General features: G+C 72.4%; 34 protein-coding genes (1 of these 34 only partly in view). 19 read left to right on the top strand and 15 right to left on the bottom strand.

Translation table 11 applies throughout. The features are described from left to right. Positions 1-842, bottom strand: an 842-nt coding sequence (locus ACZ4NB_RS32500; RefSeq protein WP_467666627.1) for a cytochrome c oxidase subunit I, incomplete at its 3' end; no start/stop codon positions are given. After that, complete coding sequence (gene ctaC / locus ACZ4NB_RS32495; protein ID WP_467666626.1) at positions 839-1,801, bottom strand: aa3-type cytochrome oxidase subunit II; 963 nt, start codon at positions 1,799-1,801, stop codon at positions 839-841. The genes ACZ4NB_RS32500 and ctaC, both read right to left, overlap by 4 nt. A 352-nt stretch (positions 1,802-2,153) precedes the next feature. Here ctaC and ACZ4NB_RS32490 point away from each other — a divergent pair, with 352 nt between their 5' ends. After that, complete coding sequence (locus ACZ4NB_RS32490) at positions 2,154-3,593, top strand: aminotransferase class V-fold PLP-dependent enzyme (RefSeq protein ID WP_467666625.1); 1,440 nt, start codon at positions 2,154-2,156, stop codon at positions 3,591-3,593. A gap of 18 nt (positions 3,594-3,611) precedes the next feature. On the opposite strand, the gene ACZ4NB_RS32485 is transcribed toward ACZ4NB_RS32490, so the two are convergent. Beyond that, the gene (locus ACZ4NB_RS32485; protein WP_467666624.1) at positions 3,612-4,586 is read right to left on the bottom strand and encodes a carbohydrate kinase family protein; all 975 of its coding nucleotides are present in this window, start codon (positions 4,584-4,586) and stop codon (positions 3,612-3,614) included. Between the two features lie 170 nt (positions 4,587-4,756). Between ACZ4NB_RS32485 and ACZ4NB_RS32480 the strand changes: the two genes are divergently transcribed. Both ACZ4NB_RS32480 and ACZ4NB_RS32475 read left to right on the top strand, forming a co-directional pair. Then, the gene (locus ACZ4NB_RS32480; RefSeq protein ID WP_467666623.1) at positions 4,757-4,984 is read left to right on the top strand and encodes a hypothetical protein; all 228 of its coding nucleotides are present in this window, start codon (positions 4,757-4,759) and stop codon (positions 4,982-4,984) included. A gap of 100 nt (positions 4,985-5,084) precedes the next feature. Then, a complete protein-coding gene (locus tag ACZ4NB_RS32475; protein WP_467666622.1) occupies positions 5,085-6,590 on the top strand; it encodes a hypothetical protein in 1,506 nt (501 codons plus the stop codon). 86 nt (positions 6,591-6,676) lie between these two features. On the opposite strand, the gene erpA is transcribed toward ACZ4NB_RS32475, so the two are convergent. Then, positions 6,677-7,033 carry an iron-sulfur cluster insertion protein ErpA gene (erpA, locus tag ACZ4NB_RS32470; RefSeq protein WP_030070025.1) on the bottom strand — a complete coding sequence of 119 codons (357 nt, stop codon included), beginning with the start codon at positions 7,031-7,033 and terminating at the stop codon, positions 6,677-6,679. 276 nt (positions 7,034-7,309) lie between these two features. On the opposite strand from erpA, the gene nadA reads away from it, so the two are divergent. Then, on the top strand, positions 7,310-8,497 hold the full coding sequence (gene nadA, locus ACZ4NB_RS32465; protein ID WP_467666621.1) for a quinolinate synthase NadA: 1,188 nt from the start codon (positions 7,310-7,312) through the stop codon (positions 8,495-8,497). A gap of 54 nt (positions 8,498-8,551) precedes the next feature. Here nadA and ACZ4NB_RS32460 read toward each other — a convergent pair whose 3' ends face one another. Continuing rightward, complete coding sequence (locus ACZ4NB_RS32460) at positions 8,552-8,995, bottom strand: DUF4430 domain-containing protein (protein ID WP_467666620.1); 444 nt, start codon at positions 8,993-8,995, stop codon at positions 8,552-8,554. A gap of 263 nt (positions 8,996-9,258) precedes the next feature. On the opposite strand from ACZ4NB_RS32460, the gene ACZ4NB_RS32455 reads away from it, so the two are divergent. After that, positions 9,259-9,558 (top strand): hypothetical protein, encoded by a 300-nt coding sequence (locus tag ACZ4NB_RS32455; RefSeq protein WP_467666619.1) that lies wholly within the window; start codon positions 9,259-9,261, stop codon positions 9,556-9,558. 60 nt (positions 9,559-9,618) lie between these two features. Here the strand turns inward: ACZ4NB_RS32455 and ACZ4NB_RS32450 are convergent, their stop codons facing one another. From ACZ4NB_RS32450 to ACZ4NB_RS32415, 8 genes are all read right to left on the bottom strand, one after another. Then, entirely contained in the window at positions 9,619-10,797 is a 1,179-nt protein-coding gene (locus tag ACZ4NB_RS32450; protein ID WP_467666618.1) for a ferritin-like domain-containing protein, read from the bottom strand. Next, positions 10,794-12,731, bottom strand: a complete 1,938-nt coding sequence (locus ACZ4NB_RS32445) for a GMC family oxidoreductase (RefSeq protein WP_467666617.1) — start codon at positions 12,729-12,731, stop codon at positions 10,794-10,796. Before ACZ4NB_RS32445 ends, ACZ4NB_RS32450 begins: the two co-directional genes overlap by 4 nt. Further along, positions 12,728-13,420: a hypothetical protein gene (locus ACZ4NB_RS32440; protein ID WP_467666616.1), complete on the bottom strand. Its 693-nt coding sequence runs from the start codon at positions 13,418-13,420 to the stop codon at positions 12,728-12,730. Before ACZ4NB_RS32440 ends, ACZ4NB_RS32445 begins: the two co-directional genes overlap by 4 nt. 225 nt (positions 13,421-13,645) lie before the next feature. After that, positions 13,646-16,825: an efflux RND transporter permease subunit gene (locus tag ACZ4NB_RS32435; RefSeq protein WP_467666615.1), complete on the bottom strand. Its 3,180-nt coding sequence runs from the start codon at positions 16,823-16,825 to the stop codon at positions 13,646-13,648. 258 nt (positions 16,826-17,083) lie between these two features. Then, entirely contained in the window at positions 17,084-17,770 is a 687-nt protein-coding gene (locus ACZ4NB_RS32430) for a response regulator (protein ID WP_467666614.1), read from the bottom strand. Next, positions 17,767-19,062 carry a sensor histidine kinase gene (locus tag ACZ4NB_RS32425; RefSeq protein ID WP_467666613.1) on the bottom strand — a complete coding sequence of 432 codons (1,296 nt, stop codon included), beginning with the start codon at positions 19,060-19,062 and terminating at the stop codon, positions 17,767-17,769. Before ACZ4NB_RS32425 ends, ACZ4NB_RS32430 begins: the two co-directional genes overlap by 4 nt. A gap of 83 nt (positions 19,063-19,145) precedes the next feature. After that, positions 19,146-19,424 carry a PspA-associated protein PspAA gene (gene pspAA, locus ACZ4NB_RS32420; RefSeq protein ID WP_393494381.1) on the bottom strand — a complete coding sequence of 93 codons (279 nt, stop codon included), beginning with the start codon at positions 19,422-19,424 and terminating at the stop codon, positions 19,146-19,148. Positions 19,425-19,481: 57 nt separating this feature from the next. Beyond that, positions 19,482-20,267 carry a PspA/IM30 family protein gene (locus ACZ4NB_RS32415; RefSeq protein ID WP_467666629.1) on the bottom strand — a complete coding sequence of 262 codons (786 nt, stop codon included), beginning with the start codon at positions 20,265-20,267 and terminating at the stop codon, positions 19,482-19,484. Between the two features lie 286 nt (positions 20,268-20,553). Here ACZ4NB_RS32415 and ACZ4NB_RS32410 point away from each other — a divergent pair, with 286 nt between their 5' ends. After that, positions 20,554-21,150 carry a DUF3043 domain-containing protein gene (locus tag ACZ4NB_RS32410; protein WP_393494384.1) on the top strand — a complete coding sequence of 199 codons (597 nt, stop codon included), beginning with the start codon at positions 20,554-20,556 and terminating at the stop codon, positions 21,148-21,150. A gap of 67 nt (positions 21,151-21,217) precedes the next feature. Here the strand turns inward: ACZ4NB_RS32410 and ACZ4NB_RS32405 are convergent, their stop codons facing one another. Continuing rightward, positions 21,218-21,436, bottom strand: coding sequence for a hypothetical protein (locus ACZ4NB_RS32405; RefSeq protein WP_467666612.1), 219 nt, complete (start codon positions 21,434-21,436; stop codon positions 21,218-21,220). 284 nt (positions 21,437-21,720) lie between these two features. Here ACZ4NB_RS32405 and ACZ4NB_RS32400 point away from each other — a divergent pair, with 284 nt between their 5' ends. The 5 genes from ACZ4NB_RS32400 (at position 21,721) to ACZ4NB_RS32380 (ending at position 27,495) form a co-directional block, all read left to right on the top strand. After that, positions 21,721-22,998 (top strand): bifunctional adenosylcobinamide kinase/adenosylcobinamide-phosphate guanylyltransferase, encoded by a 1,278-nt coding sequence (locus tag ACZ4NB_RS32400; protein ID WP_467666611.1) that lies wholly within the window; start codon positions 21,721-21,723, stop codon positions 22,996-22,998. A 62-nt stretch (positions 22,999-23,060) separates the two neighbouring features. Beyond that, the gene (locus tag ACZ4NB_RS32395; RefSeq protein WP_467666610.1) at positions 23,061-23,585 is read left to right on the top strand and encodes a class I SAM-dependent methyltransferase; all 525 of its coding nucleotides are present in this window, start codon (positions 23,061-23,063) and stop codon (positions 23,583-23,585) included. A 220-nt stretch (positions 23,586-23,805) separates the two neighbouring features. Beyond that, complete coding sequence (cobT, locus tag ACZ4NB_RS32390; protein ID WP_467666609.1) at positions 23,806-24,852, top strand: nicotinate-nucleotide--dimethylbenzimidazole phosphoribosyltransferase; 1,047 nt, start codon at positions 23,806-23,808, stop codon at positions 24,850-24,852. Positions 24,853-25,000: 148 nt separating this feature from the next. Further along, positions 25,001-26,770 carry a phosphatidylglycerol lysyltransferase domain-containing protein gene (locus tag ACZ4NB_RS32385; protein WP_467666608.1) on the top strand — a complete coding sequence of 590 codons (1,770 nt, stop codon included), beginning with the start codon at positions 25,001-25,003 and terminating at the stop codon, positions 26,768-26,770. After that, positions 26,767-27,495, top strand: coding sequence for a hypothetical protein (locus tag ACZ4NB_RS32380; RefSeq protein WP_467666607.1), 729 nt, complete (start codon positions 26,767-26,769; stop codon positions 27,493-27,495). The genes ACZ4NB_RS32385 and ACZ4NB_RS32380 overlap by 4 nt, the downstream gene beginning before the upstream one ends. Here the strand turns inward: ACZ4NB_RS32380 and ACZ4NB_RS32375 are convergent. Then, positions 27,470-28,207, bottom strand: coding sequence for a hypothetical protein (locus ACZ4NB_RS32375; protein ID WP_467666606.1), 738 nt, complete (start codon positions 28,205-28,207; stop codon positions 27,470-27,472). The genes ACZ4NB_RS32380 and ACZ4NB_RS32375 overlap by 26 nt on opposite strands. Positions 28,208-28,295: 88 nt before the next feature. Between ACZ4NB_RS32375 and ACZ4NB_RS32370 the strand changes: the two genes are divergently transcribed. From ACZ4NB_RS32370 to aceE, 8 genes are all read left to right on the top strand, one after another. Further along, positions 28,296-29,090 carry an adenosylcobinamide-GDP ribazoletransferase gene (locus ACZ4NB_RS32370; RefSeq protein ID WP_467666605.1) on the top strand — a complete coding sequence of 265 codons (795 nt, stop codon included), beginning with the start codon at positions 28,296-28,298 and terminating at the stop codon, positions 29,088-29,090. Between the two features lie 209 nt (positions 29,091-29,299). Further along, entirely contained in the window at positions 29,300-30,838 is a 1,539-nt protein-coding gene (locus ACZ4NB_RS32365) for a leucyl aminopeptidase (RefSeq protein WP_467666604.1), read from the top strand. Between the two features lie 368 nt (positions 30,839-31,206). Further along, complete coding sequence (gene lpdA, locus ACZ4NB_RS32360; RefSeq protein ID WP_393494412.1) at positions 31,207-32,595, top strand: dihydrolipoyl dehydrogenase; 1,389 nt, start codon at positions 31,207-31,209, stop codon at positions 32,593-32,595. Positions 32,596-32,648: 53 nt separating this feature from the next. Continuing rightward, complete coding sequence (gene sucB / locus ACZ4NB_RS32355; protein WP_467666603.1) at positions 32,649-34,370, top strand: 2-oxoglutarate dehydrogenase, E2 component, dihydrolipoamide succinyltransferase; 1,722 nt, start codon at positions 32,649-32,651, stop codon at positions 34,368-34,370. A 161-nt stretch (positions 34,371-34,531) separates the two neighbouring features. Further along, complete coding sequence (locus ACZ4NB_RS32350) at positions 34,532-35,944, top strand: esterase/lipase family protein (protein WP_467666602.1); 1,413 nt, start codon at positions 34,532-34,534, stop codon at positions 35,942-35,944. Continuing rightward, complete coding sequence (locus ACZ4NB_RS32345; RefSeq protein ID WP_467666601.1) at positions 35,937-40,826, top strand: tetratricopeptide repeat protein; 4,890 nt, start codon at positions 35,937-35,939, stop codon at positions 40,824-40,826. Before ACZ4NB_RS32350 ends, ACZ4NB_RS32345 begins: the two co-directional genes overlap by 8 nt. A 36-nt stretch (positions 40,827-40,862) precedes the next feature. After that, positions 40,863-41,486 carry a GntR family transcriptional regulator gene (locus tag ACZ4NB_RS32340; RefSeq protein ID WP_467666600.1) on the top strand — a complete coding sequence of 208 codons (624 nt, stop codon included), beginning with the start codon at positions 40,863-40,865 and terminating at the stop codon, positions 41,484-41,486. Positions 41,487-41,756: 270 nt separating this feature from the next. Continuing rightward, a protein-coding gene (gene aceE, locus ACZ4NB_RS32335) for a pyruvate dehydrogenase (acetyl-transferring), homodimeric type (protein WP_467666599.1) crosses the window boundary here: on the top strand, positions 41,757-43,556 show its 5' portion. The gene runs 888 nt beyond the window's last position; only the first 1,800 of its 2,688 coding nucleotides appear in the window; its start codon is at positions 41,757-41,759; its stop codon lies off the right edge, out of view.

Here is a 43,556-nt window from a genome sequence, read left to right as displayed (position 1 = left end):
GAAATGATGCCGAAGAACGGCAGCGCGATGATGTACACCTCGGGATGGCCGAAGAACCAGAAGAGGTGCTGCCAGAGCAGAGCGCCACCATTGGCCGCATCGAATACATGGGCACCGAATTTACGGTCCGCCTCCAGCGCGAACAGCGCCGCCGCCAGCACCGGGAAGGCCAGCAGGACCAGCACACCGGTCAGCAGCACGTTCCAGGTGAAGATCGGCATCCGGAACATCGTCATGCCAGGCGCCCGCATGCAGATGATCGTCGTGATGAAGTTGACCGAACCGAGGATCGTGCCGAAGCCGGAGAAGGCCAGACCCATGATCCACATATCGGCGCCGACGCCCGGCGAACGCACCGCGTCCGACAGCGGCGAGTACGCGAACCAGCCGAAGTCCGCCGCACCCTGCGGGGTGAGGAAGCCGGCCACCGCGATCAGCGAGCCGAAGAGGTACAGCCAGTAGGCGAACATGTTCAGCCGCGGGAACGCCACGTCGGGCGCGCCGATCTGCAGCGGCATGATCCAGTTCGCGAAGCCGGCGAACAGCGGGGTGGCGAACATCAGCAGCATGATCGTGCCATGCATGGTGAACGCCTGGTTGAACTGCTCGTTCGACATGAGCTGCGTGCCGGGGCGGGCCAGCTCGGCCCGCATCAGCAGCGCCATGATGCCGCCGATGCAGAAGAACGCGAACGACGTGACCAGGTACATCGTGCCGATGGTCTTGTGGTCAGTGGTCGTCAGCCACTTCACGGCGGCGATACCGGGCTGCTTTTTCCGTACGGGCGGTGCTGCCGGAGCCGTATCGGCGGCGGCACCCTGAGGTTCGTTGAGGATGCTCACTGGTTCTTCGTCTCCGCATTCCTGGCGTGATCCGTCTGCTTGATGCCCGACGGCAGGTATCCGGCCTGGCCCTTCTTCTTCAGGTCCTGCAGGTGCTCCCGGTACCGCTCAGGGGAGACGACCTTGACGTTGAAGAGCATCCGGGAGTGGTCGACGCCGCAGAGCTCGGCGCACTTGCCCATGAAGGTGCCCTCCTTGTTGGGGGTCACCTCGAAGACATTGGTGTGGCCCGGGATGACGTCCTGCTTCATCAGGAACGGCACCACCCAGAAGGAGTGGATGACATCGCGCGAAGTGAGGACGAACTGGACCGTCTCACCCTTCGGCAGCCACAGCGTCGGACCGGGGTTGCCGGTCTGCGGGTTCCGGGTGCCCGGAACGCCCACGTCGTAGACACCGTCGGCACCGGCCGGCGCGGTCTTCTTCCACTTGTCCGGGATCGCCGAGAGCGCGCTGGAGTTGATGTTCGTGGTCGACTTGTCGCCGTCGACGTCCTCCAGGTAGTTGAACCCCCAGCTCCACTGGAAGCCCACCACGTTGATGACGTGGTCCGGCTTCTTGGAAGTCTTCAGGAGTGCGCTCTCATCACGCGCGGTGAAGTAGAAGAGCACCGCGATGATGATGAACGGGACGATCGTGTACAACGCCTCGATCGGCATGTTGTACCGGGTCTGCGCGGGGACCTCCACCTTGGTCCTGCTGCGGCGGTGGAAGATCACGCTCCAAATGATCAGGCCCCACACCAGCACGCCCGTTGCGAGGGCGGCGGCCCAGGAGCCCTGCCAAAGAGAGAGGATCCGCGGCGCCTCGTCGGTGACGGGCGTTGGCATGCCGAGGCGGGGGAAGTCCTTATATGTGCAACCAGTAGCGGTCGCCAGGACCAGGCCCGCAGCAAGCACCTGCGGCAGCTTCCGCCGCATCGGGCGCCGCGACGAGCGGTCGGAGCCGTTGGGACTCACGTAGCGCCTTCCCGAGAGTCTCGCCCGCGCGGTCGGCTGCGGCCTTACTCGCTGGTCGGTCGCCGCCCTGCGTCGGGCAGGGGTTTGGATGTTTATGCGGACCAAACCCTACTGGACGCTATTTGGGGTCGCGCGGGGAGGGTGCCCAACGCGCCGCGACGCACCCCTAAGGGGTGGCCGGGTCCTCCGGGAGGCGCCCTCGCCGCACCCGATTACCCGCTCCCACCAGGCATCTGACGGCGTGACCGGCATCGGCCCGCCCCGGCCCGGCGGGCCGGGCCGGGGCGGCCGGCCCGCGGACCGGCCGGGCGGGGGCCACCGCCGGGGACCACGGGGGGCTAACGTCTCGTACGTGCCCTACTTCGACGCCGCGTCCTCCGCTCCCCTGCACCCGGTCGCCCGTGAGGCGCTGCTCGCCTCGCTCGACGAGGGCTGGGCCGACCCGGCTCGCCTCTACCGCGAGGGCCGCCGCGGCCGGCTGCTGCTGGACGCCGCCCGCGAGGCCGCGGCCGAGGCCGTCGGCTGTCGGCCGGACGAGTTGGTTTTCACCCCTTCGGGTACGCAGGCGGTGCATCGGGGAGTCGCCGGTGCGCTGGCGGCCCGTCGGCGCGTCGGGCGCCGGCTGCTGCACTCCGCCGTCGAGCACTCCTGCGTACTGCACGCCGCCGAGGCCCATGAGGCGGCCGGCGGCACCCGCGCGGAGCTGGCCGTGGACCGGACGGGCCGGGTGGCGGCCGGCGATCTGGCCGCCGCGCTCACCCCGGACACCGCGCTGGTCGCCCTGCAGTCCGCCAACCACGAGGTGGGCACCGAGCAGCCGGTCGAGGAGGCGGCCGGGCTCTGCCGGGAGTCCGGCGTGCCGCTGCTGGTGGACGCCGCGCAGTCGCTGCCCTGGGGGCCGGTGCCCGGCGACTGGTCGCTGCTGGCGGCCAGCGCCCACAAGTGGGGCGGCCCGCCCGGTGTCGGTCTGCTCGTGGTCCGCAAGGGGACCCGGTTCGCGCCGCAGGGGCCCGCGGACGAGCGGGAGTCGGGCCGCAGCCCGGGGTTCGAGAACATCCCGGCGATCGTGGCTGCCGCGGCGTCGCTGCGCGCGCTGCGGGCCGACCCCGGGGCCCCCGCCGAGGCGGCGCGGCTGCGGCAGCTGGTGAACCGGATCCGCACCCGGGTGCCGGCGCTGGTCCCGGAGGTGGAGGTGGTCGGCGACCCGGTGCACCGCCTGCCGCATCTCGTCACCTTCTCCTGTCTCTATGTCGACGGGGAGACCCTGCTGCACGACCTCGACCGGGCGGGCTTCTCCGTCTCGTCCGGATCGTCCTGTACGTCCAGCACCCTGGCGCCGAGCCATGTGCTGCGCGCGATGGGGGTGCTGTCCGAGGGCAACGTCCGGGTCTCGCTGCCGTACGGGACGAAGGAGGCGGATGTCGACCGGTTCCTGGAGGTGCTGCCCGGGGTGGTGCGCTCGGTACGGGAGCGGCTGGGGGTGCCGTCGGTGGCGGCCGAGGCGCCCGAGGCCGGTGCGGCGGCCGAGGCCGGTGAGGCGCCGCGGACCGCGGCCGGCGCCGGGGCCGAGGACCTGGTCGTCGACTCCCTCGGCAGGCGCTGCCCCATCCCGGTCATCGAGCTGGCCAAGGTGATCGGCGAGGTGCCGGTCGGCGGGACGGTGACGGTGCTCTCCGACGACGAGGCCGCCCGGCAGGACATCCCCGCCTGGTGCACGATGCGCGAGCAGGAGTACGTGGGCGAGCGGGCGGCGGAACGCGGCGCCGCGTATGTCGTGCGGCGCCGCGTCTGAGACGTTCTTCCGGCCGGTTCAGGCCAGGTGCTGCTGGACGTCGGCGGCGGCCTCGTGGCCGTACGCCTTGGTGAAGCGGTCCATGAAGTGGCTGCGGTGCAGCTCGTACTCCTGGGTGCCGACGGTCTCGATGACCAGCGTCGCCAGCATGCAGCCGACCTGCGCGGCGCGCTCCAGGCCGACGCCCCAGGCCAGACCGGACAGGAAGCCGGCGCGGAAGGCGTCGCCGACGCCGGTGGGGTCGGCCTTGGTCTTCTCCTCCGGGACGCCGACCTCGATGGTGGCCTCGCCGACCCGCTCGATGCGGACGCCGTTGGAGCCGAGGGTGGTGACCCGGGTGCCGACCTTGGCGAGGATCTCGTCGCCGGTCCAGCCGGTCTTGGACTCGATCAGGCCCTTCTCGTACTCGTTGGAGAAGAGGTAGGTGGCGCCCTCCATGAGGGTGCGGATGTTCTCGCCGTCCATCCGGGCGATCTGCTGGGAGAAGTCGGCGGCGAAGGGGATGCCGCGGGTGCGGCACTCCTCGGTGTGCCGGATCATCGCCTCGGGGTCGTCCGCGCCGATCAGTACGAGGTCCAGGCCGCCGACCCGCTCGGCCACGTGCTGGAGCTCGATCAGCCGGGCCTCGCTCATCGCGCCGGTGTAGAAGGAGCCGATCTGGTTGTGGTCGGCGTCGGTGGTGCACACGAAGCGCGCGGTGTGCAGCACCTCCGAGATGCGTACGGAGCGGGTGTCGACGCCGTGGCGGTCGAGCCAGGCGCGGTACTCCTCGAAGTCGTTGCCCGCGGCGCCCACCAGGATCGGCTGGATGCCGAGCTGGCCCATGCCGAAGCAGATGTTGGGGGCGACTCCGCCACGGCGGACGTCGAGCTGGTCGACCAGGAAGGAGAGGGAGACCGTATGCAGCTGGTCGGCCACGAGCTGGTCGGCGAAGCGGCCGGGAAAGGTCATCAGGTGGTCGGTGGCGATGGAGCCGGTGACTGCGATACGCACGACGGGTCTGCTCCTGCGGGTGGCGGAGGGACTTGCGGACGTGGAGCAACGCTACCTGGCGGGGTGCAAAACCACCTGCGCATCCCGGACAGGCGGAACCTCCGAAACCAGTGGATAACTACTCAATAGTAGGTCTTTCTCCTCGGCGCGTGCCTGCGTACGGTGCCCCTATGACCAAGCCTGTGAAAGCCGTCACACCGCGTGTCGCCACCTCACCCGCCGATTCCGAGCCGGAGTCGCTCGACGAGCTGCGCGGGGACTGCGCACGGATGGCGGGGCGCTGGAAGGCCGGGCACCGGTCCGCGCCGAAGCCCGGCCGGGCGTCCGATCTGCACGGGGTCGAGGTTCCCGAGCGGTCCGCCGAGATCGTGGACCACATGTCCGACTACGGCGACTGAGCCGTTCGGGGAACCGCGCACGCCCCCGCTCCGTCCCATCGGCGTCCACCCCAGGGAGGGTGGCACGGCAGATGTTCAGCGGAGCTGAAGGAGCGATGCGGTGAACACCGAGGACACCCCCACGACCCCGGACCACCCCAAGGAGCGCCGGCGCCGCAGCCCGCTGCTGGTCGCCTCGATGGCCGCCGCGGTGCTGCTGGCCGGGGGCGGCGCGGCGTACTGGGCCTCGTCCGCGTCCGGCGACGAGGACTCCGGACCGGGTTCCGCGGGCCGGGCCGACCCGCCGCCGCTCGCGCTCGACGGGTACACGGGCGGCTCGATAGCGGCCGGTGAGCCCAATCCGCAGGGCGCGAAGTACAAGGCCGTGAAGAAGCTGCCCGGCGGCCCGTCGTCGGCGCCGGTGTACCGGCCCCAGGGCGAGATCAGCCGGGAGTCGGTGGAACGGCTGGCGAAGGCGCTGGATGTGGCCGGAAAGGTCCGCTCGGAGGGCACCACCTGGAAGGTGGGCGGGACCCCGGACGCCCGCAGCCCCGTCCTGCAGGTGAACAAGACCGGCTCGGGCTCCTGGACGTACGCGCAGTACGGCACCCCGGGCGGCACGAACTGCGCGCTGCCCGCCCCCGAGAACGGCAAGGACGGCGACCAGGCGGGCGCCGGCGCGTCGAGCCGGCCGGGCTGCCCCTCGTACCGCGGCGGCGGGGACATCACCACCGAGGACGACAGCAGCGGCAAGGACGCGGTGTCACCGGAGAAGGCCAAGCAGGCGGTGCGGCCGGTGCTCAAGGCGCTCGGCCAGGAGAGCGCCCGGCTCGATGCCGGCGGGCTGTCCGGCGCGGTGCGGATCGTCACCGCCGATCCGGTGCTCGGCGGGCTGCCGACGTACGGCTGGCAGAGCGATCTCCAGGTCGGCTCGGACGGCCAAGTGGTCGGCGGCAGCGGCCAGTTGGCGAACCCCGTCAAGGGCGCGGTGTACCCCGTGCTGAGCGCGGACAAGACGCTTGCGCGGCTGAACGCGGGCGGGGGCCGCACGCCGGCCGGCTGCCCGTCGGTGCCGCCCGGGAAGGGCGGCAAGGGCGACAAGGGCGGCCAGATCGCGCCGTGCGAGCCCTCGCCGACGAAGGCCCAGAAGCCGGCCGAGGTGACCGGCGCCGTCTTCGGGCTCGCGGTGCAGTACGTCAGCGGCGGCCAGGCGCTGGTGCCGTCGTGGCTGTACACGGTCCGCCAGCCGGGCGCCGGCAGCGGCCCGGACGCCACGACGACCGTCGCACACCCCGCGGTGGATCCGAAGTACCTGGCGCACAAGGACCGGACCCCGAAGGGGCCGTCCGGCAAGCCGGGGGCGATGGCGCTGGAGTCGTACGACGTGGGCGACGGCGGGCGGAAGCTGACCGTGCACTTCTGGGGCGGGGTGTGCAGCGTCTACTCGGTGAGCGCCGAGGAGTCGGACACGGCCGTCAAGACCAAGGTCGTCGGCAAGGACAAGAAGCCGGGTCAGGTCTGCGTGAAGATCGCCAAGGAGTTCACCAAGACCGTCACGCTGCGCGAGCCGCTGGACGGCCGGAAGGTGATCGACGTGTCGACCGGTGAGGCCGTACCGAAGCGGTAGCGGCAGGCCCGGACACGGATACGGCGAAGGCGGCGCCCCCACCCGGGGGACGCCGCCTTCGCCGTATGTGCGCGGACCCGCGATCCTTAGCTGAAGGAGTCGCCGCAGGCGCAGGAGCCCGTGGCGTTCGGGTTGTCGATCGTGAAGCCCTGCTTCTCGATGGTGTCGACGAAGTCGATGGAGGCACCGCCGAGGTACGGGGCGCTCATCCGGTCGGTGACGACCTTGACGCCGTCGAAGTCCTTGACGACGTCGCCGTCGAGCGAGCGCTCATCGAAGAAGAGCTGGTAGCGCAGACCGGAGCAGCCGCCGGGCTGGACCGCCACCCGCAGCGCGAGGTCGTCCCGGCCCTCCTGCTCCAGCAGGCTCTTGACCTTCGACGCGGCCGCGTCGGACAGGATGATGCCGTCGCTGACGGTGGTCTTCTCGTCCTGCACGCTCATCTACATCTCTCCCGGGTTGTACGGACCGCTTGTCATCGGATGCAACAAGCTGAAACCGGCGACGCCCCGGATTAATTCCGGCTGGGCGCTTCTTCTTCATGCTCGCACACCGGCGGCCGGGAACAGGTGGCCCACCGCACACAGGGCGGCGGTGATGCGTCACATCGACACTATGGCCATCGTCAAAGTGACGTGAAGCGGCTATGATAGATAGCGTCAAATAGACGAAAAGGCTTGTGCTCAAGAGCGCAAAGAGCTGTCCGCAGAGTAGAGAGGGTGCGTGTTGTGACCACCGCCCAGCCCCTGGACGTCCAGCCGACCCCGCTGGCCCTGCTCCTCCTCGGCCGTGAGGCCGACCCGAAGAGCGAGCGCGGCGTGGAGTGCCCCGGAGACCTCCCCGCCCCGTCCGACCCCGACCTCGTCGCGCGCGCCCGCGCGGCGAAGGAGAAGCTCGGCGACAAGGTCTTCGTCCTCGGGCACCACTACCAGCGCGACGAGGTCATCGAGTTCGCCGACGTCACCGGCGACTCCTTCAAGCTGGCGCGGGACGCCGCCGCCCGGCCGGACGCCGAGTACATCGTCTTCTGCGGCGTGCACTTCATGGCCGAGTCGGCCGACATCCTCACCGGCGACGACCAGCAGGTCATCCTCCCCGACCTGGCCGCGGGCTGTTCGATGGCCGACATGGCCACCGCCGAGCAGGTCGCCGAGTGCTGGGACGTGCTCACCGAGGCCGGCATAGCCGAGCAGGTCGTGCCGGTCTCGTACATGAACTCCTCGGCCGACATCAAGGCATTCACCGGCAAGCACGGCGGCACGATCTGCACCTCCTCCAACGCCGAGCGGGCGCTGGACTGGGCCTTCGAGCAGGGCGAGAAGGTCCTCTTCCTGCCCGACCAGCACCTGGGCCGCAACACCGCCGTCCGCGACCTGGGCATGTCCCTGGACGACTGCGTGGTCTTCAACCCGCACAAGCCGAACGGCGGCCTGACCGTCGAGCAGCTGCGCAACGCGAAGATGATCCTCTGGCGCGGCCACTGCTCGGTCCACGGCCGGTTCTCCCTGGACTCGGTGAACGACGTGCGGGCCCGCATCCCGGACGTCAACGTCCTGGTCCACCCCGAGTGCAAGCACGAGGTCGTGGCGGCCGCGGACTACGTCGGCTCGACGGAGTACATCATCAAGGCCCTGGAGGCCGCCCCGCGCGGCTCGAAGTGGGCCATCGGCACGGAGCTGAACCTGGTCCGCCGCCTGGCGAACCGCTTCGCCGCGGAGGACAAGGAGATCGTCTTCCTCGACAAGACGGTCTGCTTCTGCTCGACGATGAACCGCATCGACCTCCCCCACCTGGTGTGGGCGCTGGAGTCGCTGGCGGCCGGCAAGGTCGTCAACCGCATCGAGGTCGACAAGGAGACCGAGAGCTTCGCGAAGCTGGCGCTGGAGCGGATGCTGAGCCTGCCGTAGGCGCGGCGAACGGCCGCCGCACCCGTGGGGAGGCCCCTGCGGGTGCGGCGGCCGTCAGCTTGTGGCGGCCTCCAGGGTCCAGCGGACCTTGTCGTGGTCCTTGACCGCGGTGCCGCAGGGCCCGGTCGTGATCTTCTCTTCGTTGACGTAGGCGTTCCACTTCCGGTCGCCGTCCGCGGCGTCCCCGCGGATCTCGGTGACCACGAAATCCCCGGCCGCCTCGTCCCAGTGCGCCCGCACGCCCAGGTGGTACCTCCGGTCGGCGTCGGCCAGGGCGGTGAGCGGGGTGGGGCGCACACCGTCGGCGGCGCAGCGGAAGCCGCCGTACAGGGAGCGCGCCGCCGTGCGCACGATGCCCACGCTGCCGGTGAAGGCGCCGCCGGTGACCGCGACCCGGACCGGGGCGACGGGGCCGTCGGTGGCGGCCGGCGGCGCGAGCGCGAGGACGAGTCCGGCCGCCGGCACCAGGGCGGCCCTGCGGGCCGGAGCACAGCGCACGGTCTCCCGCCTTTCGTCGGTTTTTCACCCAAGGCCACCGTCGCACTACTCACCGCGATGCGCGAGCCGGTCGCTCGGGTGGCCCTCGATCCGCGACACGGCCCCCGGGGCCCGGCGAGGGCGGGCCCGGCTGGGCCGCCGGAGGGACGGAAACACCGCGCCGTCACCACGACAGCGTAACGCTGCGTAATCCATTCGTTGCCGGTTCGTTAGCGCGGTGATCCCGGTATCAGATCGGGTCCAGACAGGAAGGAAGTTCCGTCGTGGGTAAGGCAATGCGTATGGTCGCGGGCGCCCTCGGGGCCGGTGTGCTGGTGCTGTCGGCGACCGGCACGGCCGGTGCCAAGGGCTGGGATGGCGGGTTCTTCGACGAGGACGTGCACTGCGCGCCGACGTTCACCCTCCTGCTCCCCTCGGACGGTTGCCGTACGAACATCCTCATCGACAACCACCGGACGATCGCCAAGCTCAAGCAGACCGCCGGGGGCGACATCACCGACACCCTCGTGAGCGCCCGCAGGGGCGGCGGGGGCTTCGGGGGCTTCGCGGGCCTCGGCCGCTGATGCGGGCGCCGCACCCCGCGGTGCGCTGCTCCGGGGTGCGGCATGGCGTCTTGTGCCGCCCTATGCGTCGGTAGGGTGCTGCGCCGTCCAGCTCGGGACGGCGGAGAGATCGATCGGCTCGCCGGCCTCCAGGCCGGCGAGCCGCAGGTTCTCCTCCACGGTTTCGTGGACCGCGTCGAACTGCGGCTTTTCGAGTTCGAAGGTGGGGCTGGCGAAACGGCCCGGCCGCCCGGGGTGCGGGTTGCGGTAGAGCTGTTCGGAGCGGTCGCGGAGTTCCAGCATGGTGGGGATGGCCAGGGCCATCGCCCGGGGCTTGCCGTCGAATGCCTGCTGGAGGTAGGAGAGCAGGGCGGCGTAGCGGGTGTTGAAGGCGACGGCCTGCTCGTACACCTCCTTGTTCTTCTTGTAGTCGGTGACCTTGGAGTCGCCGTGGATCGGGTAGGCGTCGTCCCAGGTGACGTCCAGCAGGGGGCCGCTGGGCGGGTCCTTGGGGGTGTCGTGGGGGCCGTAGCTGCGGCCGGTGCAGATCTCGTTGAAGCGGAAGTAGTGGGCGAGCTGCCGCTGCTCGCCGAAGATCAGGTCGTCGCTGGTCCAGATGTGGTCGTCGAGGCCCTCGCCCTGTTCGCTGATGACGCGGATGGCGAGCTTGGCCGACTTCAGGTCGTGTACGGCGAAGACCTCGCCGCCGGAGTTGTAGAAGTCCTCCGGGCCGACCTGGCGTTCGGGCCGCTGGGGGAAGACCGCGGCCTCGCCGAGGTCCTTGACCAGCTTCTCCAGGCCCTGGCGGATGGCGTCGTAGAACTGGCCGATGGAGGTCCAGCCCTCCCCCGGCGCGGGGTCGGGGGCCAGTTTGCGGGGCAGCTCGATGCGCAGGAAGGTGCGCAGCGCGTCGGGCGAGAAGTGCTGGAGATGGATCAGGGGCACGTCCTTGTCGCTGCTGAACGGCAGCTTCGCCGGGTACTTGGCGACGAACTCCTTGCGGCCCACCACGGGCTTGCCGCCGACCGCGTTGAGGAGGTTCGCCACCAGGGTCATATGCAGCATCTCCTCCATCAGGACGCTGCGGATGGCGAAGTAGGCGGTGCGGTTGGTGCCCGGGTGGATGGAGTACATCCCGGTCATGTAGACGGGGATGGTGAGGTGCTCGACCTCCAGGGCGCCCTGGAGGTACCTGCGGAGCTCGTCGAGGGTCTTCGGGACGCCGAATCCCTGTGCGTGCAGGGCCATCGCGGTGATCACGCCGATGCCTCCTCGTGGGCGGGGCCGGCGAGCTCGACCGGGCGGCGGGCGTCGACGAGGTCCCGGTGGATCTGGGCGGCGCTGCGCAGGGCCAGCGCCATCATGGTGAGGGTGGGGTTGCTGGTGCCGACGGACGGCATGCTGCCGCAGCCGACGGCGTAGAGGTTGGGGTGGTCGTGGGTGCGCTGGTCCCGGTCCACCACGGACGTGGTGTCTTTGGTGCCCATGATGTGGGTGCCCGCTCCGTGCCCGGCTCCGCTGTAGGCGAGGTGGGTGCCGTTGTAGACGACGTGGCCGAGCGGGGGGACGCCGTTCTGCGGGGCGTGGTGGGTGTAGTCCTTGGCCTGGAGGAGGCCGAAGATCTGCTGGGCGACCAGGCGGGCGGCGTACAGGCCCTTGCGGACGTGGTCGTCGAGGTCGTAGGTGACGATCGGGCGGGGGTTTCCCATGGCGTCGCGGTAGCGGGCCGGATCGATGGTGACGCGGTTGTGCTCGTTCGCGGACTGCTCGACGGCGATCTGCAGCTGGAGCTGCCGGCCGATGGAGTGGCCCAGGAGGCTGCGCAGTTCGGGCCCGTAGACGCCCTTGTCCCGGATGCTGCCGTCGGGGTTGCCGCCGACGCCCAGGGCGGTGGCGACATTGCTGAGCGGGGCGCCGGTGGCCCAGCCCCAGCCCCAGTTGCCGATCTCGATGCGGAAGGGCGCGCGCTTGCCGCGTCCGGCTCCGCTGCGGAAGACCTCCCAGCCGGAGGTGTGCCCGGGGCCGCGGAACGGGCCGACCGGGCCCTTGTCCTCGGGGGCGAGCGCCCAGTTGAGGAGGGTGGGGTGGTCCATCAGGTTGCGGCCGACCTGCCCGCTCTTCTTGGCCAGGCCCGAGAACAGCAGCAGCCGGGCGTTCTCGATGGCGTGCGCGGCGAGGACGATCACGTCCGCCTCCGCGAGGTAGGTCTGGTGGACCGGTGAGACGGGGTCGGTGTACGTGCGGTACTCCACGCCGGTGACCCGGCCGTCCGACCGCGCCCGGACCCGGCTGACCACGCAGCGGGTGGCCAGGGTGACGGACTTGGGCCAGCCGGCCTGGATGCGCAGCGGATGCGACTTGGCCTGCACGGGGCAGATGGGGACGCAGCTGGCGTTGCCCACGCAGCGCTCGCCGTAGTTGGGGATGCCGACGGCGCCCTGGACGCGGTACGGGTCCCGGTAGGCGGGGTTGGGGGTGGAGTTGCGGGCCTGCGGCAGGCCGTACACGGTCAGCGCGTAGTCCTGGCCGGCCACGCCGTCCTTGACGACCTTGCCGTCGAGGTTCATGCACCGCTGGTCGATATAGCTCTGCGGGATGTGGTGCATGGGGTACTCGTAGGCGGGGTCGGTGACGGTGCCGAGGGCCCTTTGCTCCTTGGCGTTGCCGGCGACGCCGAACTCGCGCTCGGCCTCGGCGTACCAGGGCTGGAGTTCGGCGGCGGTGAAGGGCCAGTTCCGGCCGTACCCGTAGTCCTTGGCGGTGGCGAAGTCGTCGGGGAGCATGCGGGGGACGGCGCCGAGCCAGTGCATGGCGGCGCCGCCGAGCTCGCGCAGGTAGTCGGTGCCGTAGGGGAGCTTGCCGTCCTGGACCAAGTAGCCGTTGGCGGTGAACTCGGGCTGTCCGGAGGCAGGATCGGCCACCGGGGCGAGGTCGAGGACGTCGGGGTAGGGCGCGGCCTTGTTGCGGCGGTAGGCGGAGTTGGGGACCTTGGCGACGGCCGAGTAGTAGGTGGACAGGGAGTCCAGATAGCCGGGCCAGGTCTCGGTGCCGCTGTTGCCGGCCTCCAGGACGAGGACGTCCCAGCCCTGGTCGCCGAGGCGTTTGGCCAGTGCGCTGCCGGCCCAGCCCGCACCGACGACGATCACGTCGTAGCGGCGGCGGGCGGCGGCCTCCGCGGGGACGGGTCCGGTCATGGGGTGGCCTCCTCGGGGGTGGCGGCGGCTTCGCTTCGCGCGGCGGCCGCGGTGGGCACGGCGGACGGCGGGATGTGGCGGCTCAGGCGGTGGCCGGGGAGCAGCTCGTCGGGGATCGCGTCGGGGGCGACCTCACCGGCCAGTCCGGTGCGGTAGGGGACGTCGGCGAGGTCCGGACCGGTGCCGAGCCGGACGAGGCTCTGCCCGGCCGGCGCGGGCGGTTTGACCGCCCAGGTGCCGAAGCCCGGCGGTTTGGCGCCCGCCGGGTGGCCCTGGAAGGTGCGCCACACCAGGCCCTCGACGTAGGCGCTGGGCGAGGCGACGGACTCGGTGTTGGCGACCTCGCGCCGGAGCGTTGCGTGCGCCGCGGGGGCCAGCCGGGGCCAGGCGCCGGTGTACCAGAGGTAGATCAGCGCCCGGGCGACCTCGCGGTGGGGGAGGTCCAGGGCCTGGGGCCCCTTGCCCTGGGCTACGGCTTCCTTCCACTTGGTCCAGAACGTCGTGAACTGGGCGGCGCCCACCTGGCCGCGGGCGGTGTCCAGGTAGAGCCGGGCCATGCCGGTGGCGTACAGATCGAATGCGGCGAAGCCGGTCAGCGGCACGCAGTAGGTGACGAAGTCGCCCAGTTCGTCGGCTGGTTCGTCGGCTGCCCGGTCCGCTGTTCCATCGGCTGCTGCGGGGTCGGTCATCGCTCTCCTCCCGGTGCGGCATATTCGGGAGTCATGCTTCTCGGGCCCGGCGGGCGTATGCCGACAAGACTGGATAAACCACTGGAAGGCGTATGACGGGAGGTCAGTCGGGCGCCGCGGCCACCGGCGTACGCGGGAGCCCCCGCTGCCGTGCGTACGGCAGCGGGGGCTCCTGGTCGCGTCCCGGTGGCGGTCCCCCGGCTCGAACCGAGTCGGGGGCGGGGCCTAGACGCCCGCGGGCTCCGGGGTGCGGTCGGCCTCCTCGGGCCGCGCGCCGGACTTCGCGGCGCGCTTGGCGGCCTTCTTCTTCGCCCGGCGCTCCTTGCGGAGTTCGATCATCGCGTAGAGCGTCGGGACGAGGAGGAGGGTGAGCAGGGTGGAGGTGATCAGACCGCCGATCACGACCACGGCCAGCGGCTGGGATATGAAGCCGCCGTCACCGGTGATGGACAGCGCCATCGGCAGCAGCGCCATGATCGTGGCCAGCGCGGTCATCAGGATCGGGCGCAGACGGTGCCGGCCGCCCTCGACGACCGCCTCGACGACGCCGTAGCCCTGTGCGCGGTACTGGTTGATCAGGTCGATCAGCACGATGGCGTTGGTGACCACGATGCCGATCAGCATCAGCATGCCGATCATCGCCGGGACGCCCAGCGGGGTGCCGGTGGCGACCAGCAGGCCGATCGCGCCGGTCGCCGCGAAGGGTATGGAGACCAGCAGGATCAGCGGCTGGATCAGCGACTTGAAGGTGGCCACCAGGAGCATGAAGACGATGGCGATGGCCGCCAGCATCGCCAGGCCCAGCGAGGAGAAGGCGTCGGTCTGGTCCTGGGAGACGCCGCCGATCTTCGCCGTCGCACCGTCCGGCAGCTTCAGCGCGTCGATCTCGCTCTGCAGCTTGGCGCTGACCGCGCCGGTGTTGTCGCCGGTCGGCTTGGCGGTGATGGTCGCCGAGCGGGCCCCGTCGATCCGGGTCATCTGGACCGGGCCGGGCACGGTCTTCACGGTGGCGATGGTGCCGAGCTTCACCGGGCCGGCCGGCGTCGGGACGGCCAGGTTCTTCAGCTCGTCCTCGGTGGTGGCCGGGTGGGCCGACTTGATGACGATGTCCCGCTCGGTGTCGTCCAGGACGGCCTTGCCGCTGGTGGTGCCGCGGATCGCCTGGGCGACCGCGCCGCCGAGCATGGTCTGGTCGTAACCGGCCCCGGCCGCCTTGGCGTTGGGCTTGACGGAGATCCGCGGCACGCTCTGTGCCAGATCGCTCTGGACGTCGGTGACGTCGTCGAGCCCGGCGACGGCCTTGCGGACCTGCTCGGCGGCCTGCTTGAGGACGTCGGCGTCGCCCGCCTTGACGACCACGCTGAGGTCCTGGTTGCCGAAGCCGCCCCCGGCGGTGACGGTGGTGTCGCCGATGGACTTGCCGAGCTTGTCGAGCGAGGCCCGCAGGTCGTCGGTGACCTTGCCGGAGTCCGCGGAGTCCTTCAGCTTCAGCTGGTAGGAGGCCTGGTTGGCGCCGGTGCCGCCGCCGAAGGCCGCCATGAAGCCGGAGGAGCCGACGGTGACCTGGTAGTCGGCGATGTCGTCGTCGGCCGCGAGCAGCTTCTCGACCTTCTTGGCCTGCGCGTCGGACGCGCCCAGGCTGGTGCCGGGCTTGAGCTCCTGCTTGAGGGTGAGGGTGTCCTGGTCGCCCTGGTCGAAGAAGTTGGTCTTCAGCAGCGGGCCCATGCCGAACGTGCCGATGAGGATGACCACGGCGATGACCAGGCTGGTGATCCGGCGGCGGGTCGCGAAGCGCAGCACCGGGACGTACAGGCGCTGCAGCGGGCTCTGCGTCTCCTTCTCCTCGGCCTTGCGGCGCAGCTCGTCCACCGTGGTGCCCTCGGGGATCTTCGGGGCGCGCAGGAACCAGTACGACAGGACCGGGACGACCGTCAGCGAGACGATCAGGGAGGAGAGCAGGGCGACGGTCACCGTGAGGGAGAAGGAGCCGAAGAGGGCCCCGACCATGCCGCCGACCACACCGATCGGGAGGAAGACCGCGACCGTGGTGAGGGTGGAGGAGGTGATCGCTCCGGAGACCTCCTTGACGGCGGAGAGGATCGCCTCGCGGCGCTCCTCGCCGTAGCCCAGGTGCCGCTTGATGTTCTCCAGGACGACGATCGAGTCGTCGACGACGCGGCCGATCGCGATGGTCAGCGCGCCGAGGGTGAGCATGTTCAGCGAGAGGTCACCGGTCCACAGCACGATCAGCGTGATGACGACCGAGAGCGGAATGGAGACCGCGGTGACCAGGGTGGAGCGGAGGCTGAGCAGGAAGACCAGGATGACGATGACGGCCATGGCGAGGCCGAGCAGGCCCTCGGTGGTCAGCGACTCGATCGACTTGGAGACCGCGGGGCCCTGGTCGGAGGCGACCGTGACGTCGGTGCCCTTGCCCAGGTCCTTGCGGATGTCGGCGAGCTTGTCCTTGACCGCGTCGGAGATCGCGACCGCGCTGCCGTCCTGGTCCATCGTCACCATCACGGCGAGGCTGGGCTTGCCGTTGGTGCGGGTCAGGGAGGTCGGGGTGGCCGGCTCCTCCTTGACGGTGGCCACGTCGCCGAGGCGGACCGGCTCGGCGGCGGACTGGCCGGCGCCGGCACCGCCCGCGCCCGCCCCCGCGGCCGGCGCGATGCTCAGGTCCTTGATCTGCTGCACCGAGGTGAATCCGGCGCCGACCTGGACGGTCTTGCTCCTGCCGCCCTCGGCGAAGGAACCGGCGGGCACCGAGGTACCGCCGGCCTCCAGCGCCTTGCCGAGCGCCTGGGAGTTCAGCCCGGCGGCGGCGAGCTTGCGCTCGTCGGGGGTGACCGCGACGATCCGGTCCTGGACGCCGTCCACGGTGACCTGGCTGACGCCCTCGATGTTCTTCAGGTCCGGTACGACGCTGCGGTCGAGCTGGTCGGCCAGGCTCTGCTGGTCCTTGGCCGAGGAGGAGACGGCGAGGACGACGGTGGGGATGTCGTCCGTCGAGCCGGCCACCACCTGCGGGTCGACGTCCTTGGGCAGCTTGGCGCGGGCGCGGTTGACGGCCTGCTGGACGTCGGCGACCAGCCGCTTGGAGTCGTTGCCGTAGTCGAACTGCGCCATGATGACGCCCGAGCCCTCGCTGGACGTCGAGGTGACGCTCTTGATGCCGTCGACCGCCTGGACACCGTCCTCCAGCGGCTCGATCACCTGCTTCTCGACGACATCGGGCGAGGCACCCTGGTAGGGCGCCAGCACGGAGACCATCGGAAGCTCGATGGAGGGCAGGAGCTGCTGCTTGAGCTGCGGGATCGCGATGGCGCCGAAGGCGATCGCGACGATCGACATCAGCGCTATCAGGCCCCGTTGTACGAGGCTGAGTCGGGACAGCCAGGACATGGGTGGGGTCTCTCTCTTCTGTTCTGAAGGCGGTCTGGGCGTAGGGACCGTCCCGGTGTGCGGACGGCCAGGGGGGATCGGAGAGACACCCCCTGAGGACGGCGGGGCCCACGCGGGCCCGACGGCCGGGGCGCAGGGCTCCCCGGGGCCTTCGCGGGCCCAGATACACCTTCGGCCATGGCCAAGCCGGTTTTCCTCGCTCGCAGGTCGGTTTCCGGCCCGCGCCCGTACCGCGTTCGGAGTAGGGCTGCTCCACCCTCACTGCACCCGTGGGCGTACGAGTCCCGACTCGTAGGCGATGACCACCAGCTGGGCGCGGTCGCGGGCCCCCAGCTTGGCCATCGCGCGGTTGACATGCGTCTTGACCGTGAGCGGGCTGACCGCCAGCTGCTCGGCGATCTCGTCGTTGGACAGCCCGCCGGCCACCAGGACCAGCACCTCGCGCTCACGGCCGGTCAGGCTCGCCAGCCGCTCCGTGCCCCGGCCGCCGGGTCCGCCGTCGGCCGGACTGCCGCCCTGGGCGAGGAACTTGGCGATCAGGCCCTTGGTCGCGGCGGGCGACAGCAGCGCCTCGCCGGCCGCCGCGATCCGGATCGCGCCCAGCATCTCGTCCGGCTCGGCGCCCTTGCCGAGGAAGCCGCTGGCGCCGTTGCGCAGCGACTGCACCACATAGTCGTCGACCTCGAAGGTGGTCAGGATCACCACCCGGACGTCGGTGAGCTGCGGGTCCTGGCTGATCATGCGGGTGGCGGCCAGGCCGTCCACACCGGGCATCCGGATGTCCATCAGGACGACGTCGGGGCGCTCGGCCTTCGTCAGCTCGTAGGCCCGGGCACCGTCGGATGCCTCCCCCACCACCCGCATGTCCGGCTCGGAGTCGACCAGCACCCTGAAGGCGCTGCGCAGCAGGGCCTGGTCGTCGGCGAGCAGCACCTTGATCGTCATGTGTTCTCCCCCGTACGGACGGTCTGCAGTGGAAGGGTCACCCGCACCTGGAAGCCGCCCGCGGCGCGGGGGCCCGTGACGACCGTGCCGCGCAGCGCGAAGACCCGCTCGCGCATGCCGATCAGGCCATGGCCGCCGCCGCGGTCCTCGGGGGCGGCACTCTCGTCCGCCGGCCGCTCGCCGCCCCGCTGGCGGGGTACGCCGGACCGGCCCGCGCCGTCGTCCAGGACGGTCACGGTCAGCGCGCTCTCGGAGCGCCGGATCCGCACCGTGGCGCGGGCGCCCTCCCCGGCGTGCTTGTGCACGTTGGTCAGCGCCTCCTGGACCACGCGGTAGGCGGTGAGGTCCACGGAGGCGGGCAATTGCCGGGGCTCGTGCGGGAGGTCGAGGTCGACGGGGATACCGGCGCGGACGAAGCCCTCGACGAGCTGGTCGAGGACGCCGAGGCCCGGCGCGGGCTCGGTCGGCGCCTTGGGGTCGTCGGACTGGCGCAGCAGGCCGACCGTGGCGCGCAGCTCCTCCAGCGCCGAGCGGGACGCCTCGCGGACGTGCGCCAGGGCCTGCTTGGCCTGGTCGGGGCGGTTGTCCATGACGTGCGAGGCGACGCCGGCCTGGACGTTGACCAGGGCGATGTGGTGGGCGACGACGTCATGGAGGTCGCGGGCGATGCGCATCCGCTCCTCGGCGACCCGGCGGCGGGCCTCCTCCTCGCGGGTGCGCTCGGCCCGCTCGGCGCGCTCGCGGATGGCGTCCACGAAGGCGCGGCGGCTGCGCACCGCGTCCCCCGCGGCGGCGGCCATGCCCGTCCAGGCGAAGATGCCGAGGTTCTCCTGCGCGTACCAGGGGCGGGGCCCGTAGAGCATCGCGGAGGCGGTCAGCACGACCGCGGTCAGCGCGCCGAGCCGCCAGGTCGTGGGCCGGTCCGTGCGCGAGGCGAGGCTGTAGAGCGCGATCGCGGCGGCGCCGACCACGGGGGCGCGCGGGTCGCCGGCGCGGACGAGCAGCTCGACGACGGTCAGGGTGCCGGTGGCCGCCAGGACCGTACGGGGCAGCCGGCGGCGGAACACCAGGGTGGCGCAGGCCAGCGCGGCCAGCACCACGGCCGAGGCGGAGAGCCGGTGCGGCGCCCACTGCGGGCCGTGGACGCGGTGCGGATCGACCACCGCGCCGAACAGGATGCACGCGAACACGGCCACCGCCAGGGCGGCGTCGAACGCGAGGGGATGCGTCCGGTGCCACTGGAAGCGGCCGGCGGCGCGGGGCGCTTCCGGACCGGGGTCGAGGGGACTCACAAGAGGAAACGGTAGCGCCCCGGTCCGACGAGGGACCGGGGCGCCGTGTGCCGTATGCGCTGGAGTGGAGCTGGGGCGGGCGGTCAGCCCGGGATGAGGCCGTCGTCGCTGAGCATCTCCCGGACCTCTGCGAGGGAGGCGTCCGGGGCCGGCAGGATCAGCTCGGAGGGTTCGAGGGCGTCGTCGGGAAGCGGTGTGCCCATACGGCGCACCGCTTCCAGGAGGGCGCCGAGAGTGCGCCGGAAGCCTTCCTCGTCGCCGCTCTCCATCTCCTCAAGAAGCTCGTCGTCCAGCTTGTTGAGCTCGATGAAGTGGGCGTCGTCCAGCTTCACCTGGCCCTCCCCCATGATCCGTACGATCACGACGGTCTCCCTCGGTCCGGTCCCGACGATCTCTGCGAGGCTAACTCCCGGCGACCGTCACTGCTTGTCGAAACGCGGCTGGTCCTGCTGCGGCGAGGGCTGGGCCTGGCCGCCCTGACCGCTTTCGAGGGCCTGCTTGCCGGCCGACGGGCCGCCCGCCAGCTCGGCCTTCATCCGCTGCAGCTCCAGCTCGACATCGCTGCCGCCGGAGAGCCGGTCCAGCTCGGCGGTGATGTCGTCCTTGGCCATACCGGACGGGTCGTCCAGCGCGCCGGAGGCCATCAGCTCGTCGATGGCACCGGCCCTGGCCTGCAGCTGCGCGGTCTTGTCCTCCGCGCGCTGGATCGCCAGGCCGACGTCGCCCATCTCCTCGGAGATGCCGGAGAACGCCTCGCCGATCCGGGTCTGCGCCTGGGCGGCCGTGTACGTGGCCTTGATCGTCTCCTTCTTCGTACGGAAGGCGTCGACCTTGGCCTGCAGCCGCTGCGCCGCGAGCGTGAGCTTCTCCTCCTCGCCCTGCAGCGTCTGGTGCTGCGTCTCCAGGTCCGTGACCTGCTGCTGCAGCGCGCTGCGCCGGGTGAGCGCCTCGCGGGCCAGGTCCTCGCGGCCGAGCGCCAGCGCCTTGCGGCCCTGGTCCTCCAGCTTGGCGGACTGGCCTTGGAGCTGGTTGAGCTGCAGCTCCAGGCGCTTGCGGGAGGTCGCCACGTCGGCGACACCGCGGCGTACCTTCTGCAGCAGTTCCAGCTGCTTCTGGTACGAGTAGTCGAGGGTCTCGCGCGGGTCTTCGGCCCGGTCCAGGGCCTTGTTGGCCTTCGCGCGGAAGATCATCCCCATCCGCTTCATGACACCATCGCTCATGGGCCTCGCGCGCCCCCTTCTGACCGAGTCGCCTCGGGCTTAGGCTCCAGCACATCTACAGACCCCACAGTACGGGCCTTGGTTCCATTACCGCACTGTTCGCGGCCGGATGCGCTCATCCTCCAGGACGATCGCGGAGTGCGTCTTCTCCCGCGCAAGGAGTAGGCGGCCGCCGGACACCCCGCCCCCGAGGGCCCGGGCGGGTGGCGTTGCCTGATCGTGCCCCGCCGGACCCTGGCCCCCGCGCGGCGACCACGTACCCTTGGGTGTTGTGTTCCGAAGCCGTTCGAAGGATGAGCAGGCCGCGACCGCCAAGGTGACCGCGGACCAGCCCCAGCAGCCCCGCGACCCGCAGGCCCCCAAAGGCCGCCCGACGCCGAAGCGCAGCGACTCCCAGTCGCAGCGCCGCTCCCGTGCGCAGACGCCGACCAACCGCAAGGACGCCGCCAAGGCGCAGCGGGAGGCCCGCCGTGCGGACATGGCCCGCCAGCGTGAGGCGATGGCCAGCGGCGACGAGCGTTATCTGCCGGTGCGCGACAAGGGACCGGTGCGCCGGTTCGCCCGCGACTACGTCGACTCGCGCTGGTGCGTCGCGGAGTTCTTCCTGCCGATGGCCGTGGTGATCCTGGTGCTCACCATGATCCGGGTGCCCTCGATCCAGAGCATCGCGCTGCTGCTGTGGCTCGTGATCATCGTGCTGATCGTGCTCGACTCGGTCCTCATCTGGTTCCGCATGGGCAAGCAGCTCCAGGAGCGGTTCCCGAAGGAGAACATCAAGGGCGTGAAGGCGTACGCGGTGATGCGGACGCTGCAGATGCGGCGGCTGCGGCTGCCCAAGCCCCAGGTCAAGCGGGGCGAACGGCCGTAGCGGCCGGTCCGGTCTTCCGGGTGCGGGGCCTGGTCCGTGCGGACCGGGCCCCGCACCCGTTCGGCGTTCAGCCCTCTTCGGCGGCGGCCTGCAGGCTCATCGGCCCCGCGTAGATCTCCGTGCCGTCCTCGAAGAGGCGGACCTGGTCGACGCCGCCGTCGAGGAGGGCCTTCCACTCCTCGCCGATCCAGGACTCCGCGTCGCCCTGCGTGGTGAACTCCTCCGGTTCCACGGGCGGCGCCGTCTCCGTACCGTCGGTCTTCTCGAACCGCCACGTCCACACCATGTGCGCCTCCTGGATCCCACCGAGTACGTGTCTGTGCCACCGCGGACCGCGTCTCGACGCACTCCGCCATGTCGTGCTTCCGTGCTGATCGGCAGCTTAACGGCCCATGTTCCCGTGCGGAGTGGCGAGCCGGGGCAGGAGCCGTCGGTCGTTGCGGTTGGGGCCGCGGTGGCGGTTGCGCCGCTGCCCCGCGCCGCCATACGGGAACCCGCCGCACCGGATCGGCCGTGTCGGGAGGTGCCCCCACCGCGCCGGGCGGGGCGGGACGCGAGAAACTCGGCGATGTGGACGTGACTCTCCTCGGCACCGGGGCCCCGCGGGGGCTGCCGCGCCCCGACTGCCCGTGTGCCCGCTGTGCGACCGCCGTCGGCGAGGAGGCGCGGGCGGCGACCGCGCTGCTCGTCGACGGTGCGCTGCTGATCGATCTGACGCCGGGCCCGGCCTTCGCGGCGGCCCGTGCCGGGCAGTCGCTGGCCGGCGTACGGCAGGTGCTGCTGTCGCATCCGCACGACGGGCCGGTGATGGAGGTGCCGGCCGGGCTGCCCACGCCGGGCCGGGTCGCCGACGGGCGGGAGCTGGCGCTGCTGGACGGGCACCGGGTGCGGGCCCTGGCGGTGGACATCCCGGGGACCGGGTACGAGATCTCCGGCCCCGGCGGTGAGCGGCTGCTGTATCTGCCGCCGGGTGCGGCGCCGGCCGGGCTGGGCGACGCCGACAACGGCCTGGGCGCCGGTGGCCCGTACGACCTGGTGCTGCTCGACGTGCTGGAGCGGCCGGACGCGCTGGCCCGGCTGCGGGCGATCGGTGCGGTGGACGCGGCGACGGACGTGGTGGCGGTGCATATCGACCACGGCGTACCGCCGGGGCCCGAACTGCACCGCCGGCTGGCGGCGGTGGGCGCCCGCGCGGTGGCGGACGGCGCCTCGCTGGTGGTCGGCGAGTACCACGCGGTGCCGGATCTGCCGCGCCGCACCCTGGTGCTGGGCGGGGCGCGCAGCGGGAAGTCGGTGGAGGCCGAGCGGCGGCTCGCGGCCTTCCCGGACGTGGTGTACGTGGCGACCGGCGGGACCCGGGACGGCGACGAGGAGTGGGCGGAGCGGATCTCGCTGCACCGCGAGCGGCGGCCGAGCAGCTGGCGCACCGTCGAGACCTGCGATCTGGTGCCGCTGCTGGAGGCGGCCGGGCGGGACGGGGAGGCCGCCGGGCCCGGCCCGGAGCCGGGCGACGGGCGGCCGGCCGATGCCTCGCCGCTGCTGATCGACTGCCTCGCCCTGTGGCTGACGCATGCGATGGACGAGGTCGGGGCGTGGGACGACGCGACCTGGGAGGCCGGTGGCCGGCGGGCGCTGCGGGAGCGGGCCGACGCGCTGGTGGCGGCGCTGCGGGAGACCCGGCGGCCGGTGGTGGCGGTCAGCAACGAGGTCGGCTCGGGGGTGGTGCCGGCGACCGCGGCCGGCCGCCGGTTCCGCGACGAACTGGGGCGGCTGAACGCGGCGTTCGGCGCGGAGTGCGAGCAGGTGCTGCTGGTCGTCGCGGGCCAGGCGCTTGCGCTGCGCGGATGACGGTTGCCCCGAGGGGCCCGTGTCCGCTTGCCCCGGGGCGCGGCGGCGGGTGCTCTTGACCCGTGACCGGAACCGAGCTGACCGACGCGGCCGTCCGTGCCTACCTCGCGCGACACCCGGAGGCGACCGTGGTCGCCCTCGGCGAGGGGCTGGGCACCGGTTTCTGGCGGCTGGACAACGGGCGGCTGAACTGGCTGACGGTGCAGCCGGCGGAGTCCGCCGCACTGCGCCGGATGCTGCTGCCGGACGGCGCCCGGCGGCGTACGGTCGCCGGCGCGATGGCCGATCACCGCTGGCTGGACGCGGTGCGCGAGCCGCAGCGCGGGGTCATCGTCACGGCCCCGGGCGGGCTGCTGCGGCTGTCGCCACCCGGGGTGCGCGGGCTGCTGGCAGCGTGTGCGGAGCGGTTTCCCGGCGGTGCGCTGGTCTTCGACGCGCTGTCGCGGCGGGATCTGCCGCGGGTGGCGGGCGCGCACCCGGGCATCGTCGCCGTCCGCGAACGCCGGCCGGCGGGGCTGCGGCACCGGCTGCCGGGGCTGCGGGCGGGCACGCCGACGGTGTGCGAGCTGCACTTCGCGGTGCGGTGAGCAAAGCCCAGCCCCCACGGCCCCGCCCCACCCCTCGCCGGATATACGTGACCGGCCACACTCCACGATGCGGGAACGAAACCCCAGCCCCCACGGCCCCGCCCCAGCCCTCGCCGGATATACGTGACCGGCCACACTCCACGATGCGCGAACGAAACCCCAGCCCCCACGGCCCCGCCCCACCCTTCGCCGGATATACGTGACCGGTAATCTGCGGCCAATGAGCAGCCTGAACCTCGATGACTTCGCCGAACTGATCGAGCGCCCCGACGGCGGGGCGCGCCGTGACGCCGAGGAGCGGCGGGCGCGGTCGGCCGTGCCGCCGGGGGCGCTCGGCCGGCTCGACGAGCTGGGCGAGTGGCTGGCGGCCGCGCAGCAGAAGGTGCCGGTGCGGCCCGTCGAGCGGCCGCGGGTGCTGCTGTTCGCCGGGGACCACGGAGTGGCGGAGCTGGGGGTCTCAGCCCGGCCGGCCGGCGGCACCCGGGAGCTCGTACGGGCCGTGCTGGACGGTGCGAGCCCGACCGCGGTGCTGGCCCGCCGCCTGGGGGCCCCGCTGCGGGTGGTCGACATGGCGGTGGACTGCGATCCGCAGGAGCTGCCCGAGGAGGTGACCCGCCATCGGGTGCGGCGCTCCAGCGGCCGGATCGACATCGAGGACGCGCTGAGCGCCGAGGAGGCCGAGGCGGCGTTCCTGGCCGGGATGGCGATCGCGGACGAGGAGGCGGACGCCGGCACCGACCTGGTGGTGCTGGGCGATCTGAGCGTCGGCGGCACGACGGCCGCGAGCACGCTGATCGCCGCGCTGTGCGGCACGGACGCCTCGGTGGTCACCGGGCGGGGCGGGGCCCCGATCGACGACCTGGCCTGGATGCGCAAGTGCGCGGCGATCCGCGACGCGCTGCGCCGGGCCCGGCCGGTGCTCGGCGACCAGCTGGAGCTGCTGGCCGCGGTCGGCGGCGCGGATCTGGCCGCGATGACCGGCTTCCTGCTGCAGAGCGCGGTGCGGCGGACGCCGGTGATCCTGGACGGGGTGGTCTCGGCGGCCTGTGCGCTGGTGGCGCAGCGGGTGGCGTTCCGGGCTCCGGACTGGTGGCTGGCCGGTCAGGCGAGCGGTGAGCCGGCGCAGGCCAAGGCACTGGACCGGATCGCACTCAACCCTCTGCTCGACCACGGCGTCAGTGCGGGTGAGGGGACGGGGGCGTTGCTGGCTCTGCCATTGGTGCAGGCGGCCGCGGCCCTGGCGGCAGAATTGCCCGTACGCGACTGACGCGGCGCCGGCCGGCAGCGGCCGGCCGCCGTGCCGAGGGATCGGACGGGCGTCCCATCAGGGGCGCCCGTGACTTCATGCCCGTACCGGACCACCGGCGGCGCCCCCATAAGATCGCGCTTTACACGTTTTTTATGGGAGACATCGCTTGCGTCCGGATGAAGGCCACGAGGACCGCCGCCGCGGTCGCTGGTCACAGCGGGGTGCCGGGTTCGGCATCTGGTATCTGCGTACCGTCACGTTCATCAACCTGCTGAGCGCGGTGTGGGTGTCGTTCGCCGACGACATCCGCCGGCACAACATCGAGGAGTACTTCACCCCGTATCTGCTCACGGCGGGCTTCGCGTCCGGTGCCTTCTCGCTGTTCCTGTCGGTGACGCTGCGGCGGCGCAAGCGGGCGGCGTGGATCTTGAACCTGGTGCTGTCCGGGCTGCTCTCGCTGCTGTTCGCCTTCGCGCTGGCGGCCGCCCCGGAGTTCCGCGGCCATCCGCAGAACTGGGTGTCGCTGCTGCTGACGCTGCTGTTCGCCGCCGCGCTGGTGGTCGGGCGCCGGGAGTTCTACGCCAAGGGCGACCGCTCGAACCCGAAGCTGGCGGCCCTGACCGCGGTCGGCGGGCTGCTGGTCACCTCGCTGCTGGCGGCGCTGCTGGTGACGGTCACCAACACCGCGCAGGACGCCTCCGCCGCGTCCTCGACGTTCTTCCAGCGCTGGCGCTACGGGCTGATGCGGCTGGTGTCGCTGGCCCCCGACGACCGGCACTTCCCCGGGATCACCACCCCGGGTTGGGTCGATGTCGCGATCAATGTGCTCAGCGCGCTGCTGCTGGTGGCCGTGCTGTGGGCGGCGTTCCGGTCCGTGCGCAGCACCGAGGCGATCACCGAGGACGACGAGGAGCGGCTGCGCGCCCTGCTCGCGCGGCACGGCGCCCGCGACTCGCTGGGCTACTTCGCGCTGCGCCGCGACAAGAGCGTGCTGTTCTCCCCCAGCGGCAAGGCCGCGGTCACCTATCGCGTGGTGGGCGGGGTCTCGCTGGCCTCCGGCGATCCGCTGGGCGACCCCGAGGCATGGCCCGGGGCGATCGAGGTGTGGCTGGCCGAGGCCCGCGAGCACGGCTGGGCGCCGGCGGTGATGGGCGCGAGCGAGGAGGGCGGCACGATCTACGCCCGGCACGGGCTGGACGCGCTGGAGCTCGGCGACGAGGCGATCGTGGAGACCGCGGAGTTCACCCTCGGCGGCCGGGCGATGCGCACGGTGCGGCAGGCGTACAACCGCATCGAGCGGGCCGGCTACACCGTCCGGATCCGCCGCCACGAGGACATCCCGGCCGAGGAGATGGACCGGCTGCTGCGGCTGGCCGACGACTGGCGCGACGGGGAGACCGAGCGCGGTTTCTCGATGGCGCTGGGCCGGCTCGGCGACCCGGGTGACGGGCGCTGCGTGATGCTCGAATGCTCCGACGGCACCGGCGAGCTGCGCGCCCTGCTGAGCTTTGTGCCGTGGGGCGAGAAGGGCCTTTCGCTGGATCTGATGCGGCGCGACCGCGACTCCGAGAACGGGCTGATGGAGTTCATGGTCCTGGAGCTGATCCAGCGGGCGAAAGAGGTGGAGATCACTCAGCTCTCACTGAACTTCGCGATGTTCCGCTCCGTCTTCGAACGCGGATCGCGGCTCGGCGCGGGCCCGGTGCTGCGCCTGTGGCGCTCGCTGCTCAGCTTCTTCTCCAGGTGGTGGCAGATCGAATCGCTCTATCGCGCCAATGCGAAATACCGGCCGATCTGGGAGCCGCGGTACATGCTCTTCGAAAAGAGCACCGATCTGCTGCGCATCGGCATCGCCGCGGGCCGGGCGGAAGGCTTTCTGGAAGCACCCGGTCTGCCCAAGTGGCTGAACCGCAAGCACCTGGAGAACGTGAGATGACCGAGGCTGGGGTGGGGCGGCCGGAGGTTTCCGCCCTGCGCCGCGCCGCGCGTGCCGAGTGGGGGCCGCTGCTGCGGACGGTCCGGTCCGCGCTGGCCGCGTCGAAGCTGCGGGCGATCCCCGTGACGCTCGGCGCGGTGGGTCTGACCCTGGTCTTCCAGTACGTGCAGAACCAGCCCTGGGGCTATCGGACGGTCCAGGACATCGGGTCCGTACAGGCATGGGAGCATCTGTGGGTGGCGCTGCTGCGCACCCCGCTGTCGCTGTTCGTGCCGGCGCTGGACCTTCCGGTATGGGGCGCGCTGGCGCAGATCCTGGTGGTCTTCGGGATCGCGGAGATCTGTGTCGGCTGGCGGCAGACGCTGCTGGTCGCCTACCTCGCCACGCTCGCCGGGACGATGTACGCGCGGATCGGCATCTGGATCGGCCCGCAGAGCCCCATCGGGCTGCCCGACTCGGACAAGTACGTCATCGACACCGGGCCGTCGGCGGCCGTGGTGGGCCTGGCGGTGTACGTCTGCTGGCGCTACCGGGCGTGGTTCACCGGTTCGCTGGTGGTGCTGGCGATGCTCTTCGAGGTGGTGTTCATCAAGAACAACCTGGCCGGCAAGGAGCATGTCGCGGCGATTCTGGCGGTGCTGGTGCTGTGCGGGCTGTGGGAGTCCACCCGGCCGAGGAAGCCGCGGGACGCGGTGCGGATCAGCGGCTCGGGGCGCCGCCGATGAGGTGCTCGACCTTGCGGCGCAGCCCCGACCAGCGGCGGTCGTGACGGTAGGCGCGGACCTGTGCGCGGGCCCGCGCCTTCGGCCGTCTGCGGTAGAAGCGCCTGGCCCAGGGCGAGTTGGGCCGGGCCAGCCGGATCGCGCCGAAGAGCGCGACGAACGGCACGAACACCCCGATGACGGCGATCCGGGCCTTGCCCTTGAGGAGCGCGACGACCGCGAGCAAGAAGTTGCCGGCCACGGTCCGCACGACCGTGAGGCGGTCGGAGGTCTCGTCCGAGGTCAGTTCGTTGACGCCGAAGGGCAGGAAGCCGCCGAGGACCAGGGCGACCAGCGCGGCGGTGAGGATGACGATCTCGACGCTCTTGGTCCCCTCCTCGGTCCAGTAGACGTCGTCCAGATGGAGGATCAGCGCGAACTCGTCCAGGACGAGTCCGACGCCGATGCCGAAGAGCACCGCCGCCGCCCCGGCGCCGAAGCCGCGCCGGCCGCCGGCGAGCGCGATGAAGCCGCCGACGACCATCAGGATCACCCCAGGGACGACGTGGTGGACGTGCAGGCCGCCGGGTGAGAGGTCGCGGAACGGGCCCCGGCCCGCGCGGATGAGACGGGTGATGACCCGGGTCACCAGGAAGGTCAGCACGAACGAGGCCAGGGCGAGCAGCAGCGGGAGTTTCCCCGGCTCGACGATGTTGCGGTACCACCAGTGGCCCATCCCACACGCTCCCCAATTGTCGCGTAAGGCCATTTAACGGCCAGTTGGCGGCAATTCCTCGCCGCAGTGGGCCGGATAGCCTGCCGCGGTGAACCAGACCCCCGCTCCCCCGACCGCCGCCGACGCCCTGCGCTTCGCGTTCGGGACGCTGACCGTGCTGCCGGTGCGCGTCACCCGCTTCGACCGGGCCGCGGCGCGCGGCGGGATGCTCTGCGCGCCGCTGGCCGGGCTGGTCGTCGGGCTGTGCGCGGCCGCGCTCGGCGGGGCGCTGCTGCTGCTCGGCGGCGGTCCGCTGCTCGCCGCGGTCGGCTCCGCGGCGGTGCCCGCCGTGCTCACCCGCGGCCTGCATCTGGACGGGCTCGCCGACACCGCCGACGGACTGGGCAGCGGCAAACCGGCCGAGGACGCACTGCGCATCATGAAGCAGTCCGACATCGGCCCGTTCGGGGTCATCACGCTGCTGTTCACCCTGCTGGCCCAGGTGGCCACACTGAGCGAGCTGTACGCGACGGGCTGGGCACACGGTGCGCTGGCGGCGGCCGTCGCGGCGGTCACCGCGCGCGGTGCGCTGACCCTCGCCTCCCGTACGGGGGTGCCCCCCGCCCGCCCCGAAGGGCTCGGCGCGGCGGTCGCGGGCGCCGTCCCCGTCCGTGCGGCGCTGCTGTGCGCCGCGGTGGTGGCCGCCTCATGCGCGGGGGCGGGTGCCGCCTTCGGCGGGTACGGCGCGCTGCACGCCGGGCTCGCGGCGCTGGCCGGACTGGGGCTCGGCGAACTGCTGCTGGGGCACTGCCGGCGGCGGTTCGGCGGGGTGACCGGCGATGTGTTCGGCGCGCTCGCGGAGAGCGCGGGGCTGGCGGCGCTGGTCGTCCTCGCCCTCGGGTGACCCGACCCGGCACCAACTCCCTTTCCATACTGGGCAGTTCGCCAACGGTCGGGTCCGGGTGCGTACCTACCGCCGTGACCGTTATGCGTCCGCGCGGCATCGGGTGCGACAGCACACCGGGCCTGGCGGCGCCGCCGAGCGTAGGCTCAGCCGCAGCGGCGCCCAAGGCGCACAACGGATTCCCGGACAGGAACAGGACTCTCATCACCGTGACTGCACTGACCCTCAGTACTTCGTCCGCCGCAACGGTGCGCGCGGATGCCGTCGTCGTCGGCGTCACCAAGGGCGCCAAGGGCGTCGCGGTCGCCCCCGGCGCGGAAGCCGTGGAAGCGGCCTTCGGCGGCAAGCTCGCCGCCGTGCTGGAGACCCTCGGCGCGAGTGGTGCCGAGGGCGAGGTGACCAAGCTGCCCGCCGCCGACGGCCTCAAGGCGCCGGTCGTGCTGGCGGTCGGCCTGGGCGACGCCCCGGCCAAGGGCGAGCCCTTCGACAACGAGGCGCTGCGGCGCGCCGCGGGCAGCGCCGCCCGCGCGCTGTCCGGCAGCAAGAAGGCCGGCTTCGCCCTCCCGGTCGAGGACGCCGAGGCCGCCGCCGCGGTCGGCGAGGGCGCGCTGCTCGGCGCGTACACCTTCACCGCGTACCGCTCCAACGGCAACGGCGCCAAGGGCGGCAAGAAGAACGACGGCAAGTCGGCGCCCCTGGGCGAGGTCGCGATCCTCGGCGGCAAGCCGCGCGACAAGGAGTTCAAGGCCGCCGCCGAGCGCTCCCAGGCGCTGGCCGCGGAGGTCAACCGCGCCCGCGACCTGATCAACACCCCCTCCAACGACCTGGACCCGAAGTCCTTCGCCGCCCACGCGCAGGCCGCGGCCAAGGAGTTCGGCCTCAAGGTCGAGGTGCTGGACGAGAAGGCGCTCAAGAAGGGCGGCTACGGCGGCCTCATGGGCGTCGGCCAAGGCTCGGAGGCACCGCCGCGGCTGGTGCGGATCGCGCACACGCACGCCAAGGCGACCAGGACCCTGGCCCTGGTCGGCAAGGGCATCACCTACGACTCGGGCGGTATCTCCCTCAAGCCGGCCGGCCACAACGAGACCATGAAGTGCGACATGAGCGGTGCGGCCGCCGTGTTCGCCGCGGTCGTGGCCGCCGCCCGGCTGGGGCTGGAGGTCAATGTCACCGGCTGGCTGGCGCTCGCCGAGAACATGCCGTCCGGCTCCGCCACCCGCCCCGGTGACGTGCTGACCATGTACAGCGGCAAGACCGTCGAGGTGCTCAACACCGACGCCGAGGGCCGCCTGGTCCTGGCCGACGCGCTGACCCGGGCCTCGGAGGAGTCGCCGGACGCCATCGTGGACGTCGCCACGCTGACCGGCGCGATGGTGCTGGCGCTGGGCCACCGCCACTTCGGGATCATGGCGAACGACGACGCCTTCCGCACCTCGATCTTCGAGATCGCGGAGGAGGTCGGCGAGCAGTCCTGGCCGATGCCGATGCCCGACCACCTGCGCAAGGGCATGGACTCGCCGGTCGCCGACCTCGCCAACATGGGCGACCGGATGGGCGGCGGCCTGGTCGCCGGCCTCTTCCTGAAGGAGTTCGTCGGCGAGGGCATCCCCTGGGCGCACCTGGACATCGCGGGCCCGGCCTTCCACGAGGGCTCGCCCTGGGGCTACACCCCCAAGGGCGGCACCGGCTCCGCGGTGCGCACCCTGGTCCGGCTCGCCGAGCGCACCGCCGCGGGCGACCTCGGCTGACACCGACTCCGTCGCACCACCTGAGATGTCCGTACGGCCCCGAGCTCACCGCCCGGGGCCGTCGGTCTGTGCGTTTCGCGTGTGTTCGCCCTCGACGAAATCATCCCGCCCGTCGCCCACCACCGCCCTTCCCAGGCGGCACCGCGCGCCACCGCACCTGTTTTTACGCACCAGTAACCCCTTAGGGGCGGCCGATCGGCCGCCCAGAGCCCGGCCCGCCGTCCCGGCTTCGTTGAACAAGTGCGAAGATGGGTTCTCGGCAGGACAGGGCCCCCCTTACCCAGGGCCGAAGTAAAAGCGGCCGAACAACAGCCGCGGCCCGGTCATCGACGACCGGCTCCGGCGCACCCATGCATGGAGGACGTGACGTGGCGAACGACGCCAGCACCGTTTTCGACCTAGTGATCCTCGGAGGCGGTAGCGGCGGTTACGCGGCTGCCCTGCGCGGGGCGCAGCTGGGCCTGGACGTCGCCCTGATCGAGAAGAACAAGCTCGGCGGCACCTGCCTGCACAACGGCTGCATCCCCACCAAGGCGCTGCTGCACGCCGGTGAGATCGCCGATCAGGCTCGTGAGGCCGCCCAGTTCGGTGTCAAGACCTCGTACGAGGGCATCGACATCGCGGGCGTCCACAAGTACAAGGACGATGTGATCTCGGGCCTGTACAAGGGCCTGCAGGGTCTGGTCGCCTCCCGCAAGGTGACCTACATCGAGGGCGAGGGCCGGCTGTCCTCCCCGACCTCCGTCGCGGTCAACGGCCAGCAGGTCCAGGGCCGCCACATCCTGCTGGCGACCGGCTCCGTGCCGAAGTCGCTGCCGGGCCTGGACATCGACGGCAACCGCATCATCTCCTCGGACCACGCGCTGACGCTGGACCGCGTCCCGGAGTCCGCGATCATCCTGGGCGGCGGCGTCATCGGCGTCGAGTTCGCCTCGGCGTGGAAGTCCTTCGGCACCGACGTCACCGTCATCGAGGGCCTCAAGCACCTCGTCCCGGTCGAGGACGAGAACAGCTCCAAGCTGCTGGAGCGGGCCTTCCGCAAGCGGGGCATCAAGTTCAACCTCGGCACCTTCTTCGACAAGGCCGAGTACACCGCCGACGGCGTCAAGGTCACCCTCGCCGACGGCAAGACCTTCGAGGCCGAGGTGCTGCTGGTCGCGATCGGCCGCGGGCCGGTCTCGGCGGGCCTGGGCTACGAGGAGCAGGGCGTCGCGATGGACCGCGGCTACGTCCTGGTCGACGAGTACATGCAGACCAACGTCCCGACGATCTCCGCCGTCGGCGACCTCGTTCCCACCCTCCAGCTCGCGCACGTCGGCTTCGCCGAGGGCATGCTGGTGGCGGAGCGGCTGGCCGGCCAGAAGGTCGTGCCGATCGACTACGACGGCGTCCCGCGCGTGACGTACTGCCACCCCGAGGTCGCTTCGGTGGGTATCACCGAGGCCAAGGCCAAGGAGCTGTACGGCGCCGACAAGGTCGTCGCTCTGAAGTACAACCTCGCGGGCAACGGCAAGAGCAAGATCCTCAAGACCACGGGCGAGATCAAGCTCGTCCAGGTCAAGGACGGTGCCGTGGTCGGCGTCCACATGGTCGGTGACCGTATGGGCGAGCAGGTCGGTGAGGCCCAGCTGGTCTACAACTGGGAGGCCCTGCCGGCCGAGGTGGCGCAGCTCGTGCACGCCCACCCGACGCAGAACGAGGCTCTCGGCGAGGCCCACCTGGCCCTGGCCGGCAAGCCCCTCCACTCCCACGACTGACCCCAGTCCCGGGCGCGACCACATCCCGCAATTCGTAAGGAGCAACCGAAACCATGGCGGTTTCCGTAACCCTGCCGGCGCTCGGCGAGAGCGTCACCGAGGGCACCGTCACCCGCTGGCTGAAGGCCGAGGGTGAGCGCGTCGAGGCCGACGAGCCGCTGCTCGAGGTCTCGACGGACAAGGTCGACACCGAGATCCCGGCCCCGGCCGCCGGTGTCCTGTCCTCCATCAAGGTGGCCGAGGACGAGACGGTCGAGGTCGGCGCCGAGCTGGCCATCATCGACGACGGCACCGGTGCGCCGGCGGCGGCCCCGGCCCCCGCCGCCGCCGAGGCCCCCGCCGCCCAGCCGCAGCCCGAGCCCACCCCGGCTCCGGCCGCCGCTCCGGCGCCCGCCGCCGCCCCCGCGGGCGGTGCCGAGGGCACCGACGTCGTCCTCCCCGCGCTCGGCGAGAGCGTCACCGAGGGCACCGTCACCCGCTGGCTGAAGGAGGTCGGCGAGGAGGTCCAGGCCGACGAGCCGCTGCTGGAGGTCTCGACCGACAAGGTCGACACCGAGATCCCGGCCCCGGTCTCCGGCACCCTGCTGGAGATCGTCGTCGGCGAGGACGAGACCGCCGAGGTCGGCGCCAGGCTCGCCGTGATCGGTGCCGCCGGTGCCGCTCCGGCCGCCGCGCCCGCCCCGGCCGCTCCGGCTCCCGCCGCCGCTCCGGCCCCGGCGCCCGCGCCGGCTCCCGCCCCGGCTCCGGCGCCCGCCCCGGCCGCCGCTCCGGCTCCGGCTCCGGCCCCCGCGCCGGCTCCGGCCCCGGCTGCCGCTCCCGCCCCGGTCACCCCGGCTCCGGCCGCCGGTGAGGGCGAGGGCGCGTACGTCACCCCGCTGGTGCGCAAGCTCGCCGCGGAGAGCGGCGTCAACCTCGCCACGGTCAAGGGCACCGGCGTCGGTGGCCGGATCCGCAAGCAGGACGTCATCGCCGCCGCCGAGGCCGCCAAGGCCGCCGCGCCGGCCGCCGCCCCTGCCGCGGTCTCCAAGGCCCCCGCGCTGGAGGTCTCCCCGCTGCGCGGTCAGACCGTCAAGATGCCGCGGATGCGCAAGGTCATCGGCGACAACATGATGAAGGCCCTGCACGGCCAGGCGCAGCTGACCTCCGTGGTCGAGGTGGACATCACCTCGATCATGCGGATGCGCAACAAGGCCAAGGACGCCTTCGCGCAGCGTGAGGGTGTCAAGCTCTCCCCGATGCCGTTCTTCGTCAAGGCCGCCGTCCAGGCGCTGAAGGCCCACCCGGTCATCAACGCCCGGATCAACGAGGACGAGGGCACCATCACCTACTTCGACACCGAGAACGTCGGTATCGCGGTGGACGCGGAGAAGGGCCTGATGACCCCGGTCATCAAGGACGCCGGTGACCTCAACATCGCCGGTATCGCCCGCAAGACGGCGGACCTGGCGGGCAAGGTCCGCGCGAACAAGATCACGCCGGACGAGCTGTCCGGTGCGACCTTCACCATCAGCAACACCGGTTCGCGCGGCGCCCTGTTCGACACCGTCATCGTGCCCCCGAACCAGGTCGGCATCCTGGGCATCGGTGCGACCGTCAAGCGCCCGGTGGTCATCAACCACCCGGACCTCGGCGAGACCATCGCGGTGCGCGACATGACCTACCTCGCGCTCTCCTACGACCACCGTCTGGTGGACGGCGCCGACGCCGCCCGCTACCTGACCACGGTCAAGCAGATCCTGGAGGCCGCCGAGTTCGAGACCGAGATCGGTCTCTGAGCAGTCACTCAGGTGACCGAGGATCTCAACGAGAGCGAGATCGGTCTGTAAGGCTCGCTCATCGGCCACGCGCGTGCCCCCGTCCGGAGTTCCGGGCGGGGGCACCGTCGTTCCGCCGCGGCCCGCTACTGTGTCGTCACCGCGATCCGGGGGGGGAGCCGATGGCACGCGAACGAGTCGACGACTTAGTGGTGGTCCTGCCGGGCATCCTGGGCAGCCAGCTCCTGGACGCCGACGGCAGGGAAGTGTGGGGGCCGTCCGGCGGCGCGGTATGGCGGGCCATCCACACCTTCGGACGCTCGGTGAAGGCCCTCACCCTCCCGTCCGACCTCGGGGACGGCCCTCCCGGCGACGGGGTGCGCGCACACGGCGTCATGCCCACCCTGCACGCGCTGCCCGGAGTGGGCCCGGTCGTCGACGGCTACACCGGGCTGCTGGACTGGCTCGAACGGCTCTTCACACTGCGCCGTCGCCGCCCCGGCGAGGGGGACGACGTTCCGGCGAACCTCCTCGCCTTCGCCTACGACTGGCGCCTGTCGTGCCGCTACAACGCCGAGCGCCTCAAGGAGCGGGTGGAGCGGGCGCTCGCGCGGTGGCGCGACTCGGCACCGGAGCGCCGGGCGGCCCGAGTGGTCTTCCTCTGCCACTCGATGGGCGGGCTGGTGGCCCGCTACTACGTCGAGTGCCTCGGTGGCTTCGAGGTCACCAGGCGGGTGGTCACCCTCGGGACACCGCATCGCGGATCGCTCAGCGCGCTGCTCCACCTGGTCAACGGGCTCCGCGCGGGCTGGGGACCGTGGGCGGTCCAGCTGACCGGCTTCGCCCGCAGCCTGCCCTCCCTGCACCAGATCACCCCCGACTACGCCTGCCTCGTCCGGCCCGGCGGCCTGCGCTATCCGCGGGAGGCCACGGGGCTGGTGGGCGTGGACGAGAAGCTGCTGCACGACGCGGGCGCGTTCCACGCGGAGATCCGGCGGGCGGCGGCCGCCCGCTCCGGCACCGCGGCCGCTCTCCTGCCGGTCGTGGGGGTGCGTCAGCCCACGCCCACCACCGCCGACATCGCCGGTGACCGGCTGCGGCCGCAGGACACCATCGACGGCCTCGACGAGGGCGGAGACGGCCGGGTGCCCCGGCTCTCGGCGGCACCGCCCGGAACGCCGACCGGCTACACCCCCTGTGAGCAGCACGGTTCGCTGCAGAACGGGAGCGGCGTACGCGATGCCCTGTGGGGCTGGCTCGCGGCCGAGCCCCCCTGCCACCGGGCACCGCTCCCCGACCCGGTGCCCTTGAGCGTGCACGCCCCGGAGCTGCTGCCGGCGGGCGCTCCGTACGACCTCACGGTCACGGTGCCGCCCGAGGTGCCGGGCGGCGACGAGCTGGCGATCGGCGCGACGCTCCATCCCGTGGAGTCGGGGCGCCCGCTGCGGCACACCCTCGGCAATCGCGGCGGCGGCCGCTACGCGACCTCCTTCCCCGCCCCGGCCCCCGGTCCCTACCGCGTGGCGGTGGGCGTGGCCGGCCGCCCGGACGCGTCCGTGACGGCGCTGCTGCTGGTGGGCGAGGGCGATGGGTGAGCACGGCGTCCAGGGCACCGCGCTGGGCATCGCCGTCGAGTCCTACGACCGCCCGGCCTTCCCCCAACTTCCGGGCGCGCGGCGGCAGATGAGCGAGCTGTGCGCCCTCCTCCAGGAGTACGGCTACGCTCCCCGGCTCGTGGCGGACCCCGGGCGGGACGAGGTGCGCGACGCGGTGCGGTCCTGGTCGGGGCGGTGGCGCGAGGAGGGCCGCCACGGGCCCGCGGTGGTGCTGTGGTCCGGGCACGCCGAGCTGTCCCACAGCGCGTTGCGGCTGATCACCCGCGACACCGCGGATATCGGCGACGAGGAGGAGACCTACTCCACCGAGCTGCTGGCGTCGGCGGCCCTGCGGTGCGGCGCCGACCAGATCCTGCTGGTGGTCGACACCTGCCACTCGGGTGCCGGGGTGCTGCCCGCGCTGCACAAGGCCCTGCGGACCTGGGCCGAACGGACGTGGCCGGAGGGCCGGTCCGCCTGGCTCGGGGTGGTGGCGAGCTGCCAGCCCGAGGAACGGGCGCACGGCCGGGGGGTACTGCTGGACACCCTCGCCCGGGTGCTGCGCGAAGGGCCCGGCGGGTCCGCCTACCGGCACGAGTGGAGCGTCCGCAACCGAGGGGTGACCGGGGCGACGGTGGTCGAGGCCGTGCTGGCGCAGTGGCCGCGGGACAGCCAGCGGCCGGTGTTCGTCAGCTCGGGCGGCGCACGGCCGATCTTCCGCAATCCCCGGTGGCGCCGGGAGGCCGGCGAGGACCTGGTGGAGCATCTGGTCCTGGCCGCGCGCGGGGCGTCCGGCGCGGAGGAGGGCTGGTTCTTCACGGGGCGCCGCCGGGTGCTGGAGGCCATCGTGTCGTGGATGCGGGCGGCCCGGCCCGGCCTGTTCCAGGTGACCGGCAGCGCCGGGTCCGGCAAGTCGGCGGTGCTCGGCCGGATCGCCACCCTCGCCGACCCCCGGCAGCGCGCCGCCACGCTCGCGCACGGGGCGCTGGGCGACCTCCCCGACCCCGGTGCGGGCAGCGTCGACGCGGCGCTGCATCTGCGCGGGCTCGGCGCCCGGCAGATCGCGGCGGCCCTCGCGGACCAGCTGGGCCTGCCGGTGCCGCGGACCCCGTCGGCGCTGATCAAGGAGCTGGAGGACCCCGACGCCGCCGGGGAGCGGCCGCCGCTGATCGTCCTGGACGGGCTGGACGAGGCCGCCCCCGAACAGTCCGAAGCCATCGTCGAGCAGCTGCTGGCACCGCTGAGCCGGGTGGCGTCGGTGCTGCTGGGCTCCCGCGACCGGCCGTTTCGTCCGCACGGCGCCCACCGGACCACGCTGGACGACGCGCTCACCCGGTTCGTCGGCACCACGGAACTGGTCGATCTCGACGAGGAGCCGGACACCGCCGAGGACGTGGCGGCGTATGTCGGGCTGCGGCTGCGGTCGGAGGGCATCGCCGACCACCGCGTCCAGGAAGTGGCCCCGCGGCTGGCCGAGCGGGCCGTGGCGAGCGCCGGCGGCTTCCTCTTCGCGCGCCTGGTCACCACCTCGCTGATCCGCAGATGGCACGAGCACGGCGAGGAGGCGTGGCAGACGGCGGTCCCCGCCTCGATCGCGGCGGCCTTCGAGGAGGACCTGGACAACGGACCGCCACACCCCGCACAACGCCCCGCCGCGGCCCGCGAGTTGCTCACCGCGCTCGCCTGGAGCGCCGACAACGGCATGCCCGCCGGGGGCGTCTGGGAGCTGGCCGCGTCGGCCTGCAGCCGCGACGGCCGGCCCTACCGAGCGGCCGATCTGGACTGGGTCCTCAACGCCTACGGCCGGTACATCGTGGAGGACACCGACGGCCTGCGGGCCGTCTACCGCCTCTACCACCGCGAGCTGGTGAACCATCTGAAGTACGCCTCGCCGCGGGGGACGGACGGCGGGGAGGCGATCTGCCGGGCGATGGTCGCGCGGCTGCGGGACGGTTACGAGCGGGGCGTCCCCAAGGACCGGATGCCGCCCTACCTGTTCTACGCACTGCCCAGCCATGTACTGATGGCGGGCGACCCGGGCATCGCCCTGCTGCGGGACCTGGTCCCGCTCGACGCGCCGACCTTCCTTCCCGCCCTCTCGGTCGCGCTCAACGACCACGCGCTGATCGTGACCGCCTCGGACGGTCCCCGCGCCGCCCTCGCCCCGGCCGAAGAGGCCGTCGCCATCCGCAGATCGCTGATGCCCGCCGCCCCGGAGGCCCACCGGCTGTTCTTCGCCGGCTCGCTGCTGCAGCTCGCCCGGTGCCGTTCGCTCACCGGGGACCGGGAGGGCGCGCTGGCGGCGGCGCGGGAGGCCGCCGACGCCTATCGGGAACTCGTCAGGACGAGCGGCGCCGACTTCCTGCCCGGCCTCGCCGGGTCCCTGCACCTTCTCGTGCGCTGCCTCAGGGACTCCGGGGACCGCGAGGGCGCGCTGGCGGCGGCGCACGAGGCCACCGCGGCCTACCGGGAGCTGTCCACCACCGGCGGTGCCGCCTACCTCCCCGACCTGGCGGACTCGCTGCACCTCCTCGCCCACCGGCTCGTCGAGGCCGGTGAACTCGCCTCCGCGCTGGCCGCGGCCGCGGAGGCGGTGGAGCTCAGCCGGCCCTTCGCCGAGGCCGATCCGGCGGTCTACCTCGACGGATACGCGATGTTCCTCAACACCCTCGCCACCTCCCTCGCCCGGACCGGCGCCTACCAGGCCGCGCTGCGACCGGCGGTGGCGGCCACCGAAGCCCATCGCGCACTCGCCGAGAAGGACCGTGCCACCGCGCTCCCCGGGCTCGCCGCCTGCCTGCACAACCTGTCCCTGTGCCTCAGTCGCGCGGGGGAGCCGGAAGCGGCCCTCTCGGCGGCGGACGAGGCGGCCGGGATCGCCCGCGAACTGGCCGGGACCGATGCCGTCGAGCACCTCCCCCGGTACGCGGCCGCGCTCGGCAACCTCAGCGACCGTGCCGCCGACTGCGGCCGTGACGAGGAGGCGCTGGCCCTCGCGCACCGCTCCACGGAGATCTGCCGAGAACTGGTGAACGCACACCGCGAGGCCCACCTGCCCGAACTGGCCTCCGCGCTGCACCAGCTCTCCCTCCGGCTGGCCGCGGTCCGGCACGACGACGCCGCGCGCGCGGCCTGCCGGACCGCCACCGATCTCTACCGCGCCCTGGAGGAGGAGAGCCCCGGCAGCCACCGGCACGAGCTGGCCACCTGCTGCGAGACGCTCGCTCTCCGGCTGGCCGAGCACGGGGAGACCGCGACGGCGCTGCCGCCGGCCCGCGAGGCGGTGGAGCTGCGGCGGGCACTCGCCCGGCCCGCGCCGCTGCCGCCGCACCTGTCCTCCCTCGCGGGCGCGCTCGAATCCCTCGCGGAGTGCGCGGCGGCCTGCGGTGACGCGGAGGCGGTCCGTGAAGCGGCAACGGAGGCGCTCGCCATCCGCCGCCGGCTCGCCGAGGCCGACCCGGCCGCCCATGTCCCCGCGCTCGCCGACTCCCTGCGGCAGCACGCGAATCGGCTGGCCCGGTCGGCGGACCGGCCGAGCGCCCTGGGCCCGGCCCGGGAGGCGGTGGCCCTGCTGCGTCCGCTGTGCGGGCCGCACTCCACGGCCAACCGGCTGTCCCTGGGCCACGCGCTCAGTGCGCTCGCCCGGGCCGAGTCGAGGTGCCACCACGTCCGGGAGGCGCTGGCCGCCGCCCAGGAGGCCGTCGACACCTACCGCGCGCTGGGCCGCGACGGCTCCCCCGCCCGCAGCCGTTCCGTCGCCGGCTCCCTGCTGAATCTGGCCCACTGCCAGGCCGAGGCCGAGGACCCCGCGGCCGCGGCGGCCTCGGCCCAGGAGGCCGTCGACGGCTTTCTCGCACTCGCCCGCCGCTCCCCCGCCCGCCACCTCGACGAGGTACTGACCGCCCTGTCCGAGCTGGCCGACCACCTGTCCCTGATCGATCGGATCGCCGCCGTCCGGCCCTCCTACGACAGCGCCCTCGACGTGCTCTCGGAGTACCCGGCCGTCGTCCGCCGGCTGCGGTACGAGCGCACGATGCTCCTGCTGTACGAGGAGGACCCCGGCCCCGGGACCGACGCGCTGATCCGGTTCCTGACCGAGGCCCCCGAGGTGCGCGACGAGGTCACCTTCGACGCACGGGATTCCCTGCGCAGCCCACCGGACGACGACCACGACCGGGTCCGCACCGCCTGGGTCGACGCCACGGGGACCGCCCCGCCGGCCTGGCTGGCCCTGCCGTCCTGGGCCTTCTCGCTCGCCTACGACTGGCTCGGCTGCCCCGACTGGGCGGCGGCCCGCCGCTTCTGGGAGGAGCACCGGGAGCGCCTGGCGACCCCGGAGGCCACCGCCGCCATGGCGGAGGTGGCGATGATCGAGGGCGCCGAGCCGGACGCCGGACACCTGCTGCGCCTGCTGCGGCGGATTCCCGTGGCCGGCGCGGACGCCGCGTTCCTGCCGCTGGTGCTCTCCGACCGCCTGGGCGCCTGGGTTCTCGACCAGCCCCGCACCGAGGTCCACGACGCCGTGCTGCACCTCGCCCGGCACGACGGCGTCGAGGCCGCACAGCGGTACCTGGAGCAGCCGCCGGCCCTCGCGCGGCGGGCCCGGCAGGCCGGTGCCACGGGCGACACCGCGACCCTCCGGCACTGCGCCGCCCTCGAAGGGGCCTTCCTGAAGGATCCCTACACGGCACGGGTCCACCTCGCCCTCGCGGAGATCCTCGCCGGGGCGGCGGCGCCCGCCGAGGCGCTCCCCGCCGCTCCGGGCGAGGCCGCCAGGGACCGCGCGATCGAGGACATCGCCGAGATCATGACGCACCGGCCCGGCCACGCGGTCCCGCTGCGCGGTCTGCTCACGTCGGTCCTCGCGCGTGACCCTGGATAATGACGTCCGACCGCTCGGCCCTTGAAGGAGCACGTCATGACCCCGCCCGTCGTCCATTCGCTGCGCGAGCAGATCCGCGAGCACATCCTGGAGGGGATCGTCAGCGGCCGCTGGCAGCCGGGGGAGCGGATCGTCGAGCGGCGGATCGCGGTGGAGCTGGAGGTCAGCCAGACGCCCGTCCGGGAGGCGCTGCGGGAGCTGGAGTCGCTGCAGCTGATCGAGTCGGCGCCGAACAAGGGCGTACGGGTGCGGAATCTGACCGCGGACGACCTCAAGGAGAGCTACCCGGTGCGGGCCGGGCTGGAGCAGGTGGCCGCGGAGCTGGCGGCCGGGCGGCTGGCCGAGGACACCGCGGCGCTGGAGCGGGAGGTGGCGGCGCTGCGCGAGGCGGACCGGGCCGGTGACGGCGAGGCGCAGGTGCGGCACACGGTGGCCTTCCACCGGGAGATCATCCGGGCGGCCGGCAACGCCGTACTGCTGCACACCTGGGAGTCACTGGGCATCGAGGTCTGGACGACGCTGTCGATCCGCTGGTTCAGCCCCGAGCCGCGCTCCCACGCGCAGGACCACCAGGAGATCGTGGACGCCTTCCGACGGCGCGACCCCAAGATCGGGACCCTGCTCAAGAGCCATGTGCTGAGCTGCGCTCCGAGGGTCTGAGGGCCTTCGTACCGGGTCCCACGGCCCCCTTTCGTTACTGGCACGGCGTGCCCCGAAATGAGGCACCCCGTGCCGACCTGCGGCGATTCACTCGGTGAGCGTTGATCGATCATCGATCAGGGGCGTATCGTCAGGCGCTGGGGCGCGACACCCTGCCTGCCGAAACTGCCGAACTCGCACATCGGTGTCGTCGAGATCCCGCCGTACGCCCCCGGGGCGCGGCCGGACTCGACGACACCCCCGAGCCTCCCGTCCGGAAAGGGGCCACCCATGCCCGAAACCGTGCGCCTGCCGTACAGCCAGCTCGACCAGTTCACGGACCGTGACCCCGAAGAGACGGCCGAGTGGCGCGAGTCCCTGGACGCCGTCACCGAGGCGGCCGGTCCGCACCGCGCCGCCTATCTGATGCGCCGCACCCTGGAGAACTCGGGGCTGGCCCTGCCCCAGCTCCTGGAGAGCGACTACCTCAACACCATCCCCACCGCCGCCGAACCCGCCGTTCCGGGTGACGAGGCGATGGAAGCCCGGATCGCCGCCTGGAACCGCTGGAACGCGGCCGCGATGGTCTCCCGCGGCTCCAAGTACGGAGTCGGCGGCCACATCGCCACCTTCGCCTCCGCGGCCTGGCTCTACGAGACCGGCTTCAACCACTTCTTCCGCGGCAAGGAAGGCGACGGAAGCGGCGACCAGCTCTACATCCAGGGCCACGCCGCGCCCGGCATCTACGCCCGCGCCTTCCTCGACGGCCGCCTCACCGAGGAGCACCTCGACAACTTCCGCCGCGAGGCCGGCGGCAAGGGCATCCCGTCCTACCCCCACCCGCGGCGGCTGCCCTGGCTGTGGGAGTTCCCGACCGTCTCCATGGGTCTGGGCCCGCTCTCCGCCATCTACCAGGCGCGCTTCAACCGCTACCTGACCAACCGCGGCATCAAGGACGTCTCCGACTCCCACGTCTGGGCGTTCCTGGGCGACGGCGAGATGGACGAGCCCGAGTCGACGGCGGCACTCGCCCTGGCGAGCCGCGAGGGCCTGGACAACCTCACCTTCGTCATCAACTGCAACCTGCAGCGCCTGGACGGCCCGGTCCGCGCCAACTTCAAGATCGTGCAGGAGCTGGAGGCCCAGTTCCGCGGCGCCGGCTGGAACGTCGTCAAGACCCTGTGGGGCACCGCCTGGGACGAGCTCTTCCGGCTCGACGCCACCGGCGCGCTGGCCCGCCGTCTGCGCGAGGTGCCCGACGCCCAGTTCCAGACCTACGCGACCCGCGACGCGGCCTACATACGCGACCACTTCTTCGGCGCCGAGCCCGCCCTCGCCGAGATGGCCAAGCTGCTCGGCGACGACAAGATCCTGGAGTGCTTCCACTTCTCGCGCGGCGGCCACGAGGCACGCAAGGTGTACGCGGCGTACCGGGCCGCCGTGGAGCACAAGGGCGCCCCGACCGTGATCCTCGCGCAGACGGTCAAGGGCTTCACCCTCGGCAAGGGCTTCGAGTCCAAGAACGCCAACCACCAGATGAAGAAGCTGACCGTGGACGAGTTCAAGGTCATGCGCGACCTGCTCGAACTCCCCATCTCCGACGGCGACTTCACCGACGGCCAGGTGCCCTACGGCCACCCCGGCGCCGACTCCCCCGAGGTCCGCTATCTCCAGGAGCGCCGCGCGGCGCTCGGCGGCCCGGCCCCGGCCCGCCGCGTCCACCCCCTCGCGCCGCTGCCGGCCCCCGCCGACAAGGCGTTCGCCGCCTTCGACAAGGGCTCCGGCAACCAGTCCGTGGCCACCACCATGGCCTTCGTCCGCCTGGTCAAGGACCTCATCCGCGACAAGGAGACCGGCCGGCGCTGGGTGCCGATCGTCCCCGACGAGGCGCGCACCTTCGGCATGGAGTCGCTCTTCCCGTCCCTGGGCATCTACTCCCCCAAGGGCCAGACGTACGAGCCGGTCGACCGCGACCAGCTGATGTACTACAAGGAAGCCAAGGACGGCCAGATCCTCAACGAGGGCATCACCGAGGCCGGTTCGATGGCGGACTTCATCGCCGCCGCCACCGCGTACGCCACGCACGGCGAG

The sequence above is a fragment of the Streptomyces sp. NPDC026575 genome (genome assembly GCF_055567415.1).
Note: the sequence above shows the minus strand (reverse complement) of the source record. Positions and strands in the feature narration are given on the sequence as shown.

Coding starts and splice junctions, on each gene's coding strand:
- ACZ4NB_RS32480 (WP_467666623.1), top strand. CDS start 4,757: ATGACCAAGCCTGTGAAAGCCGTCACACCGCGTGTCGCCACCTCACCC.
- erpA (WP_030070025.1), bottom strand. CDS start 7,033: ATGAGCGTGCAGGACGAGAAGACCACCGTCAGCGACGGCATCATCCTG.
- ACZ4NB_RS32445 (WP_467666617.1), bottom strand. CDS start 12,731: ATGACCGGACCCGTCCCCGCGGAGGCCGCCGCCCGCCGCCGCTACGAC.
- ACZ4NB_RS32440 (WP_467666616.1), bottom strand. CDS start 13,420: ATGACCGACCCCGCAGCAGCCGATGGAACAGCGGACCGGGCAGCCGAC.
- ACZ4NB_RS32435 (WP_467666615.1), bottom strand. CDS start 16,825: ATGTCCTGGCTGTCCCGACTCAGCCTCGTACAACGGGGCCTGATAGCG.
- ACZ4NB_RS32430 (WP_467666614.1), bottom strand. CDS start 17,770: ATGACGATCAAGGTGCTGCTCGCCGACGACCAGGCCCTGCTGCGCAGC.
- ACZ4NB_RS32415 (WP_467666629.1), bottom strand. CDS start 20,267: ATGAAGCGGATGGGGATGATCTTCCGCGCGAAGGCCAACAAGGCCCTG.
- ACZ4NB_RS32405 (WP_467666612.1), bottom strand. CDS start 21,436: ATGGTGTGGACGTGGCGGTTCGAGAAGACCGACGGTACGGAGACGGCG.
- cobT (WP_467666609.1), top strand. CDS start 23,806: ATGAGCAGCCTGAACCTCGATGACTTCGCCGAACTGATCGAGCGCCCC.
- ACZ4NB_RS32380 (WP_467666607.1), top strand. CDS start 26,767: ATGACCGAGGCTGGGGTGGGGCGGCCGGAGGTTTCCGCCCTGCGCCGC.
- ACZ4NB_RS32375 (WP_467666606.1), bottom strand. CDS start 28,207: ATGGGCCACTGGTGGTACCGCAACATCGTCGAGCCGGGGAAACTCCCG.
- sucB (WP_467666603.1), top strand. CDS start 32,649: ATGGCGGTTTCCGTAACCCTGCCGGCGCTCGGCGAGAGCGTCACCGAG.
- ACZ4NB_RS32350 (WP_467666602.1), top strand. CDS start 34,532: ATGGCACGCGAACGAGTCGACGACTTAGTGGTGGTCCTGCCGGGCATC.
- ACZ4NB_RS32345 (WP_467666601.1), top strand. CDS start 35,937: ATGGGTGAGCACGGCGTCCAGGGCACCGCGCTGGGCATCGCCGTCGAG.
- ACZ4NB_RS32340 (WP_467666600.1), top strand. CDS start 40,863: ATGACCCCGCCCGTCGTCCATTCGCTGCGCGAGCAGATCCGCGAGCAC.